General features: G+C 64.5%; 48 protein-coding genes and 1 pseudogene (2 of these 49 only partly in view). 32 read left to right on the forward strand and 17 right to left on the reverse strand.

Annotated features, from left to right (window positions below):
* The 17 genes from ACOYYX_RS06875 to ACOYYX_RS06955 all read left to right on the forward strand — a co-directional run.
* Positions 1-1,194, forward strand: partial view of a phage portal protein gene (locus tag ACOYYX_RS06875; protein WP_422929190.1) — the 3' portion only. 378 nt of this gene lie to the left of the window's left edge; only the last 1,194 of its 1,572 coding nucleotides appear in the window; its start codon lies off the left edge, out of view; it ends in the stop codon at positions 1,192-1,194.
* Positions 1,195-1,499: 305 nt separating this feature from the next.
* The gene (locus tag ACOYYX_RS06880) at positions 1,500-2,243 is read left to right on the forward strand and encodes a DddA-like double-stranded DNA deaminase toxin (RefSeq protein ID WP_422929191.1); all 744 of its coding nucleotides are present in this window, start codon (positions 1,500-1,502) and stop codon (positions 2,241-2,243) included.
* Positions 2,240-2,620 carry an Imm1 family immunity protein gene (locus ACOYYX_RS06885; protein ID WP_422929192.1) on the forward strand — a complete coding sequence of 127 codons (381 nt, stop codon included), beginning with the start codon at positions 2,240-2,242 and terminating at the stop codon, positions 2,618-2,620. The genes ACOYYX_RS06880 and ACOYYX_RS06885 overlap by 4 nt, the downstream gene beginning before the upstream one ends.
* Positions 2,621-2,684: 64 nt before the next feature.
* Positions 2,685-3,086 (forward strand): HK97-gp10 family putative phage morphogenesis protein, encoded by a 402-nt coding sequence (locus tag ACOYYX_RS06890; RefSeq protein WP_422929193.1) that lies wholly within the window; start codon positions 2,685-2,687, stop codon positions 3,084-3,086.
* Positions 3,087-3,906: 820 nt separating this feature from the next.
* The gene (locus tag ACOYYX_RS06895) at positions 3,907-5,574 is read left to right on the forward strand and encodes a hypothetical protein (protein WP_422929194.1); all 1,668 of its coding nucleotides are present in this window, start codon (positions 3,907-3,909) and stop codon (positions 5,572-5,574) included.
* 237 nt (positions 5,575-5,811) lie between these two features.
* On the forward strand, positions 5,812-7,167 hold the full coding sequence (locus ACOYYX_RS06900) for a phage major capsid protein (RefSeq protein WP_422929195.1): 1,356 nt from the start codon (positions 5,812-5,814) through the stop codon (positions 7,165-7,167).
* A 99-nt stretch (positions 7,168-7,266) separates the two neighbouring features.
* On the forward strand, positions 7,267-7,719 hold the full coding sequence (locus tag ACOYYX_RS06905; RefSeq protein ID WP_422929196.1) for a hypothetical protein: 453 nt from the start codon (positions 7,267-7,269) through the stop codon (positions 7,717-7,719).
* 96 nt (positions 7,720-7,815) lie between these two features.
* The gene (locus ACOYYX_RS06910; protein ID WP_422929197.1) at positions 7,816-9,261 is read left to right on the forward strand and encodes an SGNH/GDSL hydrolase family protein; all 1,446 of its coding nucleotides are present in this window, start codon (positions 7,816-7,818) and stop codon (positions 9,259-9,261) included.
* A 35-nt stretch (positions 9,262-9,296) separates the two neighbouring features.
* Complete coding sequence (locus ACOYYX_RS06915) at positions 9,297-9,989, forward strand: hypothetical protein (protein WP_422929198.1); 693 nt, start codon at positions 9,297-9,299, stop codon at positions 9,987-9,989.
* 6 nt (positions 9,990-9,995) lie between these two features.
* Entirely contained in the window at positions 9,996-11,096 is a 1,101-nt protein-coding gene (locus ACOYYX_RS06920) for a hypothetical protein (RefSeq protein ID WP_422929199.1), read from the forward strand.
* Positions 11,096-11,635 (forward strand): hypothetical protein, encoded by a 540-nt coding sequence (locus tag ACOYYX_RS06925; RefSeq protein WP_422929200.1) that lies wholly within the window; start codon positions 11,096-11,098, stop codon positions 11,633-11,635. Before ACOYYX_RS06920 ends, ACOYYX_RS06925 begins: the two co-directional genes overlap by 1 nt.
* Positions 11,636-11,657: 22 nt before the next feature.
* A complete protein-coding gene (locus ACOYYX_RS06930) occupies positions 11,658-12,554 on the forward strand; it encodes a phage tail tube protein (protein ID WP_422929201.1) in 897 nt (298 codons plus the stop codon).
* A gap of 34 nt (positions 12,555-12,588) precedes the next feature.
* Positions 12,589-12,972, forward strand: a complete 384-nt coding sequence (locus ACOYYX_RS06935; protein WP_422929202.1) for a hypothetical protein — start codon at positions 12,589-12,591, stop codon at positions 12,970-12,972.
* An 11-nt stretch (positions 12,973-12,983) separates the two neighbouring features.
* On the forward strand, positions 12,984-15,323 hold the full coding sequence (locus tag ACOYYX_RS06940) for a hypothetical protein (RefSeq protein ID WP_422929203.1): 2,340 nt from the start codon (positions 12,984-12,986) through the stop codon (positions 15,321-15,323).
* A gap of 84 nt (positions 15,324-15,407) precedes the next feature.
* On the forward strand, positions 15,408-18,758 hold the full coding sequence (locus ACOYYX_RS06945; RefSeq protein ID WP_422929204.1) for a hypothetical protein: 3,351 nt from the start codon (positions 15,408-15,410) through the stop codon (positions 18,756-18,758).
* Positions 18,755-19,834, forward strand: a complete 1,080-nt coding sequence (locus ACOYYX_RS06950) for a glycosyltransferase (RefSeq protein WP_422929205.1) — start codon at positions 18,755-18,757, stop codon at positions 19,832-19,834. Before ACOYYX_RS06945 ends, ACOYYX_RS06950 begins: the two co-directional genes overlap by 4 nt.
* 2 nt (positions 19,835-19,836) lie before the next feature.
* Positions 19,837-20,241: a hypothetical protein gene (locus ACOYYX_RS06955; protein WP_422929206.1), complete on the forward strand. Its 405-nt coding sequence runs from the start codon at positions 19,837-19,839 to the stop codon at positions 20,239-20,241.
* 97 nt (positions 20,242-20,338) lie between these two features.
* On the opposite strand, the pseudogene ACOYYX_RS06960 reads toward ACOYYX_RS06955, so the two are convergent.
* Positions 20,339-21,668, reverse strand: a pseudogene (locus tag ACOYYX_RS06960) (IS701 family transposase).
* A 122-nt stretch (positions 21,669-21,790) separates the two neighbouring features.
* Between ACOYYX_RS06960 and ACOYYX_RS06965 the strand changes: the two are divergent.
* Entirely contained in the window at positions 21,791-22,858 is a 1,068-nt protein-coding gene (locus ACOYYX_RS06965; protein ID WP_422929207.1) for a hypothetical protein, read from the forward strand.
* 302 nt (positions 22,859-23,160) lie between these two features.
* On the opposite strand, the gene ACOYYX_RS06970 is transcribed toward ACOYYX_RS06965, so the two are convergent.
* The 5 genes from ACOYYX_RS06970 to ACOYYX_RS06990 form a co-directional block, all read right to left on the reverse strand.
* A complete protein-coding gene (locus tag ACOYYX_RS06970; protein ID WP_422931599.1) occupies positions 23,161-24,684 on the reverse strand; it encodes a pilus assembly FimT family protein in 1,524 nt (507 codons plus the stop codon).
* A 153-nt stretch (positions 24,685-24,837) separates the two neighbouring features.
* Complete coding sequence (locus tag ACOYYX_RS06975) at positions 24,838-26,511, reverse strand: type II secretion system protein (protein ID WP_422929208.1); 1,674 nt, start codon at positions 26,509-26,511, stop codon at positions 24,838-24,840.
* Positions 26,508-26,756 carry a hypothetical protein gene (locus ACOYYX_RS06980; protein WP_422929209.1) on the reverse strand — a complete coding sequence of 83 codons (249 nt, stop codon included), beginning with the start codon at positions 26,754-26,756 and terminating at the stop codon, positions 26,508-26,510. The genes ACOYYX_RS06975 and ACOYYX_RS06980 overlap by 4 nt, the downstream gene beginning before the upstream one ends.
* A gap of 324 nt (positions 26,757-27,080) precedes the next feature.
* Complete coding sequence (locus ACOYYX_RS06985) at positions 27,081-28,295, reverse strand: prepilin-type N-terminal cleavage/methylation domain-containing protein (RefSeq protein ID WP_422929210.1); 1,215 nt, start codon at positions 28,293-28,295, stop codon at positions 27,081-27,083.
* 735 nt (positions 28,296-29,030) lie between these two features.
* A complete protein-coding gene (locus ACOYYX_RS06990; RefSeq protein WP_422929211.1) occupies positions 29,031-29,486 on the reverse strand; it encodes a hypothetical protein in 456 nt (151 codons plus the stop codon).
* A gap of 242 nt (positions 29,487-29,728) precedes the next feature.
* On the opposite strand from ACOYYX_RS06990, the gene ACOYYX_RS06995 reads away from it, so the two are divergent.
* Positions 29,729-29,938: a hypothetical protein gene (locus ACOYYX_RS06995; protein WP_422929212.1), complete on the forward strand. Its 210-nt coding sequence runs from the start codon at positions 29,729-29,731 to the stop codon at positions 29,936-29,938.
* A 73-nt stretch (positions 29,939-30,011) separates the two neighbouring features.
* Here the strand turns inward: ACOYYX_RS06995 and ACOYYX_RS07000 are convergent, their stop codons facing one another.
* Positions 30,012-30,779 (reverse strand): hypothetical protein, encoded by a 768-nt coding sequence (locus tag ACOYYX_RS07000; RefSeq protein ID WP_422929213.1) that lies wholly within the window; start codon positions 30,777-30,779, stop codon positions 30,012-30,014.
* A gap of 207 nt (positions 30,780-30,986) precedes the next feature.
* Positions 30,987-31,370, reverse strand: a complete 384-nt coding sequence (locus tag ACOYYX_RS07005; RefSeq protein ID WP_422929214.1) for a hypothetical protein — start codon at positions 31,368-31,370, stop codon at positions 30,987-30,989.
* A 1,124-nt stretch (positions 31,371-32,494) separates the two neighbouring features.
* Between ACOYYX_RS07005 and ACOYYX_RS07010 the strand changes: the two genes are divergently transcribed.
* The 7 genes from ACOYYX_RS07010 to ACOYYX_RS07040 all read left to right on the forward strand — a co-directional run bounded on the left by ACOYYX_RS07010 (position 32,495) and on the right by ACOYYX_RS07040 (position 40,005).
* Entirely contained in the window at positions 32,495-33,295 is an 801-nt protein-coding gene (locus ACOYYX_RS07010; protein WP_422929215.1) for a hypothetical protein, read from the forward strand.
* A gap of 131 nt (positions 33,296-33,426) precedes the next feature.
* Positions 33,427-34,638 carry a TlpA family protein disulfide reductase gene (locus tag ACOYYX_RS07015; protein ID WP_422929216.1) on the forward strand — a complete coding sequence of 404 codons (1,212 nt, stop codon included), beginning with the start codon at positions 33,427-33,429 and terminating at the stop codon, positions 34,636-34,638.
* A 260-nt stretch (positions 34,639-34,898) separates the two neighbouring features.
* Positions 34,899-35,309 carry a hypothetical protein gene (locus tag ACOYYX_RS07020; protein WP_422929217.1) on the forward strand — a complete coding sequence of 137 codons (411 nt, stop codon included), beginning with the start codon at positions 34,899-34,901 and terminating at the stop codon, positions 35,307-35,309.
* A gap of 193 nt (positions 35,310-35,502) precedes the next feature.
* A complete protein-coding gene (locus ACOYYX_RS07025) occupies positions 35,503-35,886 on the forward strand; it encodes a BlaI/MecI/CopY family transcriptional regulator (protein ID WP_422929218.1) in 384 nt (127 codons plus the stop codon).
* Entirely contained in the window at positions 35,883-38,036 is a 2,154-nt protein-coding gene (locus ACOYYX_RS07030; protein ID WP_422929219.1) for a M56 family metallopeptidase, read from the forward strand. Before ACOYYX_RS07025 ends, ACOYYX_RS07030 begins: the two co-directional genes overlap by 4 nt.
* A 359-nt stretch (positions 38,037-38,395) precedes the next feature.
* The gene (locus ACOYYX_RS07035) at positions 38,396-39,388 is read left to right on the forward strand and encodes a hypothetical protein (protein WP_422929220.1); all 993 of its coding nucleotides are present in this window, start codon (positions 38,396-38,398) and stop codon (positions 39,386-39,388) included.
* A 275-nt stretch (positions 39,389-39,663) separates the two neighbouring features.
* Entirely contained in the window at positions 39,664-40,005 is a 342-nt protein-coding gene (locus ACOYYX_RS07040; RefSeq protein WP_422929221.1) for a hypothetical protein, read from the forward strand.
* Between the two features lie 361 nt (positions 40,006-40,366).
* Here the strand turns inward: ACOYYX_RS07040 and ACOYYX_RS07045 are convergent, their stop codons facing one another.
* The 4 genes from ACOYYX_RS07045 to ACOYYX_RS07060 all read right to left on the reverse strand — a co-directional run bounded on the left by ACOYYX_RS07045 (position 40,367) and on the right by ACOYYX_RS07060 (position 43,189).
* On the reverse strand, positions 40,367-40,753 hold the full coding sequence (locus ACOYYX_RS07045) for a hypothetical protein (RefSeq protein ID WP_422929222.1): 387 nt from the start codon (positions 40,751-40,753) through the stop codon (positions 40,367-40,369).
* Between the two features lie 193 nt (positions 40,754-40,946).
* Positions 40,947-41,957, reverse strand: a complete 1,011-nt coding sequence (locus tag ACOYYX_RS07050) for a hypothetical protein (RefSeq protein ID WP_422929223.1) — start codon at positions 41,955-41,957, stop codon at positions 40,947-40,949.
* 16 nt (positions 41,958-41,973) lie between these two features.
* Positions 41,974-42,774, reverse strand: a complete 801-nt coding sequence (arsM, locus tag ACOYYX_RS07055) for an arsenite methyltransferase (protein WP_422929224.1) — start codon at positions 42,772-42,774, stop codon at positions 41,974-41,976.
* 61 nt (positions 42,775-42,835) lie between these two features.
* The gene (locus tag ACOYYX_RS07060; protein ID WP_422929225.1) at positions 42,836-43,189 is read right to left on the reverse strand and encodes an ArsR/SmtB family transcription factor; all 354 of its coding nucleotides are present in this window, start codon (positions 43,187-43,189) and stop codon (positions 42,836-42,838) included.
* Between the two features lie 387 nt (positions 43,190-43,576).
* On the opposite strand from ACOYYX_RS07060, the gene ACOYYX_RS07065 reads away from it, so the two are divergent.
* Positions 43,577-46,768 (forward strand): beta strand repeat-containing protein, encoded by a 3,192-nt coding sequence (locus ACOYYX_RS07065; RefSeq protein WP_422929226.1) that lies wholly within the window; start codon positions 43,577-43,579, stop codon positions 46,766-46,768.
* 183 nt (positions 46,769-46,951) lie between these two features.
* On the opposite strand, the gene ACOYYX_RS07070 is transcribed toward ACOYYX_RS07065, so the two are convergent.
* Positions 46,952-47,254, reverse strand: coding sequence for a hypothetical protein (locus ACOYYX_RS07070; protein ID WP_422929227.1), 303 nt, complete (start codon positions 47,252-47,254; stop codon positions 46,952-46,954).
* Positions 47,255-47,467: 213 nt separating this feature from the next.
* On the opposite strand from ACOYYX_RS07070, the gene ACOYYX_RS07075 reads away from it, so the two are divergent.
* Positions 47,468-47,959: a hypothetical protein gene (locus ACOYYX_RS07075; protein ID WP_422929228.1), complete on the forward strand. Its 492-nt coding sequence runs from the start codon at positions 47,468-47,470 to the stop codon at positions 47,957-47,959.
* A 388-nt stretch (positions 47,960-48,347) separates the two neighbouring features.
* Here ACOYYX_RS07075 and ACOYYX_RS07080 read toward each other — a convergent pair whose 3' ends face one another.
* Positions 48,348-49,640 (reverse strand): M12 family metallopeptidase, encoded by a 1,293-nt coding sequence (locus ACOYYX_RS07080; RefSeq protein ID WP_422929229.1) that lies wholly within the window; start codon positions 49,638-49,640, stop codon positions 48,348-48,350.
* Between the two features lie 638 nt (positions 49,641-50,278).
* On the opposite strand from ACOYYX_RS07080, the gene ACOYYX_RS07085 reads away from it, so the two are divergent.
* A complete protein-coding gene (locus ACOYYX_RS07085; protein ID WP_422929230.1) occupies positions 50,279-52,858 on the forward strand; it encodes a protein kinase domain-containing protein in 2,580 nt (859 codons plus the stop codon).
* An 83-nt stretch (positions 52,859-52,941) separates the two neighbouring features.
* On the opposite strand, the gene ACOYYX_RS07090 is transcribed toward ACOYYX_RS07085, so the two are convergent.
* Both ACOYYX_RS07090 and ACOYYX_RS07095 read right to left on the reverse strand, forming a co-directional pair.
* Complete coding sequence (locus tag ACOYYX_RS07090; protein WP_422929231.1) at positions 52,942-53,190, reverse strand: hypothetical protein; 249 nt, start codon at positions 53,188-53,190, stop codon at positions 52,942-52,944.
* Positions 53,191-53,685: 495 nt separating this feature from the next.
* Complete coding sequence (locus ACOYYX_RS07095) at positions 53,686-54,240, reverse strand: TetR/AcrR family transcriptional regulator (protein WP_422929232.1); 555 nt, start codon at positions 54,238-54,240, stop codon at positions 53,686-53,688.
* A 106-nt stretch (positions 54,241-54,346) separates the two neighbouring features.
* Here ACOYYX_RS07095 and ACOYYX_RS07100 point away from each other — a divergent pair, with 106 nt between their 5' ends.
* On the forward strand, positions 54,347-55,747 hold the full coding sequence (locus ACOYYX_RS07100) for an amidase (protein WP_422929233.1): 1,401 nt from the start codon (positions 54,347-54,349) through the stop codon (positions 55,745-55,747).
* 201 nt (positions 55,748-55,948) lie between these two features.
* Here the strand turns inward: ACOYYX_RS07100 and ACOYYX_RS07105 are convergent, their stop codons facing one another.
* On the reverse strand, positions 55,949-56,137 hold the full coding sequence (locus ACOYYX_RS07105; protein ID WP_422929234.1) for a hypothetical protein: 189 nt from the start codon (positions 56,135-56,137) through the stop codon (positions 55,949-55,951).
* Between the two features lie 240 nt (positions 56,138-56,377).
* On the opposite strand from ACOYYX_RS07105, the gene ACOYYX_RS07110 reads away from it, so the two are divergent.
* Positions 56,378-56,725, forward strand: coding sequence for a hypothetical protein (locus ACOYYX_RS07110; protein ID WP_422929235.1), 348 nt, complete (start codon positions 56,378-56,380; stop codon positions 56,723-56,725).
* A gap of 137 nt (positions 56,726-56,862) precedes the next feature.
* Positions 56,863-57,671: the 5' portion of a DUF1559 domain-containing protein gene (locus ACOYYX_RS07115; protein ID WP_422929236.1), read on the forward strand. The gene runs 139 nt beyond the window's last position; 809 of the gene's 948 nt are visible here — the first part of the coding sequence; its start codon is at positions 56,863-56,865; its stop codon lies beyond the right edge, outside the window.

A 57,671-nucleotide genomic window follows, 5' to 3' on the forward strand; every position in this document is an offset into this window, starting at 1 on the left:
CTCGACGCCGTGATGAAGGTCAATGACGACCTCGACCACACGCAGCTCATCACCTACACCGTGATGTCGCTGGACATCGCGGGCTCGGGCTACTGGTGGCCGAACTTCGGCGTGATCGCCGGGCGCAAGGGGCTGCCCGAGGAGATCTGGGCCCTGCCGCCGCACCTGGTGTATCCCGTCTTCACGTCGGGGACGATGGTGCCGGATGAGTATACGTTCGGCGGGATCAACTACCCCAAGTCCGACCTCGTCCGGTTCCGCCACCTCTCGGCGAAGAACCCTTACGGCCAGGGCTACGGCCCGACGCAGGCGGCCATCGAATACGCCCGGCTCGAGGACACGTTCGTCTCGATCCAGGACAACATGCTCTCGAATGGCCCTCGGCCGTCGCTCCTCGTGAGCCTGAAGGACGACAAGGCCGGCGGCTCGTTCGGCGAGGCCGAGCGGCGTCGCCTCGAGCACCGGATGGACCAGCAGGGCCGCGGCGGCCGATCGGGGGGCGTCTTCACGGTGGACGCGGCGGTGTCGGTGACGCCGCTCTCGTACACGCCGACGGACCTCGGGAGCCTGGAGATCAGCTCGTACGACATGGATCGGATCGCCAATTGCTTCGATGTTCCGATCTCGATGCTGAAGACCGACGACGTCAACCGCGCCAACGCCGACGCCGGCCTTGAGCAGCACGCCCGCAACGCCGTCGAGCCCCGCTGCAAGGCCATCGCCTCGACCCTGACGCGCTGGACGCACTCGCTCGACCCCTACGGCAAGCTCGGCTACGACCGCCTCTTCTGGGCCTTCGACCCCGCCGTCCTGGCCGACAAGCAGGCCGAAGCCGCCCTGAACCAGACCTACATCGACCTGGGCGTCATCACCCGCAACGAGGTCCGTTTGGAGCTCGGCTACGACGCCGTCGAGGGAGGCGACGAGGTCCTCGTCAATGGGTCGCTCGCGACGCTCCAGGGGGTCGTGGAGAAGGCCCAGGAGTCTTCATCCCCAGATCCCACCGCTCCGGCCGCCGTTGCTAGCAGCACGACTCCGAGGGGGATCGGGTTCAATCGATTCGGCCGCACGGAGCCTCACCAATTCGCCAGGGACGACGGATTTGAGGAGAGGCGGAAGGCCATCACATCTTTGGTTCGGGACACTCTCCAGGCTTTAAAAGATCGCATAGGTTCTCCAAGAAATCTCACATGATCATTGAAGAACTCAATTTGCTGAAGGCGATCTTCGAGGCCCGAGGCGCGTTGGATTCCCGCCGGAATGACCTTGATGAGTTCGCTCAAGTCGTTCTGAGTCTGGGACAAGCATGGCTCGCGTATGAGTCAAAGAACTGTGGGACCGGTGCTGGAGGCTTTCAGCCTGGCAACACATGCGGTCGAAGACGTAGGCGTCGGAAGTCGGGTAACGATGCTCGTCGGCGGAGGCGACGAAAGGTAAAGGGTCCGAGGTCGGTAAGGCATGCGGAACTACTGCAGCGTCATGAGCGCGAGCGTCGAGAGTTGGCGGTCTCGATCAAAAACAGGCGTAAGAGCCTACGTGATCACCATGCAAAGATCCATTCAGAAGCAAAAGGGCGAATCAGCCGTGAAGAGCTAAGAGAACTTGAGAAAGGGCAAAGCAAGGAGCGCAAAGCTGAGAACGAGCAGCATAGCTCGGACGCGGACGCTCTGCGTGATATACATCGTGGACAAGATATCGAACTCGCTTCACAGGAGCGAAAGGAACGGTCTTCCAGTCGTAGCACGCGTCGCCATCCTAACGGATCGAGTCCTGCAGGGCATGATCCTAGTTTACGCCCGGATGATCTAAGTTCCGTAACGCATCCTGTGACTGGATCGCAATTGTATCTAGATTATATCGATAGATACGGGTTCCAGAATGTTGAATGGTCGCGAATTCCGGACTATACTGGTGGAAAGACGTCTGGGGTTCTCACTCTACCTTTTGGGGATTTCTTCATAAAGAGTGGTTATAGCGGCCCAACGGACGGAGTGCCTAAGAAAGTCATCCCGGGTATGAACAACATTCTAAAAGCTCATGTCGAGGCTCACTCCGCTGTTCTAATGCGGAAACTGGATTTAAACTACGCTGTCTTGATTCTCAATCGGGTTCCTTGTATTCAAGGGCAGGCCAAGAAATCTGGCTGCCATTTCATGCTGCCACGAATGCTGGGTGCTGGACGCGTGCTCCGAGTCATCGTGCCGCAGGTGTTGGATAGAAATTACGATGGGATCAATCTATGAATTGGATTCTACAGACTGCCACTTCTGAGATTTATATTGTGGAAGCAGCACAGTTGGAGCGTGAACTGTGGCAACTTCAATCAATTTGTTATGCTTCTCCCGAGATCGTTACGCTCAATGCCCCGGATGGGGCCTTCCTCTGCATCGGATTGGGGTACGATCTTGTGCCTTTAACCTGGATCGCAAGCGAGGGGTGGCCATCCAAACATTTGTTTGGTGATGTCGATATTAATAAATTGCAGTCTTTTATGATGGGCGGCCACTATACGGAGACGCCGGAGGCCCAAACAGTCCCCTTCGAGCGGGCGATTGCCGTTGCGATCGAGTTTTTCGAAACACAGACGCTGAGCGAGAGCGTCGAATGGGAGGATGACTGAGGGGTCGGGAGCGAATCGTCGGAGGACAATCCTGGTCTATCCATCTGGCGAGGACGTTCCATCCATGTCGGCCGGCGGCGGTAGTGTCAATTGGTTCGGGGATCGGGTGCAGAAGCACCTGATCGAGGCGATCGGCGAGAAGATGCGGCGGGCGGGGGAGGCGGCGGCGCAGGAGGCCCGGTCGCTGGCCCCGGCCAGGACCGGGACGCTGCAATCGAGCATCGGATATAGCTATGATGAGTCGAGCCGGACGCTCAGGGTCAGCGTCGAGGCTCCTTATGCGGCCTATGTCGAGCTCGGGACGCGAAACATGCCCGCGAGGCCCTTCTTGAGGCCCGCGCTCGAGGCGATCGCCCGCGAGTTCGGCGGGAGTGTCGCGGTGGATCTCGGTTCGTCGCCTCAGGTGGGAGGGGGCTTGAAGGGGGCTCGGAAGAGAGGCCGAGGCAGGGGGCGCCGGGGGAGGTGATGCCGTGGGCGGTTGGCGTCGGCCTGTCGAGAATTGTCTGAAGCGATGGCCCGCGGTGGCGATGAGGCCCGGCCATTAGGCGGTCACCGTTCTTATTCTGGGTGGTCGCGGGTGCCACTTCCGCGGCATCCGGAACCATCGAGATCCGACCACATTTTGGGGCTCGGCGTTCGTTGATTCCAGGGTCTGTGGATCGGCCATGAGACGGAGAAAGGCCACTGGCTTCGGTCGGGGCAGCTTGCAGTTGGCCTCTTGTCGCTGCGCGACCCCGATTGTTCCAATCGCGGCCACCCTTCATGAGTGACGCACCTGTAGGTTTTGCCGATTGGTGAAGGCCGGCTCTTAGGCGAGCTTCTCGGCGGTGGGAAGGCCCGAGTGGTGACGCTGGAAGGCGAGCGCTTGCGACGGGAGATCTAGCAGGTGGAAGGTGTCCGGCATCGAGCCGCCTGGCGAGATTCGGGGCGGTGGGGTCGGCCTAGTCGCGACGATGGTGTGCGACTCGATACGTCCGAGCGTTCCGACTCCGTAAATTTCTTCGGATTGGAAGCACAGACTCGGCCAGGGGGTTGAGGCTTTCGCGCTCGCGTTGCGAGGGGGGAGGGCCGGCCCGGGCGAAATGAAAATGTCTGCAGACTCTTTCGATCGAGGCCGAGTTGCTCGATGAGGCGGCGGCACGCCGAGGTCGGGGATGGGTCGGGATGATCCCCGAGGCTCGCGGGGCCGATCCGCCAAGTAGCCAACCCTTCGTTCCACGAGACGTTCCGTTGATTCCCAGAACCGAACGCGGCTCGCTCCGCGCCAACACGCGGAGAGTGCGAATATGACGATGACCGCAAGTTTCCAGAACAACCTGGCGTCGCCGCTGCTCGCGGATCCGGAGTGCGACACGTTCAAGTTCCACTCGGCGACGATCGGGAAGAATGTCGACCCGGCGTCGAAGAATGTGGATTGCGTCGCTTATATGACGACGGATTCGGTGGATGAGGACGACGAGATCGTCCTGCCGTCGGGGTGCGACATGTCGCGGTTCCAGAAGAATCGCGTGCTGATGCTCTGCCACTCGCTGGGGCAGCCGGGGACGTATTACCCCTTGCCGGTGGGGACGGTCGTCGACACGAAGATCCGCGAGCGGGGGATCCTCGCGTATATCAAGTTCGCCCGGTCGTCGGCCATGGGGCAGGAGATCAAGGGGCTCTTTGATGAGGACATGCTGCGATCGTTCTCGATCGGGTTCCGCTCGGTCGAGTCGTCGCCGCTGACGAGGCAGGAGGCGGAGACCCGGCCGGATTGGGCGGCGGCGTTCGAGAGGACGAGGGGGAAGATCCTGGTGCATCGGAGGTGGAGGCTCATCGAGCTCTCGGTGGCCCCGATCCCATGCAATGAGGACGCGCTGCGGGTCGCTTACAAGTCGAAGGGGGTTGCGATCCCCCGGTGGATCGTCACCCAGGGCGGGCTTAATATGGATAAATGTGCAAAGCCTCACGATGATGACGAGGGCGCTTCGGCCGTGAAGCCGGGCATGCATGTCAAGTGCGCCGGCGGTGAGAAGGGGGGCTGCGGGATCGTCGAGGAGATCCAGACCAAGTGCGGGAGGTCGGGGAAAGGGGAACTCGGCGATGAATCGTCCGAGGGCCGTGATGTCGTCAAGGTGAGGATGCACGACTCGCGGTGTCGCTGGAATGGCGAGCATAAGTCGTTCGCCCTGGATGATCTCAGCCCCCACGAGATCGAGGCCAAGGATCTGGGCGAGGGGTCGGGGGCAACCGGCGGGCATGTCGTCGAGCCGGAGGTCAAGATCGGGAAGCCGTTCGTTGTGGGTAAGGCGAAGCCTTCGCAGGTGGACGACGCCGAGGACGAAGACGACGAGGACAAGGATCTCGATGAGGACGACGAGGACAAGGATCTCGATGAGGACGATGAAGACCTCGACGACGAGGATGAAGGCGATGACGAGGAGGATGACGAGGACCTGGACGACGACGACGAAGAAGACCTCGACGATGAAGACGAGGATGACGACGACGACGATTCCGACATCAAGGCGAATGATCATGTCGCGATCAAGGCGCCGCACTACAAAGGCTTCGGCGTGGTGAAGTCGGTCCACCGCCGGGGGCATGTGCCGGATGTCGAAGAGAATATCAAGGCCTCGCCCGGGGCGCCGGCGGCGCGGGTGGCTTGTTACAAGGCGTCCGGGGACGGGCACGTTGCGACGGGGGATCATGTCGGGGCGAAGGTCGCTCATTTGAGCAAGTGCTCGCCGCTGAGGGCTCCCTCGAAGTGGTCGACATCTTCGGGGTCGAAGCCCAGGGCTAGCGGGAAGGGGTGGAGCCCTCGGGCGGGTATTGACGACCTGCCCAGGCTCGAGCCCATCGACCACGACGCGGAGGCCCGCCAGGCCCTCGACCGACTGCACGCGTTCCTCGACCCCGAGAACCTCGAGGCGATGCTGGCCGACTATGTCGATCGGAAGTTCGGCGTGATCTGAGATCGCGCGGGATCGGGTTCAGGTCGGATCTGCAGGCGGCAGGAGGAGAGGGGCGCGCGACGCCGCGGGCCCGAAGATGCGAGTGAGAAGACCGATTTGGGTGGCCGGGCCGAGCCGGAACGCATCGTCGCAGATGGTGCGGAGCCGGACCGCCGGGCGTCCGTTCGTAGCTATCCACCTTCGCGGATGTTTTCGAGCACCATCAAGAAGCACAACATCCCATCGAAGGGAAATTCTATGCGTATCAAGTTCCTGTTCGACGTGCCCGCCAAGCAAGGCGGGTACAAGAAGGATTCGGTCATCGCCGTCGAGGACTCCAAGGGTCAGGCCTGGATCGACGCGGGCTATGCCAGGAAGGCGTCCGAAGGGGGCGTCGAGGAGAACCTCAAGACGATCGTCGAGGCCGCAGTCGGCGCGGCGATCGAGTCGAAGGGGTATGGCGGGCATCGCTCTCATGCGGCCCCGATCCACCCGGCCCGCGTGCGGATCACGCCCGGCGAGCAGCAGGAGGACCGCACGAAGGGGTTCGCCGATCAGGTCAAGCTGATCACCGTGGCCATGTGCCCGAACACGTTCCCGGGCAAGCAGGGGGAGGCCCGCGAGCTGCTCGAGAACAAGTATGGATCGCAGTATCGCGAATTCGAGAAGAAGGACCTGGCCGAGGGTTCGGGCGTGACCGGCGGTTACACCGTCAAGCCGGATTACGGCACCGAGCTGCTCCGCCTGGCCGACGAGGAATCCATCGTCCGCCCGTACAGCAACAACAAGCAGTTGCCGGCGCGGGAGGCGTACTACCCCATGCTCAACCAGACGTTCGTGCCGGGCGGCGGGGCCTCCGCCTACTACGGCGGCGTGAACATGACCTGGCTGGGCGAGGCGCAGCCGGGGACGCTCACCGAGCCGAACTTCAAGCAGGTTCATATCAAGACGAACGAGCTTCAAGGCTTGACGAAGCTCTCACGCTTCCTCGTCAACGACTCGTTCCTCGCGATCGAGGCGGAGCTGAAGGCGATCTTCTCGGGGGCGATCGCTTATGCCGAGGATATGGCCTTCCTCAACGGCGACGGCAACGCCAAGCCGAAGGGGATCCTCCAGAGCCCCGCGCTGCTGACGGTGGCCCGCGCCACGTCGAGCCAGTTCAAGCTGGCCGACGCCGCCAAGATGATGGGCTCGATGCTGCCGCAGAGCCGGCCGAAGGCCGTCTGGGTGCTCACGAACACGCTCTTCGAGTACCTCGTGCAGCTCGCGGACTCGAGCGGGCGGGTGACGTACCTGCCGAACGTCGGGACCGGGTACAACGACGCCAAGCTGGCGATGGGCTCGCTGCTCCTGTTCGGCCGGCCGGTGGTCTTCACCGAGCGGCTGCCGGCCCTCGGGTCGACGGGGGACGTGCTGCTCGCCGACTTCTCGAAGTACATCACGGCCGACACCGGGACCCTCGAGATTGCGGCGTCGGATCAGTACGCGTTCAACACCAACCAGATCACGTACCGGGTCATCGCCCGGGTCGACGGGGCCCCGCAGATCGACGCCCCCGTCACCCAGCAGGACGGCACGACCAAGATCTCGCCGTTCGTGGCGCTCCACTCGTGATCGGCCCCGGGCGGCGTGGGGCCTTGAGCGGTTCTTCGCCGCCCGGGCCTCGGCGCCGGCAATCCTCCTCGACGCACTCACATTCGCAAGGGATATTTCATGTCCACCACTCAGTTGCTCACTGAAGCGCTGGCCGTCGCCGCGGACGGCCTGCATGCCTCGGCCGTCTCCGTCGGGACGGGGACGACCGGGGCGATCGACCTCGGCACGTTCGGCCAGGTCCTCTTCGTCATCGATACGGGGACGCTCGGCGCGAGCGCCACGGTCGACTTCGCGGTCGTCGGCTCGAGCACGTCGGGCGGCTCGTACTCGGCGATCAGCGGGACGTCCATCACGCAGATCAATGCGTCGGGCAAATATGCCCTCGTGCTCGTGACCGCGGAGAAAATCCAGTCGCTCGGCACGGGGATTCGTTATATCAAGGGGCAGGTCACCGTCGGCACGGCGACGTCGACCGTCTCGATCCTGGCGCTCGGCGTCCTCACCGACTACGAGCCGGCGAGCGCCAACAATCCGGCCGCCGTCGTGCAGACGGTCAACCTCTGGCGTTGAGCCCGACCTCGGGGGCGCGGGCCGAGGCTCGCGCCCGCGTCGGAGCACGTCCTTCCCGCCGGGCCGAACCCTTCGAGGACACAGGTACATAGCACCATGCCAACGTTCGTACCACCGCCCACCCAGCGGCTGACGACCAGCCAGCGCACGTCCCAGGTGTGGCCATCCAACTCGCTGATCGTCGACAGGACCAACGGGGTCCTGTACTCGGGCGACGGGACGACTCAGGGAGCCGTCGGGGTGGGTTGGACGCCCCTGCGGATGCTGCTGGAGCGCCTGCGCAGGGCGGCCTCGGCGGCGAGGAACAACAACGTCATCGACAATGCGGCGATGGCGTCGCCCCCCACGGTCACGTCGGCCGCGAACGACACGCAGACCAACTCGTACTACCTGTCGAACGGCGGGGTGCTGAGCAACCAGGACAAATACATCGCGGTCGGCGGGGTGCTGTTCTCCAACACCGTCAGCCCCTACAACGGCAATTACATCAACGTCAAGTCGGTCTCCTCCACGTCGGGCTCCAACATCGGCCCGCCGGGGGTCTATCAGAACGGCTGGTATGTCGAGACCATGACGGACAGCCCGAACGTCTCGTTCGGCTATTATCGCACCGCCCAGGGCGGGGTGATGGTCGCCGTGTCAGAGAACGGCGGGCCGATGCAGTACACCTCGTTCACGCCCACGACGATGTACAACAACGGCTCGGCGTGCGGGTCGAATACGGGGTCCGTGACGGTGGCGTTCGGCTCGTCGAAGGTCCGCCGGGTCCGGCTCGAGCTGGGCAATCAGCGGACGGACGAGGCCTGCGGCGGCGCCGGGGGGGTCGCGTTCCTCCGCAGGATCGCCGTCGACCCGAGCTACTCCATCTGGAAGCCGAAGGATGTGGATGTCATCAATGCCGCATTCGTCGGGGACAGCTATACGGTCGGGGCCCCGCGCGACGCGGGCATGCAGACGGTGAACTGGGCCAGGACCTGTGCGGCGAAGCTCGGATGGCGGGCCGTCTGCATGGCGCAGGGGGGGACGGGCTTCTCGAGGGCCAACGGGGCCCTGCCGGCGGCGAGCGACCCCCTGAGGCTTGCGGACCTCTCGGCGCAGCCTTACGACGTGTTCGTGTTCGCCCTGGGTACGAACGACGTCTCGGGGAACGACAACACGGCCGCGGCCCTGCCGGACCTCCAGGCGAAGGCCCTGGCCTGCTTCCAGGCGGCCCGCGCGGCGAACTCGATCTCGCCGATCATAGTGGTCAGCCCCTGGCCGAGGACGTCCTTCCCGGCCCAGACGCAGGCGGACCTGGCCTCGGCGGTCCTTGCGGCGTTCAACCAATTCGGCGATGCCAACAGCCTATACATCCCCATCTATGACGATACCTCCGGCAACTGGATGGCGGGGACGTCGTACCAGGGGAACATCGTCAATGCCTCGGATATCTCGGGGCGTTATATCTGGACGGATAAGATCCATCCCGTCCTGGCCGGCCACTACTACTACGGCGAGCGGGTCGCCCACGCGATCCGCGACTGGCTGCAAGCCGTCCAGTAACCACTCGGTTGAGCACTCGAGGGCATATTCAAGATATGGCAACCGCCAACGTACCCCGCACGGTCACGTTCGGGCCGCTCTACTCGGGGCAGGCCTCGAACCTCGTCTATACGGTCCTGGACAGCGCCGGGACCGCCAGGATCGGCCCGACGACGGGCACGGGCGTCGCGGAGATGACCGACGCCCTCGGCAATGCGACGACCGGGTCTTACGCCGTCACCCTCGCCATCGACCCGGCCTGGCTCCCCTGCACGGAGAAGTACGCGATCGTGGGGAAGGCGGGGGTCGGCGTCCAGGGGACGTTCGGCCTCGAGGCGATGCCCACGTCGATCGACAGCAGCGGCAAGGTCGCCCTTCAGGATGCGTCGATCGCCACGGCGACGTTCGCGACGAATGCCACGATCCCGGCCGTCGCCTCCGTCGTGGATAGGGCGAATTTTACGCTTTCTACGTCCGAGCATGAGGCTATCCGCTCGGACATGGACGCGGCGACCACGGCCTTCTGGTCGGCTCCGGCGACGTTCGAGAACCAGGACGACGTGACCGCGCCGACGCGCGAGGATTGCCTCGCCGGTGCCTGGACGGTTGCCTATGCCGCGTGGGTCGACAACAGCACGTCGACCCCGCCTCAGCTCGTGCAATACAAGCCGGGGGGCGTCGGTTCCGGCACGGTGCGCGTCTACAACCTGACGAACAACACGAACGGCCAGCCGGTCGCCAGGAGCTGAGCGTCTATGCCGGGCTTGGTGACAATCGGTTATGGCACGGGCGGGGTCGTCGGCTCGCCCGGCATCGTCACGATGGGGCTCGGCTCCAACGCGCCGATCGCCGCCGACGCGTTCAACCTCATCACGGTCGAATACACCGCGAACATCCTGGAAGCCGCGGGGGTCGTCATGACCCAGGCGCAGCGGGACGTCCTGCCTGCGCTGATCACCGCGGCGAGCAAGGAGATCGAGCGGTTCTGCAACCGGCCGTTCGTGCTCCTGAATTACGACGAGATCGCGACGCCCGAAGGGGGGCGGCAGGATCGGGGGGAGCCGGCGAGCTTCATGCTCTCGAGGCATCCGGTCAAGTCGATCGCCAGGGTCCACACCGGCCGCGCGACCGCCCTGCGGATCCGCAACACGGATCAAGGTTTGAACCAGTATGCGACCGTCCAGTTCGCGGCGGTTGGGGACGTGGATTACCTGGACCTGCAATACACCGGGATCTTGCTGAACCGGGTGTCGTCGGGGACGCAGACGAGCCGGATCCTGACGTTCGCCGAGTACGGCACGGTGCAACTCCTGGCCGACGCGATCAACGGCCTCGGATACGGCTGGGAGGCGACCGTCACGGCGGCGGGCCTGGCGTCGAACGTCGGGCGATTCCCGTCGGCGGACCTCGTCGGTCTCCGCGAGCCCAAGAACGCCCTGGGCGATGGGGCGGGGGTCGACCTGTTCATGAAGGCGGCCTCGCAGTTCGACATCGATCGGGCCACGGGGATCGTTCGGGTCTACGGCTGGGACGGCTTCTCCATCGGCTTCGGCGGCGGCTGGGGCGATCCCTTCGGCGCCTCGTGGGACGGCCTGGCCGACTACGGCGGCGGCCAACTCGGCTGGGGCCAGTTCCGCGTCAGCTACCAGGCGGGTTATTCGGTCATCCCCGAGCCGATCCAGTTCATCTGTGCAGAGCTCGTCAAGGTTGCATTCGATCGCATGAAGATCAACCCCTACGTCGCCTCCGAGACCCTGGCCGGCGCCGAGCATTCGATCTCATTCCGCGAGATCGCCACGGGGATGACCGAGGAAATGCGTCAGCAGCTCACCAAATACAAGGACTATCACGTCTGATGGCCAAGCAGCTCATCATGCTCCCCGACACGGGGAGGTCGATCGTCTACGCGGCGATCGTCGCGCACCTGAAGTCCGACCCCTTGCTCAAGTCGGTCCGGCCGGCGATCCAGTGGCAGACATTCATCGACGACGGCCCGTCGAACCAGACGGCGGTCGAGAACACCGGACTCCCCTCGATCAACATCACGCCCGTCGCGATGCCGGCGAACCAGGAGGCGCAGACCCTGCAGAACAGCCCGCTGGGGATGAGACTCATCATCACCACGCCGGGCCTTGATGCGAGGGACGCGCTCAACCTCTGGGGGGCGATCGAGCGGGCACTCTTCCCGGGCGACGGCAGCAAGACCTTGAATAACAGCATCCGCGAGGCCCTCCACGCGGGCTCCGTGCAGCAGGGCAAGCCCCTCGGCTCGCTCCAGACGATCAATCTCTCGCAGCCCGGCGTCTTCAGCGGCGCCAACAATCCCCAGTCGGGCCTCCCGTCCTGCATCACCGCCGACGGATATATCGTCGCGTTGATGACCGTCCCCAAGTAACTTTCTCCGAGGCAATCACACAATGGCCAGACAGTTCCTGCGTATCACCCCGGAGACGAGCTACGGGGTCTTCAATTCGAGCGGCGTGAAGACGATCATCCAGATCGACCAGGCCAACCCCTTCTCGATGCGGCCGACGCCGATCAAGTGGGCGATCCGGTCGGCCGGCGGCTACAACAAGCGGATCCAGACCGGGTCGTCGAAGGTTTCGTACAACGGCACGCTCAACACGCTGATGTACGGCAGCCAGATGGCCCAGATCTTCCCGCTGATCGCCGAGACGAACCCGACGACCCTCTCGTCGTTCACGGTCGATCATTGCCTCCTAATGGACGATAACTCCAACACCAAGGTCTACCGCCGATACCTCGGCGTGATGACCCAGCAGGCGCAGATATCGGCGAGCGAGTCGAATCAACTCATGCGGCTGCAACTCCAGCTCATCGCCCAGAAGGACGCTGCGATCACCGCGAGCGACTTCCCCGAGCCCGCGGTGGGGGCCTATCCGTACGACGCCCCTTACGTCTTCGAGATGTCGTCGGGCACGTTCACTCTGGGGTCGTCGCGGGTCGAGTTCGAGGAGTTCAACCTGACGATCCAGAATATTCTGGACCCGAGGTTCTTCGCCTCGCAGTACCTGACGCGCTGCAAGTACTGCGGCCGAGACGTGAACTTCTCGACGAGGTTCCCTTATGTGACGACGGTGGACCGGGCCAACTTCGAGTCGGTCTCGTCCGTCGCCGCGTCGATCACGTTCGCCAACGGCGCACACTCGATCGGCATCAATTTGCAGTCGAACAACTTCTACGCGAACGTGCAGGACGACCTGGCGCTCGACAAGGTGCACCTCCAGTCGATCGACATGGAAGCCTACCTCGACGTCACCGCCGGCACCGACGCCACGTTCACCGTGAGCTGACGCCGGCCCTACTCTTATCAGGAGTTGAGTAACGATGTCCGAATCTGAAACCCACGTCGCGCCCGGCGATCCCAACGCCGGCGCGGCGATCGTCCTCCGCATGCTCCAAGGCGCCCACCCGGAGGATGCCCGCGCCGTGAGGGACTGGTTCACCTCGATCCCCGGTCGACTCGAGGAGTTGACGCACGAGCGGGACGAGTGGAAGGAGCAGGCCCTGGGCCTACTCTTCGGCCATGAAGAATTGCTCGCGGATCTGCGCGAGAAGACCAATTACGTGAACAAGCTGATCGCGGACCAGGAGCGAAAGGGGGAGCTGATGGGCGAGCGGCTCCGGTCATTCGCGAAGGCCCTCGAGTCGGTCGTCCAGCACCACGTCCCCCGCATCCTTGCCGAAACCGTCGACCTGCAAACTGCTTGATCGGGTAACCCATGGCGAATCCGCTAGTCATTGCGAGCGCGATCCTCGAGGTCGGGACGAATGGCATCCCCAATGCGCAACAGCAGTTGGGGGACCTCAAGCAGAACCTCGACGATCTCAGGAAAGCCCAGGACGCCGGCACGATTTCGATGGGGGATTACCTCCGCGGGGCTGCCGCGCTCTCGGGCCAGATCGGCGAGATGGAGAGGGGCGTCCAGCTCGCGGAGAAGGCTGTGAGGAAATATGGATCGGCCACCGAGGCCGCGACGGTTATGGGGAAGAAGGCGAAGGAATCCACCGATGGCTTGAAGTCGGGATTCGGTTCCTTCGCCATGACAGCGATGTCGGTCTCCCAGGCCGTTGATGACATCCAGTACGGATTCAAGGGGGTCATCAACAATATCCCGCAGATCGCGTCGGGATTCGCCAGCATCGCCGGACTGAGCCCCGGGGTGGGCATGCTCGTCGGCGCCGTGGCGCAGGTCGGCGGCGTGATCCTCGAGAAGGCCTTGCCCGCGCTCGAGGACATGGCCGTCAAATACGGCCTGATCGAGGACGCCTCCCAGAAGGCGATCGACGAGGCCGTCGGCGATCTCGATACGCTCGAGGCCCGGATCAAGGCCGTCAACGACAAGCCCATCAAACTCGCCGTCGACAAGCTCGAGCTCGAAGCGGCTCAGAAGCAGCTCAAGGGGTTCAAGGATGGTCTGAACTCCTTCGAGAGCACGTCTAACCTACGGTCGTCGCACCAGCAGGAGGCCGGCCGCGAGGCGAAGAAGGCCCTCTCCGAGACGGGGAGGGCCGATGAGATTATGCGGAAACTTCGTGCGGAGGAGTTCAAGAAGCTCGAAGCCCAGGTCAAAGAATCAAAGCAAAATGAGATTGATGAGGTTAGTCGCGAATACGACAAACACTATGAACAATTCATAAAAGATCCCGATGGCAACGTTCTGCTTAACGAGAAACTGAACCAGCTCGCAGAGCGAAAGAAGGAATTGGAGGACGCGCGACCAGAAGCCTTGCGTCAGGCCAGTCTCGCGAACGAGAAGCAGGCCGAATCCTTTATCGGCGACCTGGCCAAGAGGACCTTCGAGGGCAATGACGCGACCGCCAGGGAACAACTCGCGGCGAAGCTCGATGCGATTGGGGAGAAGGCTCCTGCCAAGACAATCCGCGAGACGACCCCGGAGACGGTGAAGACCAACGCGGAGCAGAAGGAAGCGGATCGCACCGGGGCGGCAGCCTTCCGCGACAGGATCCAGGACCAGTTGGCAGACCATGATGCTATGGCCCCTTGGGCCGAGAAGCTCGTGGCTGCGCGCAAGGCCGGGGGCATGCAGGTCGACGGAAAATTCCAGGATATGAACCTAGCCCAGATCCAGGAGCGTTTCAAGACCCTCATCTCGAACGTCTGGGAAGAGGGACTCAGCGAGCAAGATAAGAAGAACAAAAAGCTACATGAAGAGATGAGGGGACTTGCCAACAACTATGTGAAGGCGTTGGATTCCATGGCGAAGGGGCTCGAGCAGACGGCCAACAGAAAGGCCAAGGAGGATGTCCAGAGCCCGCTCGAAGGTTTCATCAGGGGCAATCGACTCGAGGAGAAGGCGACCGCCGACATGAAGGCGAAGATCGCCAAGGGCATGGCCCCCGAGCAGGCCTACAACGAGACAGCGGCCGGCCTCGAGGACACTCTCAATGAGTTCACCAAGAAGAGGGGCAAGGATTCGGCGGCCGTCCGGGATCAGAACCGTGAACGTGCTAGAGCGATCGCGAATCGCGCGGACGGCAATCTCACCGAGGAGTCGGCCGGGGCCAAGCGGAAGGACACGAAGTATGGTGAGGAGCTTTTCGGCATCTCAGCCGACACCCTGGGGACCGATCAGCAAATCGGCATGATGATCGCCCAGCTCAACACCAGGGCCGAGCAGATGCAGGCCCATGGTATGAAAGCGCCTGATGAGGAGCAGATCAAGCAGCACATCCTGGCCACCATCAAGCAGTGGCTCCACCGACGGACCGGGGAGAACGGCCGGGTCATCAAGGACAGGTCCGGCAAGGTCTTCGACCCGAATCCGAGGATGGATGAACAGGCCACGAACGAGACGGCCGAAGCCCTCTACGAACGCGCCAACAAGAATCTGGACAAGCAATACTACGGCATCACAAACCATATGCTGAATAACAGCCAGCGGCTCATCCAAATCAACAACTCGATGGCATCTCAATGGAACACGATGCTGCAGGAGGCCTTCAACCAGAGTTCGCAGATCGGCAACTTAGACGCCCGGGTGCGGAGACAAAGCTTGTCCACTAAATCCAGGGGTACTCGGACTGGCCGATCTGGATAATATCAGTATTTAAGCGTACCAATAACAGTTGAACGCGAAATGTTTTACAACCACGTCATCGACGAGAGTCAATGATCCCCTCCCATGAGCGACACCTTCACGATCGCCGGCGTCCCGGTCGACCTCAATGCCGAGTTTGCCGACCCGATCCGGTTCTCGGAGAAGTTCGGGGCGATCCCCTCGCTGACGATCCAGAAGCGGGGGGTGGCGCTGCCGGGCGTCGACCCCTGGGTCGGCAAGGAGATCACATGGACGAACAATGGGACGCTCCGATTCGTCGGCGACGTCGTCAGCGTCACACCGAGCTTCTCGGGCGTCGGTTGGGTGCTGACGTATCAATGTCTCGGACTGAGGAATCGGCTCGACTGGTTCCCCCACACGGATAGCAACACGGGGGTCGACTCCAGCCAGTTCAACCTCATGGCGGAGAACTCGCTCTACGACCCAGTGAGGGCGGGGCGGACCGTGGGCCAGATCCTCGGCGCCGTGCTCACGATGCCGACGAACGCGGCCTGGTGCAACCTCTGCGGCATCGGCAATTACACGGGGCTGCCGACCGCGCCGGTGCTCCCGAGCGTCACCACGGCCGATCTCGCCGCGATGAACGTCATCCCGCCCCACGAGATCAACGTCAACGGCGAGAAGTTCGGGGCGGCCCTCGACGGCTTCGTCCAGCAGTGGGCCCCGAACTACCGGATGTGGATCGACCCCGGCGGCAACTTCCGTTTCAAGGACCTCCGCACGTTCCCCGCCACGACCTTCACGATGGGCTCCGACCCCGTCGAGCCCACCGACCTCTCGCGCGACGTCGGCGAGTGCTTCCAGCGCGTCGTCGTGCGGGGGCAGCCGATCGCCGTGCTCGCCGTCCTCAAGCTCTCCGACGGCGACATCACCGAGAATTTCGCACATGATGGCCTGACCAACGCCCAGGCCAAGGCCGCCTGGACCCCCGCCGATTTCCAGCAGCCGGGCAAGGCGCAGGACACCGGCTCATGCACCTGCACGACGACCACGACGATCGTCGTCACGAGCTCGGTCGGCTCGACCTTCTGGGGGGCGAACTACTGGGACCAGTCGCATCAGCAGGGGTGGATCAACGTCTCGTCGTCGACGCTGCCGGGGTACACGCAATACTGGTCGGCCCGGATCGTCGCCTGCTCGGCGCTCTCGCCCGGCGGTTCGTCCACGATCACGATCGATACCCCCTTGCCGGATACGTCGTATAACAAGTACACGATCACCGGACTGGCGACCGGCGGGTCTGTGGTCTGGACGCAGTATCAGATCACGAACACGAATCTATGGCCTCGGGTGACGAGGCAGACGACGTATCCGCAGCCTCTCGTGAGCCCGGGGGGCGGCAGCGTCTCTCTCACGTCGTCGGCCGTGGGGATCATCCTCTGGTCTCTGAACGGCAGCCCTCCTTATATGTCGTTCCCGAGCTGGTTCACGTTCAACAGCACGACGGGGAACGTCCGCTTCTCGTCGCCGACGTGGATGATCGCGAACAACGCGCCTCCGGCCGACGTCTGGGTGGCCTTGCCGATCCAGACGAATCCGAACACGGCGATCGAGCCCCCCGACGTCGGCTCCGTCCCGCAGTTCGAGGGTACCTCACACACCGTCGACGGCCTCTCCAAGACCCTGACGGTGACCCAGGACGACTGGCGCGACCCGGCCTCGCTGCCCCAGGTCCAGGCGTATGCATCCGACTTGCTCGACACAATCAAGGATGCGGTGATCGAGGGCTCGGTCGTGTATTACGGCCTCTACGCCCCGGCCCTGACGTTCGGCATGGGCGTGAACGTCGCGGGGGCCGACGGCGGAGTCCTGACCTACACCACCGGCTGGGAGGCCGCGAATCTGCCCGTGACGGGCGTCGACCTGGACTGGACGCAGGGGGAGGGCATGCTTTATCGCACAACCCTTCATTGCTCCAACCGTAAAGATCACTGTACTGCCGAGATGTTCATGCACCCCCAGCGCACGGGCCTGCGGATCGGCACCGAGAGCGAGGTCTGGAACCCCTACAACATCCCCCAGCCCGGCTCCGACAAGGGCAAGCACAAGGACGACGAGCCCCGCGGCCAGCGTGAAGACGGCGATCACGACGCGGAGAAGGAGGGCGACGATCTCGCCAACGCCGGCATGGGAGGCGATGGCCTCTTCCAAACGGATCTCGGCGCGTACATGCAGAGCATCGGAGCGGATCCGGCCTCGTATGGCCTCGACTTCGGCCCGAGCAGTTACGCGGGTATTCCCGGCCGCGGCAGGAAGAAGGACGTGACGCAGCAAGGCAAAGCCAAGGACGCGGCGGCGCCGAAGGCTCCCGATCAGCCCAAGCCCGACGCCAACGCCAAGGCTCCTGACAACGCGGCGGCCAATCCCGATGGGAAGGCCAAGGCCGCCGATCAGGCCAAACCCGCCGATGGAGCCAAGAAGGACGAGAAGGCCAAGAAGGACGAGAAGGACGAGAAGGCCAAGAAGGACGAGAAATCGCAGGACGACGCGAAGAAGAAGCAGAACGGACTTCGCCCCAGCCCCGAATTTCAGAAGCGGAAGGACCGCGAAGATGCGGCCAGGAAGAAGGAGAACACCGATCACTACGCGGCGGCCAGGAAGAAGCTCGATGATGAGAAGCGGGGCAACAACCTATCCGATCCAAACCTTCGCGATAAGGCCTCCGATGTCGCGGCCGGTCATATCACCGAGGACGAGGCCAGGAACGAACTCAAACCTGAAGAGCAGAAAGCCTTTGACAAATACCTGGCTCATGCGAAGAAGTACAAGCCCACCGACGATCTCCAGGCCGACAGAGTCAAGGCCCGCGAAAACATGACGGACGCCGCCGCGCCCGAGTTGGAGAGGAAGGCCGGCGTTCGGGACGAACTCCAGCGCTCTTTCGGCAATATGAGCGTGGACGAGTCCAATCGACGTGCGCGGGAACGCGAAGACTTCATGGACCACGGCCCGCAGGCCAAGCAGCGAGCCGCCAGAGAGGAGGCGATCAAGGCGGGTCAGAAGGATGCCGCCGAGCGCAGGGCCATCTCCTCGCCGTACGACAAAATCCTCGCCAACACCCCCAGCGGCCCGGCTCGAGACGAGGCCATCCGCGAGCGAGATGATCGGCTCCAGCACTTCGACGCGAAGCACAATGCGGACCCGTCAGCCCTGGGCGATTACTGGGATCGGAAGATCGAGAACGCCCCCGACAGCGAGAAGCGCATGAGTTACGAGAGGTCTCGCGATGACGACCTGAAGAAGCGAGCCGCGCAGCCCCCAGAGCATCCAACCCGCACGGCCGCGAGGAACCAGCAGATCGAGCGTGACCAGCGCGAGGCCGCCAACAAGCAGCGTGCGAACGAGCAAGCGACTCGCCAGAACGACATGATCCAGGCCGCCGACAAGAAGAAGTCTACCGGAGCCGCAGAATGACCAAGAGCCAGCAACCTCACGACGTCTGCATCCGCGCGCACCTCACGTCCTGGACGGGCTACGGCCGGATCGCGGCCTGGCTCGGGAGGGGGCTGGAGGCGCTCGGGGTCCGCGTCGCTTATGAGGATATGGGGGCGGATACGACCTATTTCGACAGGAGCGATTACGTCAACGAGCGGGTGATCAAGAAGTCGGGGCTCCCCTGGGTGCTGCACCTGGCGACGCCGATGACGCCGCCGTTCGACGATCGCAAGCGTGTTCTTTTTACCATGTGGGAATCTTCGAGGCTCTCCCCGAGGTCGGTGGCGGCATGCAACCGCTCCGAGGCCGTGGTGGTCCCCTGCGGGGCGAACGCCGACTGGTTCAGGGCGTCGGGGGTCTCGAGGCCGATCCGCGTCGTGCCGCTGGGGATCTCGGCCGAGGAGGGGTATGGAGACGACGGGACGCCGCCGCCCGCCGATGTCTTCCGGTTCGGCATGGCCGCGAGGATGAGCCACGGGGGGATCCGCAAGGGGCTCAACGAAGGGGCCTCGGCATTCGTGGATGCCTTCCCCCGCGAGGTCGAGGACGTGCGGCTCGAGGTCAAGGTCTGGGAGGACTGCCTCCCCGCCTTGCACCTGCCCGACGACCCCCGCATCCGCGTCGTCACCAGGCCGATGGAGCCGGCTGAGATGGCCGCCTGGTACCGTTCGCTGAACTGCCTGCTCGTCCCAAGCAAGGGGGAGGGCTGGGGCATGCACACCCACGAGGCCATGGCCTGCGGACGGCCGGTCATCGCCGCACGCTGGGGGGGCACCGCGCATTTCTGGGACGGGCGGTTCGGCTGGGAGCTCCCGCACATGCTCCGCGACGCCGGCGAATTCTACTCCGGCCAGGGCCGGTGGTGCGTCCCCTCGCACTACGGCATGGTCGACGCTTTGAGGTCGGCTCATGCGAGCCGCGCCGAATGCGTCGCGAGGGGCCGCGCCGCCGCGTCGAGGGCGGCCGAGTTCACCTGGGACCGGACGGCCCGCGAACTCCTCGCCGTCCTCGAAACCATGGACCTCCTCCGCCCCGCCACCCCCGAGGCCGCCTGACCATGGGCTCCGACTTCAACTCGACCACCGAACTCCGCATCTGCCGCCTCGAGGACGCCGTCAACGCCCTCTCCCTGAAGCTCTCCCAGGTCGCCCGCGACATCTCCGCCCTCCAGCAATCCTTCATGCAGATGGCGGGCTCGTTCGGCTCGCAGAACGGCGGGGCCGCGACGGGCGCCAGGCCCGCTCGAACCGGCTCGGGCGGCATCTCCGCCGCCAGCGGCGTGACCCCCGGCTCCGGGACCGTCACCCTCTACCGCATCGACAGGAGCACCGGCAACCTCACGAGCCTCGGCACGGCCACCTGCTACTCGTGGTTCACCACCGTCACCGGCTCCGGCGCCAAGAATATCATGGTGACCCGCGACCCCGAGGGTAACTACTGGGTCTTTTCGGAGGACTGCTGAGCATGGCCATCAAGCGAAGTCCGGGCTGCAACTGCTGCGAGTGCTCTGAAGGGGGCTCGCTCTGTGTGACACTGTACTTTCCGTGAGAATGTATATGTCATGCTGCCAGGCTGAGCAGCCTGGCAGCGACGGCCTGAATCTCCTCCTCGGTGGCCCCCGGGCGTAGAACCGCGCGGATTTCCTCGCCCAGCAGCGCATGACGCCACGCCCGGCGGCTTATCCGCGTGGCTCGGGCGACGCGACGGGCTGTCCCACGGCGAGGCCGAGCGGTCTACCAACTCCCCATCCTCCCTCGACCACGCCCACGCCTCGGTCAGGGTGAACGTCCACAGGCAGATGTGGAACGACCCGACGTTCGCACGGATCAACCGCACCTGCTGTTGCCCGGCCCCGACGACCTGCTTGCAGTCGCGGAAGGCGATCTCCAGGCTGAAGCGATCGGCCACCATCCCCAGGATCTCCGCCACGCTCGCCCGCGTGTCGGTGCAGAAGTACGCCCTCCATCCCTTCGGCTCGTCCACCAGGACCACCCGGATCGCGCCCCCGGCCGGCCTCCAGGTCGCCGTGAACGTCTTGTAGCGCTTGACCACATCTTCCCCGTAGAGCTCGAACGTGCCGGTGGACCAGCCACGACGCTGGCCGGCCCGCTTGGCCAGGTCGATCGCATCCGGGCCGTAGGTCGGGGCCGGGCCGCGTCGGCCCGGCGGCTTCGGCCCGGGCAGGGTCCGCAGGGCCGCATCCCTGCGGAGCCGGCTCACGACCGTCATACCCAGGGACTTCGCCGGCTTGAGGAACCCCTCTTGGCATAGGCTCCGTCGGCAACCACCCAGATCGGCAGGCCCAGCAGGTCGAGCCAGGACTGGGCCCATCGGAGCAGCTCGACGGCCATCTGCAGCTTGGTGCGGAACTCGGGCCGGTGCCGGGGGTCGATGGCCGGCAGGTCCGCCTTGCGGACGTAGAGTCGGGACAGCAGGGGCAGGGCCACGACGCCCCTGGCCGGGTGCGTCGCCAGGAGCCCGAGTACGACGAAGACGTGGCCGTAGACGTAGGGGGAGCCGGCCGGGCCGGGGTGGGGTTGTGATGGACGCCGGCCCCCTGGACGTGCGGGCCGTGCCGCTTCGTCGGGGTGTCATCCAGGGCGAGGACCAGCCGGGTGGACCCCGGAGCAGCGGCCTGACCGCCGCGATGAGCAGGCGTGCGGCGATGCGATCGGCCTCCTTGCCGGCGGCGGCCGCGGCGGTGTAGCAGGAGCGGAACTCGTCGCCGAGGCCGGCGGCGCGGATCCAGGCGGTGACGGTGCGTCGGCCGCGGGCGAGGACGGCGCCGAGGAGCAGGAGCGCGAGCCTCGGTGCGGTCCGGCGATCGAGGACGTCGGCGAGCCATGCGAACCACTGGCAAGGGGCGGGCGTCGGATGCGAGGATGTCATGGGGGCCGGCTCCGCTCGGGGTGTCAGGCAGTGTGGTAACCGCCATCGTCCCGCCCGGGCCGGCCCCCGTCTACTCGCCACATCTCAACCCTACGCATACTTCAAGTCGCGGAAAGTACAGTGTGACAGCCACGACGGGTTGTTCGGCCCCGAACGACAAGGTCAATGCCTCGGTCATTCTTCAGACCAAGGACGCAACACCCGTAACCGTGGCGAACTGCACCACGACCGGGCAACTGATATCGGTCACACGCACTGCGACAGGTTCAGGTTATACCGACGGGACAGGCTATGCTCTCGGCATCTCCGGCGGGGGCGGCTCAGGCGCGACAGGCACGTTCGATGTCGTCGCGGGCCGAGTGACCAATATTCAGGTGACTAATGGGGGATCAGGATACACGTCGAATCCGACAATCAGTTTCCCAGGAGCCGGAGGAGCCAATGCCGCCGCGTCGGCGTCGACCTCCAGCCGATGCTGCTTGAATAGTATCCCGGTGGGAACCTACACGCTCTCCGTCGGGATCCCTGGCTCGACGAAGACCCAGGACGTCACGATCCTGTGCAAGCAGACGACGAACGCGACGACGAGTTTCGCCTCGCCGTCTCCGGGCGTGGGCACGCTCTGCGCCACTTATTTCAAGTGCGCCTCTGCAGTGGGTGGGCAGCAGATCGTACCAGGTACCGGCTCGGTGACGTTCTCGGGTCCCGGCGGCATCGTCGCATCCGGGTCGTTCGACGGGGCGGGGAAATTCTGTGCGGTCGTGGCGGCCGGAACCTACACAATCATGATTACGGGGTCGACGGGGGCCACGTTCAGCAAGACGACCAGCGTTTCCGCATGCTCGTCGGGTGGATGGAACTTGGTCACGATCGACCAATTTTGCGCCGCGGTCCTAATCCAGACTGATCCGCATACCCTGGGTTGCACAGGTCATGTCACAGTCTCCTATGACGATGGGACCTTCCTCGGAGAATGCGACATCACACTTACCGAAGAAGTTTTTGCGCAAGGGGTTTGCTGCATCGACATCCCCGAGACACCGATGCCGAACTTCGCGAAGAATTTCGTCGTTCAGGTCGACTTCCCCGAGTATTCGACCGGGCCCAACACTTTCAACATGCTCCAATGCTACCCCGAGACCGACGCCGCGCTCTTCATTCTCGGCGACTGGGCAATACCTCTTTGCTGAGGCATCAATGACAGAGACCTTGCCGAACCGACCTACTGTTGTGTTCCCGCCCGAAACCTGGGAGCGACGCTACGGCGAGGAGAGGGAAACGATCTTTGTCCCGATCGCGGCCACCGCGCAGGCTCGCAACCTCTTGGCCGAGCGATTGGCATTAGTCAACGCGTGCGACTATCGCACTGATTCTCTCAAGGAATGCTCATGCAAGGGGCGGAAACACTGCGGACTCGGCCGGGGACAATTTCCGGCCGAGCCCTGGGCAGTGACGTTGGCGGATTGCTTGCGATGCGTCGAGGCGGAATAGGCTATTTAGCTGACTGCATGCCGAGTTGGGCATCAAGGAACGGCGCCATCGCGTTGAACGGCAACGTCCCAGACGCATCGAAATTCTCGATGGTATCGCTGGTGATAAGTCCACTCTTCAGGAAGACCGAGATGAGTCGCCTGTCGCCGGTGAGCTTTAACCCAGAGGTGTCGCCTGCGGCCGGGTAGCTCGGCGACCCAGCGGGCATCGGGAGTGTGTACGGGACATTTGAGTTCACCGTTGGCGAAAAGACGTCAGTGCTCGAAGTCAACCAGAGATGATAGAAAGGTTCGCTGAACGCGGTGGGCGTCGAGTAGATCGTCTGCGGGAGGACCTGGCCATCGGCGTTGACCATGAAGTCCACGTAAAGCGAATAGGGATCGACGTGGAACCGCGATCGCTCCTGCGTGGTGTTCCACGTGGTCGCGTCGATGACGATGCCGCCTGGGATTTTGGTCTCGCGAGCACCGCGGGTCGGCACGGGCCTCCGCTTGATGGTGTAGGCGAGGTCTTGCGTCGCTTTCTGGCTATTAAGTCCAACCCACGTGAAGGACGGAGTATCGGTGGACATGCCGTCGGGATCGGCGAGGATCACGTTCTCCAGGGTCCCCTTCCACTTTTCGGACTCCCACTCGCTGATATTCGGCGAGGTTCCGGAGACGACCTGATCGGCGACGGTATCCGGGACGATGTTGTAATCCTGGTTGAATCCATCGAAGCCTTCGTCGATGTATCCGTCGCCATCGTCGTCGGTGCCATTCACCAGGAATAGGAATTCCGGGTTATGGGTGCCCATCTTGTTGCCACCTGCTAATGTGTCGTAATATGTGCGAGCGACGGGGGGGGCCGTCCCGGGAGGGCCGATATTGACGAAGAGCTCGGGGTTCTGGCCGTTAACCGTGATCGGATTGACGGTGCATGGCCCGACTACCGTGTAAGAAATGCCGGAGTTATTGATCTTCAGCTTGTCGCCGATCCGGATGTTCCAATACCACGAGGTCGGCGAATTGGGGATCGCGGTCGTGCCCACCAAGTAGCCGCCTACGTAGGGCGCTTCCTCGATCATCAGAACTTGCTGGAGGCCTGAGTTCTGATCCGGATAAGGATAGTAGCCATTGTTCACGTTGGGGTAGATGGTCGGGAAAGTACCAGGGGGCGTAACGCCGCCACCAAGCATCGGGGCAATCGAAACCTTGCCTTCCGCGTAATCCGCCGCCGGCTCAATCTCGATCATGCGGTCGTAGGCGAGCTGCTGCGTCCCGGGGGCGCTGCCGCTGCCCATCGCTGGTAAGGTCAGTGTCACTGAGGGGAGTAGTCGAACCCCGCTAGGCTGGTTGGTCCGGATCGCCCTGTCGCCCGCGCCAACGAAAGCCGCTTGCACGATGCGGGCCGCTTCCGTGATCTTGTTCTGGTTTACCGAGTTCACGACGGTCGGGATGGTGGCCACCGTCAAGAGGAGGATGATCGCTATCACGACCAGAAGTTCAACGAGTGTGAATCCCCTTCGCTTCCTTAACTTGCCGATCGGAGAACGCCTCGTTTCAGTCGCATTGGATCTCGCGGATCGATTTGTCATTCTCGGTCTCCGGGCCAAGCCGCTCCCACAGGAAGTCTATGCATATTTCCAGTGTCGGCCACGATAATCGATCTCGAAGTATTAGCATTTGGCCTTTATGGCCTATCTGGACACTGCTGAGATCGGGGCGTTCTCGTTTAGGTTGGCGATGTCGTCGCTTGCGGCCTGCTCAATGAACGTCGTGGTGTCGTTCCGGTAGCCAGCTCCAGTCGGAGCAAAATAGGGACTAGGACGATTGGGGTCGAGTCTCCCTGCCGCGCCCTCGATGTTGAGGAGATTGCCCGAGGTTACCGGCAGTGCGGTTTTCCCAGTTAAGTCGCGAAACTTGAACTTGACGGTGGTACCGTCAGGCAGGGGGATATCCGTACGATCCTCCATGGTATAGTAGTTCGTGTTTAGCATCCCCACGCCCGGGATCCCGTCGGGTCCGCCCGAGAGGATCAGCGGCCTGGAGTAGTAGGCCCTTCTCGGATGTAGGTTGGATGCCGAACGATCCCAGAAGAACGTCGGATTTCCCCCAGTCTCGGAGGCGGCCAGCGGCTCCAGCAATAACGGGCCGAAGTAATTCATGAACAGGGCCGCGTTCTCGCTATAAGGTGTCGACGCGTTGGCTCCCGACGGGCCGTAGTTGATCCCCATGCCGCCGGCGGCTTTGCCGAGCCACCAGGCTGGCGCCATCAGGGTATTGTTCGGGTCGAGCGGATTGATTTCTCGTGTATCGTAGACCGAGTCGTAGGGCCCGGGGGAGTTCTTGGCGGCCACGAACTCCTGGATCTTGGTCGAGTCAGGATAGCCCTTGATCGTGTCGCACTTGTAGAGGATCGGCCAGCGGAAGAACTGGAGCGGGTGCCCCCATGCGTCGACGAACTCGGGCAGGCCGTCGTTGTCCGTGTCCTGGACTTCCTTGTTCGTGAAGTCGTCCTTGTTGAGCGAGCTGCCCAGCGCCCCACCTGCCTCGACCAAGATTGCGTAGAGCATCTCGGCACGAGCGGTCTCCGGATGGAGCCTGTGGTTGGCTATGCGGGTGACGATCAGGGCCTGGTCGGCGGCCGAAAGGCCGGTGACCCCTTCGTGCCAATCGTCGGTGACGCCATCGTGGTTATTGTCGATCCCGTCGTAGCCCTGCGGCGCATATCCGAGGTTCTTGTAGATCGCCCCGGCAACCTCGAAGGCCGCCCCGTAGGCACCTGTTTGCGGTACCGCTGGGTGATTCACGAGGCCGGACACGCTGGGCAGGTCGCAGCCCAGGGGCAATTCGAAGTTGGTGCTGTTAGGCCGCCTAAGGGCATTTGCGCAGAAGGTGAAAGGGTAGCTTGCCGTTCCCCCTGGTGTCGTACCCGAGGTGATGGAAAACGAGTCGGGCAATTGCGCTTTGATGTAATCGAACATCGCGATGCTTTGCGCCCGGGCCTCGCTAAGCATGTAGTAACTTTTTGACTGGGACGGATCCCAGAATGGCCAAATCGGATAGGCCGCCGGGACGAAGATCTTCGTCGGGTCGATGTATGGCGCTTCGTTATACTGCCAGACCCCATCCGAGCCGAGGTAGATCGCGGCGAGTTGGCGGTGGTAATACGTCGGCGTAACGCGCTGGGTCATGAGGGCGTCGAGGCGGTCGGACATCGCGGCGTCGAGCTTGGTGATCAGGGACTGAGTCGCGGCCCGTTCGGCGGATCGGGAGGCACCCAGGAAGGCCTGGAGGATGAAGGCGAGCAGGATGCCAATGATGGACATCACGACAAGCAATTCAATGAGCGTGAACCCTTTGCGTCTCATTGGCTGTTCCTTTGAAGGCCCGACGTGATCCGCAGGTAGGTCTTTGAACCGTAGGTATGACGATCGAGCCAAAGCAGGGCGGCGGCAACTCGCCCGTTGCGCGGCGGCCCGTGCTCGGCGACGTATTTGGCGACGGACAAATGGAAGAAGACTAGGCCGACTGCGATGAAGCTCGACAGCACGAGGTAGTCGATGAAGCTGCCTCGCTTGCCGTCGACGAACGGGATCCGCGATTCCTTGGCCACGGATGCCTCCGCCGGAAACTTAGACGCCTCGCACCGGGTCGTGACTCCCTTCGCGAGGCGAATTTCCCCGAAGGAATCGAGGTGTTCCGAATTTGTGCGGTCACGAGCGCACCGTGGCTCAAAGAGTTACGTTAGGGTAGCTCATTTGTGACGCTTCGGCAAGTTAAGCGGACGGGCGAGAGGCGGGTTTTGAGCCCGAGGCTTTCACGCTCATGTCAGGGGGAGAAACGCCGGGCCCGGTCGGGGATGTTTCCCGACCGGGCCTTGGTTCGTTACGTCCACGAGGTGCCCACTCGGCATCTCGATCGACCCCGAGGCGAGCGGTCAGTCGAGCTTGCCGGTCGAGAAGTTGGTGAGGTTGTCGGCCTCACGCTGTCGCACTTGCATGTCGAGGGTGACGCCGGTCACATCGGAATTCGCCTCGACGGTCTGGAACGTGTTGGGGCCCACGCCGCTCATCCAGGGGACCCGGCTCCCGTTGGACTTCCCGGAGATGTACTGGCCGCCGATCCCGTACAGGCGGTCGAAGCCGGGGGAGATGATCTGGAACGAGTTCGGGTTCTGCCAGACTCGCGTCTTGCCGATCGACGTGTCGAGGTGGCCGGTCCCGAGGGTCGGGACGGGGACGTCGTTGACGTACGGATTCGGCGGCGCGGAGGCGATGACGTTGTTGGTCCCCGTGATCGCCGTGTTCGTGGCGAAGTTGTTCGTCATGAACGCGCCGATCAGGTTCGTATTATTGGCATCCGTCTCGGCCACGAACGAGCCCGCGGTCACGATATTGTAGTCATCCGGGTCGTAGCCGCTGCCCGCGTAGGCAGAGAAGTAGGCATAGAAGGGGGGCGGCAGCGTGATATCGCCCGCCGGCAGTGAGTCGACGTAACCGGGGATGCCGTGGTCATTCGCGGGATCCGCCACCAGCCTGGAGTTGTTGAATTCGAAGAGCGGCTGGGAGCGGTTCGAGGACGCATCCGAATTCTTGAATGGGTTCTGGGGCGACTTGGCGAACCCCGTCATGCCGTATCCGGCCACTCCGCCGCTGTTGGTGTGCTGGGGGATGCCGCCGAGGAAGAAGACGAGACATTGGTGCCCCGAGAGGATGTAGGACGACCCGTCGGGAGTGCCACCAGTGCCGTTGAAGTCGTAGAAGCTTCCATTCGGCGCATTCGCAGCGAAGACCGGACCCGAGGTCGAGAAGACGGCCCGGGGGAACACCTTGCGGAAGAACGCCAGCGTCCGGGTCTCGAGCCCCGTATTCGTGGAGTAGTCTCCCCGCTCATTCAGGATGATCCGGCTGGGCGGGAAGTCCCCATACTGGGACTTGAAGTCGTTCAGGGCTTGGGAGAGGGAGTTGATCTCGGCGATGGAGGCGGCTTCCTGGGCGGTGCGGCGGGCGGCGTTGATCGCCGGGAGCAAGAGGGCCGCCAGCAAGGCCAGCACGATGATGACGACCAGCAGTTCGACCAGCGTGAAACCGCGGGGGGCGGTTGGGTTCCGCCGTCTCGAACCCTTGGCGGAACTCCCGGATCTTCCGATCATTCTCGGTCTCCAGTCCGAAGATGGTGCGTGCGGAGTCGACGGTTTCTGATCACGATGCTCGCCGAGGGCCGGGCCTGAGTCTTCCCACGGCTGGCTATCAGTTCGAGCAGGCGGAAGGGAACAGTGGAAGCATGCGACGTTGACCGGATCGAGCTGCCGAGTGGGCAAGGCTGCATTCGCCCCAGGCAGCGGCCACGGCCGAGGCACCCCGATCGTTAGACGCCTCGACGACGGGCCTTGACTCCCGACGCGAGGTGGATTGTCCCGAATTTTGTCATTGGCTTTGGGGGCGTTCGCGATCGTTCCGGTGCCGTCGCGAAGACCGTGGCTCTTTGAATTACGACAGCATAACCCATTCGTGACGCCGCGTCCATTCTTGCCCAGATTGACACAGGGCCTGTTCAGCAGGACACTTCGGGCAACGAATCCGTTCCCCATAGGCTTGCCGTTGAGTGAATTCGGCCTCGGGCCGGATCTCGGGCCGCCCGGCCTCGAGGCTCCGAACATCACGCAGATCCGGGGGCAGGGTTGCCGGGGCCGGCGTCGAGCCGGTCATCTCGGGGGAGTTGGGGAGGCGGGGGCGTGATGGGCTGTCCGACCGCGTGCGTCGTCGAGCCTCGCCCGAGGGAGGTCTCGCTCGACGATCCTGTGTGCGAGAGGGAGTCGAGAGTCTCTGAATGCGCCGAGCCTTCATCCGAGGGGCTCGGCGTCCTTTTTTGCGCCGGCCCTTCGGACCTAAACCCTGGCCGGACAGACAGTTTCGATCGCTTCCTTCCTTCTCGGCAGGGGCCTCCGTTCGGAGGCGAGGCCTCGGTCGACGCGCCAGGCCTGGGGGCGTCGCGAAGGCTCGTGGTTCGCGTCGGGTTGGCCGAAGGCGGCGAAGCGTTGGAGGTGGGACCAGAAGGGGTCGGCGACGGCCCTGGCGATCGCTTCGACCCCCTTGGCCTCGAAGTAGCAGCCGATCCCCTCGCAGATCAGGTCTGCCGCTTCGTCGAGGTCGCGGCAGGCCACGATCGTGCCGTCCAGGTCGCAGAGCTCCACCAGCAAGGCCGGGCCTTCCAGCTGCATCGCCCACGCCACGAGCCATTTGGACTCGGGAGACTCGCTCACGAAAAGTTTGCCTCCGCGAATCACGACGCCCACGTTCGGTTGTCGGTCGACAATTCTGGCCCTGAGCCACTCGAGGATCATGCGCGAAGCTCCTCACCCAACTCGAATTCGACCTGGATATTCGTCCACCTGTTCAGGCGATCGGAGTATAGCTTACGTATCGGGTGTACAGGTAGAGAAATCCTCCGGAAATCCGAAACGGATCGAGCCGGAGCACATCCGGATGCCGCATCGAATTACGGAGGAATGACTTGGGGCGGACTGTCCCCGAAGGGCGACGCGCGAAGTGTCCCAGGTTCTCCGAGATCGGAGCCTGGCAGGAGGTGGCCGGAGGCATCTCGCTTGGCGCTCATACCGGCCTTTTCTCGGTGCGCAGGATTTTGCGCGAGCAACTCGTGATCCCTGGGGCGAAATTGCAGGAGTGTGCGGATCACATCGGCGAGCATGGATTCGTGAAGCATGCACGCCTGGAGATCGCTTTATTGATCGTCGGCAAGCGGATTCGAGCTTATGAAGCTGCTCGCATGGCCTGATCCGGCGGGTTGGTCGGTCGGGAGTTCGGCCGGGGGTTGGCGTGGGGGTGGGGCGATGGGCGGGTCGGTCGGGTCAGTCGTTCGAGTTGCTCGTGCGGATGGCGGAGCAAGTGGGGCAGATCCGGTAGACGATCTGGAGGTTGGCGCAGTGGGGCCCCCATAGGTTGCGGGCCTCGGCGCGGGCTTCGCGGAAGATGGCGAATGTCCGCAGCGACGAGGCCTCGTGGTGGCTCGGGCATTCGGGGTCGGGGCAGTCCTCGGCCGGAGGGGCCTGGTCGAAGGGGTGGGCGAAGTCGTCGCCCGCGTAAGCCTCGGCGATGTCTTGCCCGAAGATGTCCTGCGCTTCCTGGCGCTCGATGGGTCGGGTCGGTGCGGCGTGCTCGCCGGCCGAGAGGGCATCGAGGCCGAAGACGCCGGCGTAGAAGAAGGCGTGCTCGGGGTCGCTCGGGTCGAACTCCCATTCCGCCAGCGTCAGGGGGGCGGCGAGGATGTGCCCGGGGTAGCCCTCATAGGGGAAGTCCTCCCAGGCTTTCGACTCGGCCTGGTGGAGGATCTTGACCTCGCGGTCGGAGACGACCCGATAGCCGAGGTCGCAGGCCCCGTAGCGGATCGCGCAGAGGAGAGGGAGCCAGCGGACGCCCGGGATCGAGACGCCGACCGCCGGGTCGTCGGTGTTCAGGCGGAGGAGCAGGTGGACCGGCGGCTGATCCGGGGCCGCCGACAGGCCCTCGTAGTCGGCCGATCCGCCGAACGTGTGGCCGAAGAGGGAGTCGTGCCCACGCTTGTCGCGCCTGCCTCGAAATACCCGCATGCTGGCCTGGTGGAAGAATTCCAGGTACATCGCGATCTCCCGTAGGGCAGGAAATGCCGCGGCTTCGACCAAGCGATCTAGCCTAACTCAAAAGTGGGGCGTCGTCAGCCTCGCATCGAGCGGTGTGCCCGAGATCGCTATACAGCCGGGCTCGCTCCCATCCAGGGACCGGGCGAGTGCGAGGCGACCGCCCGGCGCCGCGGTCGAGAGGGCCCGCCCGGGGCGACGAGATGAGGGTCAGTCCGCGCGGTTCGAGTCGGCCGGGATGCCCTCGCTTCGCCATTCGACGATGAACGAGCCGGGCTCCCCCGCCTCGATCCGACGGAGCCGGATGGGGAGCGAGAAGGCGTCGTCGATGGTCAGGCGATAGGGCTCATCCAGGCGCAGCAGTTGGAAGCCCTCGACGTCGTCCGTGGCCTCGACGCGGAGCGTGCCGGCGTAGGAGCGGGAGTCGGGCGAGGTTGAGGCCGTCGTGGTCACGGTCGCTATCGGCGTCGGAGGCAGGCTGACGGGTTGGTCGTACTCCGTCCAGGCCTCCATGTCGACGTAGATGCCGGACCCTCTCGCGAGGACCTCACCCGCGAACGTCGAGATCCGTCCCGAATACGGCTTGAGGGGCACTGCGCAGGCCTCCACCTCGGGGGATGCCCGCGGCGTCTCGAAGTCGCGGCGACGTTCATCCGGCCGAGGTCACGGCAGGGTTGGGGGGGGGAATCGGCGCGCCGCGAAGGTGTCTCGGGGATTCGCTCGATCCGTCGTTACCGACGCGGTTCGAGGTCCCGGTCCCGTGGCGGCGTCGCGCACGCCCGCATTTTGCCAGGAGGCCGTCTTCGCGTAAACTCCAAGCGGAAGGAGATGCTGCCGGGCCGGCCCTCGAAACCATCCGCTCGATGCGCCGCCACGATCGCCATCGGGACGTCCGAGGGGGCCAGGCCCATAAGATTTGGTGGCGGGCCGCGAAGGACTACCCGAGACACCCCGATCGGCGCAAAGGGCGATTGGGCGTCGGCGGAATGGAGGTTTCACCGATGGGGAATACGGGGTCTGACCATGGATGACCAGACGAGCAGGCGGATCGGAATGATCATCCTGTATGGATACATGACGATCTGGTTTGGGCTCGGCATGCAGGGCTCATCATCGGTCCGAGGGGCGACCTGGCGGCGACGAGACGTAACCAGGCCCCCGGGGTCATCCTGACCAACGCCTCGTTCGTCATCGTCATGGTGACGACGAGTTGGCTGGTGTCCGGCTCCTGGAAGGCTATGCAGGTCCTGTGTCTTATGGTTCTTCCGGTCTCTCTCATTTCTTACGTGAATATCAAGTACGTCAAGCTGTGTATTGTGTGCGGGCACTTCTCGTACGATAACGCCTGGACCGGTTGCATGACGAGCTGTCGTAAATGCGGCGCCAAGTTGGACGTCGACAAGCCCGATCGAGGCGATTCATCGCTCGAGTGACTCGAGGCCGAGGTCTTCGTGGACTTACGACTGATTCAGGCGGATTCGGGATATCAGGGCCGTTTGGATCGGTCGAGAAAGGCTTCCGGGTCAGGTGTGATTGAGCGTCATATAAATAAAATTTTTAGATTTCTTATTTATAGACGCGGTTGACGTAAATCTCGGCGCCGGGGAGGGAGCAATGCAGACGCAGGATCGCCTCGTCGCCGAGCCTCGCGGCATTGCCTTCGGGCATGGGAAGTTCGGCTTGGTCCTGGCATGGGGTGCATGATGCGGAATGCTGCAATGCGACCATCGCGCCGATGGTCGCCTCGTCGGCTCAGGCTCAGCGTCCGAGGCCTCATGCTCTTCGCCTGCATGGTCGGCGGGGGCGTCGGCTGGATCGGGCATCGGGGCTACGTGCGGCGACACGCCGCCGAAGCGGTCGTCCGACGCGGGGGTCAGGTCTTATATGATCATCCTGACGCATGGTCACGGAATCCTCGCCGCCGATTCCCGGGTTCCGCGTTGTTCCGGAGCTTCTACGACGGCCGCTCCGAGAGCGTCTCCGGCATCTGGTTTCCCAGGGACATGAGAGTGGATCGGCGTGCGCGCCTCGAGGCCCTCACGAACCTCACTCGGCTGCGGGTGCTGCATGCGCCGGGGGTCGAGTTGACGGACGGCGAGCTGATCGCCATCTCCGACCTGGGACGTCTCAGCGACCTCGACCTCGAAGGGACCGGGATCGACGATTCAGGCCTCGCTCGCCTGGCCGGCCTCGTCCAGCTTCGCAGCTTGAACCTGGCGGGGGCGGACGTCACCGACGCCGGGCTCGTCCATCTCGGCCGGCTCAAACGGCTCGCCGTGCTGGATCTCTCGGGGACGCATGTGACCGACGCTGGGCTGATCATCCTTGCCAGGCTGCCCTGCCTGAGGTCGTTGACCCTGCATTCGACCGACGTTTCCTTCGAGGGCTTGCGATCGCTCGGCCGATTCCCGAGCCTGCGCTCCTTGGAAATCCATTCCGGGAATCTCGGGGAGGAGGAGGTCGCCAGGCTCAGGATGGCCTTCCCGTCGCTCGAGATCAACGCGAGTCCTCTGTTCTAAAAAGCTCTGACAAAACCTCTGATTGGCATCGGATTAACGCCGTGGCTCTGGACAACGCCAGCCGGCTCGCCTAATCTTGGCTCATCCTCGGACTGTCGTCAGACCTCAGAGAGACTACCATGATCCGGCTCATGCGACGCGCGGTATGGATGCTGGCGATTCTGGTTTCGCCCTCACTCTGCGCGGCGGTGGATGATCGGCCGGAAGAGACGTTGGCTTCGCTCAAGAAGGATCTGGTTGCGGCGTCGGAAGAGCTGGAGAGTCGGCGAAAGCCGGGGACGAACGAGGCCGAGCAGAAAAAGGCCCTCGATCGCTTCTACGAGACGGCCGCCGACCTCGGTCGCCGCGCCATGGTCATCGTCAAGAGACGTCCTGATGCGCCCGACGCCGTCGAGGCCTTGATATGGGCCCGTAAGGTGGGGGCGGAGGGCAATGCAGAGTTCGCTGGCGTTGTTTATGACTTTGTGGCCGAGAATTATCTCGACTCCGAGGCGATCCCGCCATTCTTCCGCCTCGCCTGGGTCGATGCCGTCAAGAGCCCCCAGGTCGAGACTTGTCTCCGCGCCGCGGTCGAGCGAAGCAAGAACGCCAAGGTGCGTGCTCTTTGCTGCTTCAGTCTGGGTCGGTGCTATCAGGAGCTTGCCTCGACCGCGCGAGATCTCAACGATCCCGTCCGTCGCGTGATCCGCGAAGGGATTCTCGACCGCTTCGGGATGGTCGTGATCCGGCGACTCCGCTCCCTCAATCCCGAGAAGCTCACTCGCGAGGCCGAGGCGTGTTTCGATCGCACGATCAAGGAGTTCGGCGATCAGCGACCCTTGGGCTCGTTCTTCCCGCCGCTGGGAGAGCAGGCCGAGGGGATGCTTTTCCTGCTGCATCACCTCGGCATCGGCTGCACCGCGCCCGAGATCGAGGGGGAGGACATCGACGGCAAGCCGATGAAACTCTCCGACTACCGGGGCAAAGTCGTCATGGTCTCGTTCTGGGCGACCTGGTGCATTCCGTGCATGGAACAAGTGCCTCACGAGAAAGCCCTGGTCGAGAGGATGAAGGGCCGGCCGTTTGTCCTGATCGGCGTCAACGGCGACAACGACCGCGAGCAAGCGAAAACGTTCTCCGTCAGGGAGGGTGTCAACTGGCGATCCTTCTGGCCCGGCGGCTCGAAGCAAGGAATACCCCTGGAGTGGGGCATCAGCCTCTGGCCAACCTTCTACGTGATCGACGCCAACGGGGTGATTCGCGACGACGGCCTTGTTTACTTCGATGAAATCTATGGGCGTAAGACACCCGACAAGATGATCGAGGGCCTGGTTGCGGAAGTGGAAAAGGCAGCGAAGCGGTAAAAGCTTGGCTTCCGGGTGAACCGAATTCACGCCGTTCGGGCTCGAGAGGGGAACCGTGGACGCAGCGAGTTTTCATTCTTGGAAACTGGAGCGCCTAGCGTTCTGATTGCTTACAGGCAATGATAGAATCATAATTTTTATATGAAATCTTGGTAGAGCATACGGAAGCAAATCACACCGGCTGCCAGCGTCGTCCAGGCATCGATGATGACGCCGAGCCGATCGAATGAATCGAAATCAGACGCGAGGTAGGCGTTGCGATGAAACAGCAAGCTCTCGATCGACTCGACACGTTCGTGACGACGGCGTTCGTCCTGACGTGGATCGCCCTGATGATTGGTACGGTCGTCGCCAATAGGACGATGGGCGTGGAGGCGAAGCGAAGGTGGTTCCCCCGGTATGTCATCCTGGGGAGTGTGCTGTTCGTCTTTTTCGCCACGACCTTGTCCGTGATCAATCGGCCATCCTGGTCGACCCTGAGCATCTTGCTCTTCCTGGTCCCGGCCTGCAGCCTGATCGCCTACCTGAACCTCAAATTGACGAGATTCTGCGAGGGATGTGGGGCAACGGTTTTCAATCAGAACGGATTCGTGCCGCTGAATTTCTGCCCGAAGTGCGGGGCCAAGCTCGTCGGCCCCAAGGTCCTTGAGGGAGACAACTCGCTCGAATGAGGACCCGGGCGCGCCCCACACGGGTGCGCATCGACCCCGCCGAGGCTCCTCGAGAATCGCGACGATCCGCATTGACGGATCCGGCCGGATCGCTAGATTTGCCCTACCAAATTTGGGGGACCAAATCTGGCGAGGCCGAACACGACGGATGCCGCAAGGACGCGACGCACGACGAGCCGACAGGAGGTCGACGATGGAGAAGCCGCCGGCGAGGGACCTCACCGAGCGAGAGCTCGAGGTCATGCACCAGTTCTGGACGCACGGGCCGGCGACCGCCGCCGAGGCCCGCGACAGGCTCGCGGCGGCGGGGGTCGACCTCGCCTACGTGACGATCGCCAACGTCGCCAGGGGACTGCTGGAGAAGGGGTTCCTGCGGCAGACGAACGCCGAACGCCCCTTCGTCTACGAGGCCGTCCGCACCTTCGAGGACGTCTCCGGCCGGCTCCTGGGCGACCTCATCAGGCGCGTCTTCCGGGGCTCGCGGTCGGAGCTGCTCTGCCGGCTCGCCGATCAGCGCAGGCTCTCGGACGAGGAGCGGGCGGTGCTCGAGCACATCCTCCAGGAGGCCGGGGCATGAACGACCTCGGACTCGCCCTGGCCTGGCTCGCCTTCCGGGTCGCCTGCCTGCTTGCGCCCGCCCTCTTGCTGCAAGGCCTGGCCTCGCGTCGAGGGCCCGCCTGCGGCGCCAGGGTCGCGACCTGGAGCCTGACATTGGCGGCGGGCCTCGGCGTCGTCGCCTGCTTCGGGGGGCTCGACCCGGGCCGATGGACGACGCGTCGGGAGCCCCGACGGGCCCCGGTCGTCGCGACGAATCAGCGAGCCGTCAAGACTGTCGATTCGGGACGTGCTCACGAAACAAAGGGTTGGTCGATGGCCCTCGGGTTGCCGAAGGCCTGGGAGCGGATCGGCCGCGCGAGGGCGCCGGTGGTGATTGCCGGGCGCTGGGGCAGGGGGCTCGCCCTCGCGGCGCTCGCCTGCATCGGGCTCGGGCTCTCGCGGCTCGCGCTCGGTCTCTGGGCGATCCGGGTCTGCCGGATCCGCGGGGGAGGCGTCGACGACCCGGCCCTGCTGCGACTCGTCGAGGAGCTTCGCGGTGCGATGGGATGCCGACGCCCCGTGCGGGTGCTCGAGGTCCCGGACCTCGCGACGCCGGCGACCGCGGGATGGCTCCGGCCGTTGCTGCTGCTGCCGCCGGGCTGGAGGGGCTGGGCACCCTCGGAGCGGCGGGCGGTGGTCGCGCATGAATTAGCTCATGTGATCAGGAATGACTATGCGGCGGGCCTGATGGCGAAATTCGCCGTGGCCCTGAACTGCCAGCACCCGCTGGTCCGCCGGATGGCGGCCCGGCTGCACATGGAGCAGGAGTTGGCGGCCGACGCCCTCGGGGCGCGGTTCGCCGGCGGGCGTGCGAGCTACCTGCTCGCCCTCTCGAGGCTCGCCCTCGAGCAGGACGCACGCCCGACGATCTGGCCGGCGAGGGCATTCCTCCCGGCGCGAGGCACACTGATCAGGAGGATCGCGATGCTGAAGGACACGACCGTGACGGACGGGATCGCGCGGGACTGGTCGAGGGCGAGGCGTTACGCGGCGGCCCTGGGCCTGCTCGCCCTCGCGGCCTGCCTGGCCTGCTGGAAGGCCCCCGCGAGGGCCGCGGACACCGCGACCGGCTCCGCCCCCGCGAAGTCGCTGCTCCAGCCGCTTGAATTGCGGTTCCTCCCCCCCAAATCCACGGGCGTCGTCGCCGTCCGCCCCGCCGCCCTCGCGGGTCGCAAGGGGATGGAGACGCTGACCTCCATGCTCATCGCTCTCAACGCTAACGATTTGGATCATCTCATCAAGGAATTGAAGATCGACACGGCGAATCCCGGCTATGTCGAGATCCGCTGCGAGGATATCGAGTCGGTCGTCGCGGCCTTCGATATCGGTGTCGCGGCCGGAGGCCAGAAGCGGCCCGACGGCCAGAAGCTGCACACGATGATCTTCGGCGGCGTGACCGTGCGGGCGGTCAAGCCGTTCGACTGGCCCGACTTCTTCGCCCAGCGCAACCTCGACCTCGACGAGATCAAGGTCCCCGGCGGCTCATATTACAAGATCCGGGATCCGAAGAAGTCCGAGTTGTTCATGGGTTGTTGCCTCTACCTGCCCGACGATCGCACTCTCGTCTTCGAGGACGAGGAGACCATCCGCGGCTGGGTCGGTCGCGACGACTTGCCCGTTCCCGACTATGTGCGCGGCGACGATTGGAAGCGGGCCTCTCGCGGCGTGTTCGCCGTCGCGCTGGACAACCGCGAAGATTCGCTGGCGAAGGACTTCGACCTCGGCCGACCCGACGATGCGATGGTCCTCCCGATGTTCCGCGGGGTCGACCGCTGGGTCCTGAGCGTCCCCGCGACCGACGACATCTCGCCGCACGCCGAGGCCGTCGTCCGCGACGCCCGCTCGGCGGTCCTCCTCGTCCGCGAGGTCGAGCACCTCGTCAAGATCGGTCGCACGGCGCTGGCCCTGACCACCCCCCTCATCGGCGAGCGGGCCCGGGCCAGCCGCTTCGCCGATCGCATCCTGGAGAACCTGAAGATCGTCCGGGCCAACCGCACGATCCTCCTCGACTCCCCCCAGTCGGGCACCTTCGCCGAGGTCGGCGCCATGCTCTCCCACGTCGTCGCCGACGCCACCGCCAGGGCCAAGGCCCAGACCGCCTCCGCCTCCCCCAAGGCCGAGCGGCGATAACTCGCTTGAGGGCCTGGATTCGGCCCGCCGCGTCAACCTCCCCCCCATCATTCGCGGGTGAGTCGGCTCCTCGGGGAGCAGGAGCCGACGCCCAATCGTCCTGCCGGCTCGATTCGCCGTGGACCTGGGATAGGAGGAGTAGCAAGGCTATGAATACGCGTGGTTGGGAAAGGGTGACGCAGTGCTGGTCGGGTCGGATACGAATCGCGGCGTCGGGATTCATGGCACTCGCCATGATCTCGATCGGCGGTTCAGCCCCGGTGAGGGCGGCCGATCCGACGGCCCAAAGCATAACGCCGAAGGCAGATGCAGAGATAAAGCCCTTCGAATTGCGCTATCTTCCTCGCGTGTCCGCGGGAATGATTGCCGCTCGCCCGGCGGCGATCGTCAAGCGCATGGGGAAGGACGCGATCACGCCGGTGCTTCGCGCCTACGCTTTCATGGACGTACGATTCATAAACATCACGGATTGGCTCCGAGGCGAGCCGCCCCGGTCGGGCTTCGTGACGCTCCGCTGCGAGGACATCGAGTCGGTCGTCGCGGGGTTCTGGTTGGGTGAAACCAAGTCGAAGAGCCCCGAAGGCGGAACATTCTACAAGTATAAAATCTGTGGCATGACCGTACGAGCTGTCGGGCCGTTCAACTGGCGGAACCTCTTCTCGCAATGGAACCTCGACCTCGTCGAGATCAAAGGGCTTCGAGGCTCTTATTACAAGTTGAAGGATCCGAAAAAGGCGGAATTCTTCAAGCTCTGGGCCATTTTTCTGCCGGACGACCGGACCCTGGTCTTCGACCTCGAGGAAACCATCAAAGGGTGGGTCGCCGGCGACCCCCAGACGGCTCCCGACTATCTCATGGTTGCCGACTGGCAGCGAGCCAGCCGGAGCGTGCTGGCCCTCGCGATCGATAATCGCGACGCCGGCATCTCAAGGTGGATCGCCCTGGCCCTATTCGATGATGCCTCCATGATACCTCTCCTTCGCGGGGTCGATCGCTGGATCATCTCGCTCGACGACACCGACGACCTGACGCTCCGGGCCGACGCTTCCGCTCACGACCCTCAGTCCTCGGCAGCCTTGATGAATCAAGCCAGGGGCCTCGCCAAACGCGGGCGGGCCGCCCTGGCCAACTCCGCGCAGCAGCCAGGGGGCGTGGGCAGGATGAGCCGCCTCGCCAGTGACTGTCTCGAGAATTTCTCGATCAGCCAGTCTGACCATTCTTTGACTTTCAAATCGAAGGGCTTCGGCACCTTCGCCGATCTCGCCTCGATCCTCCTCGCGTTGTTCGCCAAGGACGACGGCATCCCCAGGCAGGCTTCCTCGAGCAAGCCCGAGCGTCGACCTGGGGATTGATCCGTGGTCCATTATGTGCAACGCCAATGACGCGAGTCATGGGCGAATCGCTCGATGATGATTCTGACAGGCCTTCTTATGATGACGTCTCGAAAGCGAGAGTATCGAGAGAGGGTGCGAGTTGCACGAGCCACTGGCACGGCGTCGGGAACGGATGCGAGGATGTCATGGGGATTGGCCCCGCTCGGGGTGTCTGGCCGGCTTGGTAGACGCCAACGTCCAGGCCGGGCCGGTCCTCGTCGCCCCCTCGATCGTTAGGCGTAGGGACTCTCCGCGTGGGCATTGCCGAACATGATCCACGTCGCTGGGATCGGCCGGGTTCGTGGGCCGTCGAGTCGCGGGATGCCGCTCTCGCGAGGCTCCCCGAGTTCGGGCGTCGTTTCTTCCAGGCGGTCATCGCCGAATTCGAAGAGGCGGTCGGAGCCCACTTTCTGCGGTGGTCAGAGCAGCCGGGCGATGTTTACGCCCTATTCGAACTGCCGGGAGGAGGCGCCGGGGTCCAGATCGATCCCGATCTGGGATACATCATCGTGTATGGGCCGACGGGCAAGCGGAGTACGGGGACTGGGGCGCCGATCAGGTGCCGCCTGCGGTCGCTCATCTCCGCCGTCTTATAAGCCGTGGTCGCGCCGGCCCAGGAGGTGGCTAGAAGGCCGAATGAGCCGATCACCATGCAGCGCGAATGAAGCAAAGCCCCGGAAAGTGCGGTAAAAGTTTTCAGTAAGTGGTGATATAATGATGATATAAGAATGGATGCCTTGCAGGACTGCCTCGATGTCGAGAATATCTCGGATGCAGACGACCGCGGATTGGCCGGGCTTTCTTGCGGTTGGCCTCTTGTCGCTGCGCGACCCCGATTGTTCCAATCGCGGCTACCCAAATTCGATCACCAGGTGGGGTCTGAGGAGTGCTTTTCGCGATTTCCGGGGCCCGCGCAGGGGCTCAGGAGAGCTGAAATCGACCTCGGCCGGTCGATGGCTAGATTTCGTCGAAGCGCTCCTTTTTCGCTTCGACCTCATCCATGTCGATGTCGATCGATCCATCGTGATTCACCAGGAACCACGCACGTTGAGCCCCGCCTTTGCCCGGCTCGATCACCGACCTGAAAGTCACATAGTATACGTAGTGTAGGCTATTCGGCATGGACCACTTAGACAATTTGGAAAAGGACCATTGATGCAGCGGAAATGTCCGCAATTTATGCTTGATCGAAATGTCTTCGAAATCTTGATCCTTCAGTAGTTGCTTGATCAGGTTCGCATCCCGTTTATAACGCATAAAAGTTGTCATGAATATTATGGTTACTGATGATGCGGCGACGAAGAAAAGGCACACATATTTTATGAACCATTCTGTAGTCGGCATCGCGCGCCCCTCGTATGCATTGTCCGGGGCGAGATCGGCGGGAGGAAATCTGGCGTGAGCTGCCTGGAATGTTCGACCGCCGATCCCGACCAGATTCTTTATATTCCACCCAGGATTACATCCGCAAGCCGATCCGCTTTGACGGGCCTCAGAGCGTCAAGCCTATGAGTCGAGGGCCTTCCGGGCGGGACGATTATTGATTGCCTCGGTGAGGCTGGGGGGCGTCGCGCTCGATGAGCAGGCGGGCCTGCATCATCGCGGAGAGGAGGAGGCGGGCGATGTCGTCGCGGCGCTCGGCGTACTTGGCGGCTTCGAAGGGGCTGCCGTCGTAGAGCTTGGGGTCGAGGTAGGGCATCGAGATCCGTTTCGAGGCCCCCTTGACGATCGGGCAGCCGGCGTCGGCCTCGCTGCAGACCATCAGGGCGGCGAAGCCTTTCTGCGGGTTGGCGGGGTCGGCGTAGTGCTTCGAAAACTCGATGGCCTCCATCGGCGACTCGGCCGAGGGGGTTCCCCAGCGGACGCGGTGGCGAGGATTCGCGGTGTGGGGCTCGCCGCGAGGGGCCTCGTCGCCGGTCGGCTCGATCTCGACGCCGATCGAACGAAGGGCCTCGATGGTCCGGGGGTTGAAGGCCGTCGGCGCGGTGCCGCCGCTGTGGAAGCGGACCTCGGGAAGGCCGTAGTAGGCGGCGGCGACGTTGCCCATCGTCGAGCCGAGGATGCTACGCCGGGAGTTGCCCGTGCAGACGACCGTGATGTCCAGGGCCTGGCCGGGGCGGTAGGAGCGGGCGATCCAGGCGGCGAGGTCGCCCCCCGCCTCGCGGTGGGCCTCGCCGATCATGTCGTACGACGTCGTCAGCGCGTCGAGGTGGCGTCGGATCGACGGATGAAGATGGCGGCGACTCTCGGGCTCGGCGGACTTCAACGCGCCGGCGATCTCGCCGGGGGAGAGCCGGCGGTCGCCTCCCGCCAGGGATTGGAACACGTCATCGCTCATGAGGCCTCCCAGTTCGTCGAGGGTGATGACTCCGTCCTTGCCCAGGGCTTTGAAGAGCGTGGCCTTGAGCCGGAGGTCATTCGCCGGCGTGGCGGCCGAGGCCTTGCCGTGGGCTTGCAGGCACCAGAGCGCCCGAACGAAGGGCCCGGCGTCGTCGGTCGGGGCGGGCGCCGCGGCCAGGATGCAGGCGGCGATCCAGGGGATTGGCATCTGTCGAGATCCTCATTCATTTGATGGCGGTGATGTTGACGCTGAGGAGATGCTCGACGCCGGCGGGGGGCGTCGCGCCCGAGATCTCGAGCATCTTGCGGGCGGCCTCGGGGTGCGTCTCCACGGCGATGGAGGTGAAGCCGGCCCGTTCCAGCCTCGCGACGTAATCGTCCAGCACGAGGGCACCTCCGATGCAGCCGACGAGGGCCTCCATGTCCTGGCGGACCGTCGCCTCGGGCTCGCGTCCCCAGGCCATGTCGGAGACCGCCAGCCGGCCGCCGGGCTTCAAGACGCGATGGATTTCGCGGAAGGCCCGGTCCTTGTCCGGCACCAGATTCAACACGCAGTTGCTGATCGTCACGTCGATGGAGGCGTCGTCGACCGGGAGCGACTCGATCTCCCCCTTGCGGAACTCGACGTTCGTCAGCCCCCCCCTCTCGGCGTTGCCCCGGGCCTTCTCGAGCATCGCGTCGGTCATGTCGACGCCGATCACTCGGCCGGTCGGGCCGACCTTCCTGGCCGCGAGGAAGCAGTCGAAGCCGGCGCCGCTGCCGAGGTCGAGCACGCTCTGCCCGGCCTTCAGGGCCGCGATCTCCTGCGGGTTCCCGCACGAGAGGCCGAGGTTCGCCCCCTCGGGCAGGGCGGCCAGTTCCTCCGGCGAGTAGCCGAAGCCGATGGCCAGGCCCTCGGCGTTGTCCGTGCAGCCGCAGAGCGAGCCGCAGGCACCCTCCCCCTTGGCGACCTTGCCGTATTGATCGCGGACCGTGGCCTTGATGGCCTCGGCGTCGTCCAGCATCTCCAGCGGGTTCGTTCCCATGGTCGTCTGTCCTTTGTATCCGCCTGGGCGGATATATTGGGTCAAAAAAATGCCGCGGCGTTCATTCGCCGCAGTAGGTCAACCCCGCGAGGCGCCGGCGGTCGCGGTCGACCCGGTCGGAGTCCTTGCAGGCGTCGATGCAGGTGAGGAGGCATTTGTGCAGGTCGCCGGCGGGCCGGGCGAGTCGGTAGTGGACCCAGAGGCCCTCCTTGCGGCCGACGACCAGGCCCCTGACGCGCAGGTAGGCGAGGTGCCGCGAGACCGTCGACTGCGGGAGCTCCAGGGCCTCGTGCAGGTGGCAGACGCACACCTCGCCCCCGGCCAGCAGGCTCAGGAGCCGCAGGCGTACCGGGTCGGCGAACGCCTTGAAAAGCTCGGTGCTGGCATCCAGGCTGTCGGCCGTCGGGTCGTTCATCCGCATAGCCGAATATAGTCGGGAGGCGGAGGGCTCGTCAACCCCCATCGATCCGGGGCCGAGGTCGATTCAGGGCCGTGTCCGGGCATCGTCCTGGTAAGGGGCGCAAGGATGTCCGGAAAACATTTACTTGGGAAGTTGACGTGGTGTGTGTTATAGATAATTTGGGTAAGTCGTGTTTATTAGGCAGATAGCCGATGCATGACTGTCCAGTCAGGGTCGTCCGAGGCTCGACGCGGCGAAGACTCGACGGGAGCCGACAACCTTCGGCCATCAGGCGGGGTTGGCGGATCGCGGTGCGCCCGCAGGTCCTTGCGGGGGTGCACGAGCGAGGTTCGGCGGCGTTGTGAAGGCCGACACCGAATTCTGAGGGGCGAGGCTACGACCATGGCGTTCCGACCGAAGGCTCTTTCCTTGTTCCACCTTGCGAAATCCGGGGCCAGAGCCGGGAGGCGGCAGGCGTCGCGACCCCGGCTGAATGCCGTCGAGACGCTGGAAGATCGGGAGCTGTTGTCGACGTTCGCGGTGACGAGCCTCGGGGATAACGGGGCGGGGACCCTGCGCCGGGCGATCCTCCAGGCGAACGCCACGCCGGGGCCGGATACGATCAGCTTCGACGTTGCCGGCACGATCCGGATAAGTCGGACCTCGCTCCCCGCGATCACCGACAGGGTGGCGATCGACGGGACGACGGCCCCAGGGTTCTCGGGGACGCCCGTCGTCGGCGTGAACTTCAGCGGGACGCTGGGGCTGAGGTTCAACCAGGGGTCGGACGGCTCGAGCCTCACGTCGCTCTCGCTGGTGCGTGCGAAGCAGGCCGGGGTGACGCTGAACGCCTCGCACATCGTCGTGCAGGGGAATTACATCGGGCTCATGACCAACGGCGTGACCGTGGCCGGGAACCGGGGCGACGGCATCCGCATCAACGCCGGGTCGCACGACAACCTGATCGGCCGCAAGGATCCGGTCAGCAGCGTCCAGTATTTCAACGCCTCGTCCGTCTCCATGCAGCCGGTCTCGGCCTGGCAGGGGATCCGCGAGAACCCCAACGCGAGCGGCCAGTACCTCATCGTCGGCACGTCGGGCAACAACGGCCTGCTCTACGAAGGGCCGATCAGCGGCGTCGGCGGGACGAGCTTCTCGGTGAACGTCCCGAACGCCAACTCGACCAGCGTCTACGGGCCGAACGTCGTCAAGGACGGCCTGATCCAGCTCGTCGGCAGTTACAAGGATGGTAACGACAAGGTCAACGGCTTCCTCTTCCAGGGGACGACGAGCGACCTCTCCAATCCCGGCGCGTATCGGACGATCGACTACCCGGGCGCGAAATACACGTACGTCCACAGCACGATGGGAGGCCTCGCCGTCGGCAACGCCGACGGGCCCGAGGGCAACGCCCCGCTCGGCACCGGCCACGCCTTCCTCTACGACGTCAACCAGGACAAGATCCTGACGGACATCGTCTATCCCGGCTCGACGACGACCACGGCCTACGGCATCTGGCAGAACGACACGCCGGGCGGCACGAGCTACACCATCTGCGGCGGCTACTCGGCCCCCGGCGACAAGGCCGACGGCCTCGCGCATGGATACCTCGTCGACTACGACTCGGCCACCGGCAAGTTCAGCAACTGGGCCTCGTTCCAGTACCCCAACGGCGCGGCGGGCAAGGACTTCATCAGCCACTTCGAGGGGATCAGCGGCGACCAGAAGGGGGTGTACACCCTCAACGCCGACTCGCTGCTCCTCGGCTCGAACGGCGGCGTCCAGGGCTCGTTCGTCACCGTCAGGCGCAACACCGACGGCTCATTCGGGCCGAGCACCTGGGTCGACCTGAACTACCCGGGAATCGACGGCGCCTTCAGCTCCAACTCGGTGGCGGGGAATCAGGTGGTGGGGGTCGTCGCGGGCAACGGCGGCGTCTTCTCGGCCCAGGCGAGCATCAACACCGGCTTCCAGCTCTCGAACGTCATCAGCGGCAACCAGGGCAACGGGATCGGGATCTACGGGGCCTCGGATAATCAGGTCGCGATGAATTACATCGGCACGGATCCGACCGGCAACGCCCGCCTCGGGAACGGGCAGAACGGGATCCTCGTGACGGCCGGGGCGACGAGGAACCTCATCGGCGGCGAGGCGACCGGCGGCAACGACCCGACGAAAGGGGTCTTCGTCAGGCCGCCGCAGGGGAACCTGATCTCGGGCAACCGCGGCAACGGCGTGCTGATCATCCACGGGGCGAATCACAACGTCCTGGCCGGCAACTTCGTCGGCACGACGGCCTCGGGCAACGCCGCGCTCGGGAACCGCCAGGACGGCGTGGCGATCGACAGGGCCGACAACAACCAGCTCCTCGGCTGCACCTTCCAGCAGGATCCGTTCGTCTTCTACAACGTGATCAGCGGCAACGGCGGCAACGGGGTCCGCGTCACCGACTCCAACGACACGACCATCCAGGCCAACTTCATGGGGGTCGGGGCCAACAACGCCACGCTCGTCCCCAACGGCGGCGACGGCCTCCTGGTCTCGGGCAGTTCGAGCGGGATCCAGGTCGGCGGCGTCATCCCGCTGGGCAACGTCATCTCGGGCAACCGCCGCAACGGCATCGAGGTGAAGGACCGGGCCACCGGGTTCGTCTCCTTCAACACCTTCGCGGGCCTCTATGCCTTCGGGGGCGCAGCTCCGAACGGCCAGAACGGGATCCTGATCACCTCGAGCGGCGGCAACAACCTGATCCGCACGAGCATCGTCTCGGGCAACGTCGGCAACGGCATCGTGCTGAGCGGGAACGCGACGGGGGTCCAGGTCACCGAGTCGGGCATCGGCACCAACACCGTGCTGACCCAGGAACTCCCCAACGGCGGCGACGGCATCCTGATCTCGGGCAAGGCGCATGACAACGCCATCGGCGGGTTCCAGGCCTCGATCGTGCCCCAGGTGACGATCTCGGCGAATGGCGGCTACGGCATCCGGGTCGTCGGCTCGGCCCGCAATAATCAGGTCGTGAACACGTTCATCGGCACGAGCGCGAAGGCGACCAAGAACCTGGCCAACCACCTGGGCGGGATCTACCTGGGACGGGGCACGTCGGGCACGACGATCGGCGGCACCGACCCGAACGACCGCAACGACATCCTCTTCAACGACGGCAACGGCGTGACGATCGCGTCGTCGACGGGCAACGTGCTGCTCGGCAACAACATCGGCTCGAATACGGGGTCGGGGGTCTTCGTGCAGGCCGGGCGCGGAACCGTGATCGGCTCGGCGACGGCGGGCAACTCGATCACCGGCAACGGCGTCGACGGCGTCTACCTCGCGTCGGACCTGACCGGCTCGAGGGTCGAGGGCAACGGCATCAGCGGCAACGTCGGCAACGGCGTGACCCTGGCCGGCACCCGTCGCGTCGTCATCGGCGGCAGCTCCCCCGGCGCCGGCAATCGGATCGACAAGAACCAGGGGTTCGGCCTCGCCGCCTTCGGCATCTGCACCGACACCGTCGTCCAGCAGAATGTGATCGTCGACAACACGCAAGGTAACGTCGATCTCTCCAAGTCGACCGGCGTGACCTACCTCAGCTAAGTCGACCGGGTCGACCAATCTCATTCGAGAAAAAGGCGGCTTCCTCGCGGCAACCTTCGCATAGGTATGCACGCGAGGAAGCCGCCGCCGTTTGATCGTCGGGGTCTTCCTGAGCGTTATCCCCGCCTGGCTGGATTTTGGCCGATTTCCTGGCTGTTTGAGCCAGGGGCTGGCTGCGCGTTCTCAGTCGTCGCCTGGTCCGTACTCCTCGATGATGGCGTCCGTCGAGAGGGTCAACCATCGCTCTTTTTCATCCAGGAGGTCCTTCGATTTGTGGCCGGTGGGATCGCGTTGGGGATACTCCCGGATGAGGGCTTGCTTCGCCTTGATGACCGCCAGAGCCGCGAGGCGCAGATTCTCCGCGGCCTTGGAAATGTGGTGCGAGTTTTCCTTGCGTTTGACCACGCCGCGAAGCCGGCCGAGTTTCCGATCGTAGTAATCCAACTTCCTGTCCGGTTGCGAGTGCTCATTGACTGACCAGCCCATTCTTCGCAATCGCCTCCGCTCAAGGTTGGGTTGAGGAACGGCATCCTCGGATAGACACGACGCGGCCGATCGGGTTCGCGTCAGGACGCCTGGCGAGGCTGGCGATGGGTCGTCTCGGGCGGACGCACGGGGCTCGCTTGAGGAGATTTCGCCGATATCATAAGATTTCAGCGCAGGGCATTACGTAGATGTTTAAGGATTGAGGCAATTCGCATGCGGAAATGGAACCGCCGTCGGATCGTGCGATGGCTGGCGATCGCGGCGGGATTCTGGGTTCTGCTCTTCGTCGTCTGGCCGCTGGGCGTCGGCTGGAACCGGAAAACGACGCTGCTCTCCGCGATGCGATCGGCCAGCAGCGTCATCGTCGAGGAGTTCAGCGACGTCGACGGCCGGGTGCTCGGCGGGCTCGAACTGGATGCGGCGCGGCGAGCGGAACTCCTGCGAATCCTGCCCAGGGCCATGCCGCGAGGCTTCGGATATACGTTCAAGCTTTGCTTCGTGCCGCATCACCGGATCGTCGCCCGAACCCCCGGCAAACCTGACTTCGTGATGACGATCTGCTTCTTCTGCGACCAGGCGACGAACGATGGTTTTTGGATCTATGACATGCGGCCCTCGGGAAGTAAGGCCTTGAGCGATTTCCTCCGGGCGAACGGCATCCGCGTCCAGACCCTCGAGGAATACGGGAATGACTATTCGCAGTGAGGCCATGCTTCGGGGAGTCATTGTTTCCATCAGGGAATTCGCGCGGCACCCGAACCATCCGTAAGCCGCCGAGGGATGAGGGAGGAGCTTCGCGAGCGGAATGAGCCTCGACGCAACTCGTGACAGTGACGCGATGAAGTGCGGGGACAACGTCGCGACGGCCTCCCCTCCGGGCGGATATGCTCCAAGAGAGGTCGGCCGCCTCCCCGAGAAATACCGGACGTCGTCGGTCGGGTTGAGCCGGGGGCCGGGTTGATCTGAGCCGCGCCGGGATTCGTCGAGGCATGCGTTGCGGAATGACGACGGCCGAGGTCTCCGCCTCGGCCGTCGTGGCAGGCTCCGTCATTGCCTCGGCCGGGGCGCGGGGGATGGGTCGGAGCCCGCTTTGTCACCACATCATCACGGCGAATTCGCCCGAATCGAAGCTGGAATAGAGGCGGATCCGCAGGACGTAGCGCCGGCCCGAGACGAGACGCGTGCGGATCTCGGCGTTGCGATCGGTGCCGCTGTCGTCGTCGCCGTCGACGTAGCGGAGGTCGCCGTTGACGTCTTCGAAGAGGACCATCACCGTGTCGGCCCCGCCGAAGGTCCGCAACGTGTAGGTGCGCGAGGCGGGGGGACTGATGTTGAAATTCGCCTGCTGGGCGGGGTTCAACCTCAGGCTTTGCGAGCCGAACGGCTTCAGCTCGGGGTTGCCCGAATCCTCGAGGGCCGGATAGAAGACCTTGGCCTGGGAGAGGTCGTGCGGCGACAAGCCGCCGTGGGGCCGGAGGCCCTGGCGATACTGGTCGGGTTCCTGGATCAGGCCGGGCTCGAAGGCATAATGCATGATCGAGTCGGGATCCCACTGCGTACCCTGGACCTCGGACGTCGAGAGCTTGCGCAAGATGTTGTATTCGGTGACCTGATGCGTCCAGTTATTCGGCGGCCCGCCGAAGTAGCGGTAGACGGCCTCCTCGTCCCAGACGATCCCCGAGAACGGGTTCTGGTGCTCGTGGGGGAACCCGAGCGTGTGGCCGATCTCGTGGACCGGCACGTCGACCCCGCGCGGGTCGGTCCGCAGGTCCCAGCCGAAGTTCATCGTGCGTTCATTCTGGCCGGCCACGTCGATCACGTCGCGGCCGATGTACGACCAGGCGCCATCCCCCTGGACGAAGCCGATCCGGACCTCGGCCGAGCCGGGATCCTTCACCTCCTCGAATCGGATCCCGATCCCGATATTCTTCCAGACATCGAAGCCTCGCCTGACGAAGTCCTTCTGCTCGTCGCCCCCGGCCGACGTGCCGCCGAGGAAGCAGTACCGCAGCTTGGTGCCATTCACCCACTTCTTGCTGATGACCTGGATGAGGCCTTGCCGGTCGAGCGAGACCTCGGGCCCGAACGTCCGCGGCTGCGTGGGGGGCACCGCGCAGTAGCCGAGCCGGGCCGTCTCCTGCTCCGGCTCCTGCTCGGGCTCATAGGCCCCGTCGCCATTGCCGATCTTCAGGAGCCGCCGCTCCAGCTCGTTGATCCGCTTCTCGAGGTCGGTCGCCGTCGCCTGGCGAACCGGATTGGCCGCGGCCCGCGGGGCCGCCGCCGCCGTCGCCGCGGGCCCGGCCCCCTGCAGCAACGACTCGAGGCGTTCGATCCGGCCCGCCAGGTCGTCGCGCTTGCCCGCCCTAACCCTGGTTGCATCGACCATTTCGTGATCCTTTCATTTCAACGATCGGTCCACCCGTCCCGAATCTATCCGGAATACCTGTGGTGTCAAAACATATTTCGGAAGAATTGATGCGATTTGGGCGCCGCCCGCACCAGTTCGGCGACGAGTAAGCCGGGGTAGGCCCGCATCGAATGACGATGGCGACCGTGCTACTGCAAATTCATGCTTGGTATCAATGCTCCTCGCCTTCGGCGTCGTCGCCTCGGCCTGCGCCATCAGGAACCTCCGCCGACGCAAGGCTGCTGGGCGATGAGACAAGGGCGGGCCGTCGCCCGATCCATTCCGGCGGGCTCCGCCTTCGGGTAGGATCCGGGAAAGGAGCTCGCCCATGCGTCTTCTGGCTGAGAGAGAGGATGTGTCGCGGACGAGCACGAGCGGTCACATGGGCGGGCGTCTCGAAAGTAGGTAGGAAGACTCATCCGGCCTTCTGGCGCGTGGCCCAGTAGGCGGCCCATTGGTGGTTCCCGCGGAGATTATTCCATGCCTCGGAACTCTCTGCCGCCGGCATGACTTTCCCGACGATCCCTTATCTTGCGTCCCAGCCGCCGAATCCTAGAGTTGAACCTCGTCGGTCCAGCCCGTTCGATGCCCGCTCGCCGCCGGAGATACGGACAATCATGAGCCTGAAGCAGAAGGTGACGCAGCTCGTCGCCTGCTACGGTGCCCCCACCAAGTTCGCCGTGGAAACGATCCTGTCGGCGGTCCTGCCGGGGAGTCCGGCCGTCGTGAACCTGGTGCTCAAGTTCATCGATTGCGCCCGAGAGACCTCCAAGGACATCATCGACTACGATCCGGGCCAGGAGCCGGCCACCACGCCGGCCGACCTGGAACGGGTCGAGCAGATGCTTGAGTTGCTCACCGACGACCTCCATCGGCTCGTGGCGCAGGTCGCCGCCCTCGCGGACCTGCCCGAAGCGGCCCGCCGCCTGCTCGACGTGGCCCTGCGGACGGACGAGCACAGCCGGAAGGCCCTCGATCGCCTGGCCGCTCTCGCCAGGCGCTTCGACCGCCTCGAAGAGCAGAACCGGCGCCTCCTCGAAGGCCAGGGCTACATGGCCGGGATGCTCGAAGATCTCCTGCCCACGATGAACCGGCTGGCCGGGATGATGGATTTCGTCGAGGACCTGATCGCCCTCGGTGTCTCCCCCCAATCCTTCCAATCGGGCCTCCATCGCTACCGCCTCGCCGCGCAGGCCGTGAGCCGGGGTCAAGCCGCCGAGGCGGTCGGCACCCTCCGCACCCTCTGCGACGAACAGCCCAGATCCTCGGCCGCCTTCGTCGGCGTCGCCGCCTCGTACGCCGCCGGTATGGACCCGGTCTCGGCCCAAGGTTCCCTCAAGGTCGCCATGGATCTTCGGCCCGATGATCCGGAACTCCTCGAGCTGGACCGTCGGATCACCCGAGCCGTCACCCGCCTCACCAGAGTCCAGGCTTCCGATCCGCCGGCACCGGGCACGTCCACGGGCCTTCCCAAGGTCGGCGATTCGCTCGACGGCTGGCAGCTCGACGCCCTCCTCGGGCAAGGGGGCATGGGCCTGGTCTTCCGCGCGACCCGCAACGGCCAGGTCGCGGCGCTGAAGATCCTGAACGCCCAGCTCTCGGGCCACCCCGACTTCATCGATCGTTTCAAGCGCGAGATCAAGGCCCTCATCCGCCTCGGCGGCCACCCGAACATCGTCGACATCGGGACCTTCGGCTACGCCCCCGATCGCGGCTGCTGGTACATCGTCATGAAGTGGGTGGACGGCCTCTCCCTCGAGCATCACCTCGCGCGTCACGGCGGCCTCACCCCCGACCGGGCCCGCGACCTGTTCCTCGCCCTGGCCGACGGCCTGGTCGCCGCCCATCGCCAGGGGATCGTTCATCGCGACGTCAAGCCGGACAACATCCTCCTCCCCGACGAAGGTCCCCCCGTCCTCGTCGATTTCGGCCTGGCGACGATCCAGGGCGACCTCGCCGTCACGAGACCCAACTTCACCCCCGGCCACACCGCCGCCTTCGCCGCCCCCGAGCAAATCCGCAAAGGACAGGCCGACACGCGCAGCGACGTCTATTCCCTGGCCGCCTCGCTGTATTACGCCCTCGCCTACGCCGATCGCCGGCGCCGAGAGCCCGACCTGTACGACGCCGACCTCGTCCCGCCCGAGTTGCAACCCTTGCTGACGAAAGCGATGCACCGCGACCCCGAGCATCGCTACCGCAACGCCGCCGAGTTTCGAGAAGCCCTCGATGCCGCCTGCAGACCACGTCTCCTCGAGATCAAGATCCCCGGAACCTGGTCCTCTCGTCCCGCCGACGAAGCCTCGTCAGAATGGGTCAAAATCACGCAAACCCCAGCAACTGTCGAGATCTTATCCAATTACAAATATTCATTCAGGCTTGAGAATTCTGCCGACGCGGAAAGTCGTCAACTGTCGGGCCTGGCGATTTTCTCGGCCGTCCCTGAATTTCAGGAACTGACCCTGAGCGATAATCAAGCGGTGACCGATGCCGGGTTGGCATACTTGCGGAGCCTTACCCGGCTTCACACGCTGACCTTGCACAACTGTGGGCAAGTGACCGATGCCGGGCTCGCATACCTACAAAGTCTTGCCCGGCTTCACACGCTGAACCTGACCTGGAGCGGAAAGGTGACCGATGCCGGGCTCACACACTTGCGGGGCCTCACCCGGCTTCACACGCTGAACCTGTCCGGCTGCAAGCAAGTCACCGACGACGGGCTCGCACACCTGCGGAGCCTCACCCAGCTTCACACGCTATACCTCACTTTATGTAAGCAATTGACCGATGCCGGCCTGGAACACTTGCAAAGCCTCACCCAGCTTCGCACGCTGATCCTGTCAGACTGCAGGCAAGTCACCGACACCGGGCTCGCACATTTGCGTGGCCTTACCCAGCTTGACACATTGTATCTGTCCTTCTGTAAGCCAGTGACCGACGCCGGGCTGGCACACCTGCGAAGTCTCACCCGGCTTCAAACGCTGGACCTGTCCGGCTGTGAGCAAGTGACCGACGCCGGGCTGGCACACCTGCGGGGCCTCACCCAGCTTCACACGCTGAGCCTCTACAACTGCGAGCAAGTGACCGATGCCGGGCTGGCACACCTGCGGGGCCTCACTCGGCTTCGCAAGCTGGACCTGTCCGGCTGCAAGCAAGTCACCGACGCAGAAAGGGCCTATTGGGAGCGGTCGCGTTGATGACTCGGAAAAGCCAGGAACAGGTTTCTAAGGTTTTACGATCGCTTGATTGATGCGAATCTCCGACTGCATGGCGGATCCGCTCAGCGCCCCATCTCGCGGGCGTGCCAGCCGATGGCGTAGAGGTGGTCGAGGTGGAGGGGGTTGAGGCTGTGGGGCACGGCCACCGTGCGGAGGCTCGGGTTGATCGGGTCGAAGGGGCGGGCCCCGACCGTGTAGTTCACCAGCATCCCGGAGGACGGGTCGCCCCCCCTCACGACGATCTTCACGCTGAGGTCCGGACCGGCCTGACCCAGGATCGAGGCCGCAAGGAGTGTGGCAAGAGAGATCATGTCGGCTCGGTGGTGCCTGACCTGGTTGTCGTGATTGACCCTCGGTGGTCGACCCCCATTCCGTCGCGCAATTCTAAAGCGCGGCCGACACGCTCGCGGCGATTAATCGGATCGTCCGGACCCCAAGCGGCGAAAGATTTTGGGATGAGCCGATGGACGTCGACGATCTCTCAACCTGGACGGCGAACGGCTTGTACGACCCCGTTGGACAGGGAGAGAAGTCAAATAGGCATAAATCCGAAACTTGCATGACGCACGCCGGATCGCCAGGGCCCGCGGGATCACGCCCGAGGACGCCATGGCGGTCGATCCTGTTCTCTCGTCATACTCGTCCTCTGGGAAGAATGACCCCACGCCGAGGCGCCTGGCATCGGCGTTGAACCGCTTCGGGCTTCCGAGGCCGAAGTCGGATCGGGCCCTTCTTCTCGGATCGTCGGCGACGAGCCTTGTCGCAGATTCATACCCGCGTCGTCGCATCAATGCGATCGTCCTCAATCATGGGATCAGCCCCGACGAGCGGAAGCCGGCGATGATCGCATCATAGAGCGCGAGATCCGAGCGGCTCCTCGCCATCAGTTGCGCACCGACGACGGCGGCGTAGATCGCGCGGGCGCGGGCCTCGGCCGCCCTCGGGGCCACCACGGATGCGGCGATCAGGTTCTTGCGGAGCCAGGCTATGTTCACGTCGGCGAAGGTCTGCACTTCGACCTTCAACGCTTCCGGCAGGTCGTCGTACTCGGCGGCCATGAAGCTGCAGAGGCACATGCGATTCTCGTTCGCGAGCGCCCGGCGGAAGGTCTCCGGATAGCGCTTCAGGCCGGAGAGCGGATCGGAGGCCGATAACGCCTCGAGCTCCGCCGACGATTCCTCCCAGTAGCGCCGGGCGATCGCCACGCCGAGATCCTCCTTGCTCGGGAAGTGGTGGTAAAGGCTCGCCGCCTTGATGCCCACCTTCTCCGCGATGTCCCGGAAATTCAGCCCGCCGTAGCCGCGCGCCTGGGCGATCTCCCTCCCGGCCGCCATGATCTTCTCGCGAGAGTCCGTGCTCATTTCAATATCCCCCGCCGGATCGACCTCGGATCGGAATCCGGGTATTGACCCCACATCGTTCGACCCCTACAGTTAGTCTACCAACCACTTGGTAGGGAGGAAACCGATGACTGCCGAAATCGTCCGATTCGACGCAACGAAGCTGGCGGAGATGATCCGGGGCCGCGAGGTCTCGCCGGTCGAGGTCGTGCGGGCGCACCTCGATCGCATCGAGGCCGTCGACCCGAAGATCAACGCGATCGTCACGGTCGCCGAGGGGGCGCTCGAGGCCGCGAGGGCGGCCGAGGCGGCGGTCCTGGCGGGGGAGGAACTCGGGCCCTTGCACGGGGTCCCGTTCACCGCGAAGGACTCGATCGACACCGCCGGGGTGCTCACCCAGCGCGGCTCGCCGATCTTCAGGGGGCGGATCCCCGAGGCCGACGCCACGAGCGTCGCGCGCCTGAAGGCGGCGGGGGGGATCCTGCTCGCGAAGACGAACCTGCCGGAGTTCTCTTATTCGACGGAGACCGACAACCTGCTCACCGGCCGGACGAACAACCCCTGGAACCTCGACCGGACGCCCGGCGGTTCGAGCGGCGGGGAGTCGGCGGCGATCGCGGCGGGGATGTCGCCGCTGGGGCTCGGCTCCGACCTCGCCATCTCCGTGCGAGGCCCCGCCGCGCACACGGGGATCGCCGCACTCAAGGCCACGCATGGGCGGATCCCGATGACCGGGCTCTGGCCCAGGGCCCCGCGTCGGTTCTGGCACGTCGGCCCGATGGCAAGGACCGTCCGCGACCTCGCGCTGGCCTACTCGCTCCTCGCCGGCCCCGACGGCTCCGACGGCCTATCGTCGAGCCCCCTCGCGCTGGACACGGGGGCCCCGCCCGATCGACCCCTCCGCGTCGGCTGGCTCGTCGAGCCCGGCTTCGGCCCGATCGACGCCGAGGTCGCCGCGACCGTCCGTGCGGCGGCCGACGCCCTCAAGACCGCGGGCGTCCACGTCGAGCCGGCGCGGATCCCGGGCCTCGAGCGCGACGACGCCCTCGACGTCTTCTATCGCCTGCATGTGATGGAGGTGAAGCCCGCCTTCGCCGAGGCCACCGCCGGCCACGAGCATGAGATGTTCGCCATTTCCAGGGGGATGCTCGCGACCCCCGATACCTCCATCGAGGATTACGTCCAGGCGGAACTGGCGGCCGAGCGCCTGAAGGACGGCTTCGCCGCGTATTTCCGGCGGTTCGACGCCTTGCTATGCCCGGTGCTGCCGATCCCCGCGCACGAGCATGGGCTTTCGGAGTTCGTCATCAACGGCCAGGTCGTGCCCGCGAAGCACATCCAGGGCGCGACCGTGCCGTTCAACGTGACGGGGCTCCCGGCCCTCTCGATGCGGTTCGGGACGAGCCGCGAGGGCCTCCCGATCGGCGTCCAGCTCGTCGCAAACTGGCTGGCCGAGTCGACGGTTTTGCGCCTGGCCTCGACCCTCGAATCGATCAGCCCCGACCGCGACCTCCGCCCGATTGTCTAAGGCGAGGATATGAAAACCTCGACATGGTCGCACGCGGAGGCCGAGCCGCCCCGCGTGCCCGTGTGCGGGATGCGCCGGGCCCCGGGGGGCTCGGCAAGATCCTGGAGTGATCCGAGGCCGGAGGCCATGGCCTGGGAGGGCCCATCCTCGGGGCGGTTGTTTACGGGCGACGGGCGAGCGACATCCATCAACGCGTCGACGTCAATTGCGGGTGAAGTCGGGCCGGGGCCGGTGTCGGGGTTCGAACCCTTTGCGGCTCGGCAGCGGCTCGGGCCCGCCTTGGATCTTCCGACGGCGAGACTGCATCGCGAACCGGATGATCAGGCAAGACGACTCGAATTGCTTCCGTGCGAAGACCATGTCCCTCGTGTCGAATTCATTCGTGTCCACGTTTCGCCCCCGTGGTCGTCAACCGTGGAGATTGTGTCTTGAGATGATCGATCCATGAAACGAACTCGCCGCGACGATGTCAAGAGTTGCCCACTCCGAAAATGTCGGGGAAAATCCCTCGACTGGAGTCGAGCCTCAACCCCTCTCCGATGTCGTGGGCGATTGCAGGATGACGGGCGGCGGCTTACGATAAAGCGATTGTCCAAGGTTGAGGTGAGATTGATGCGACGATGGGGCGTCTTGACCTGTATCGCGATCGCCCTGGCGGGGCCCATGCTCAGCCAGGCGAAGCTCGCGTACGGCCTGACGCTTTCGGTCGCCGAGATCGGCCGGCTCCTGATGGAGTCGGCGGAGGAGCAGGGGGACGAGGCCTACGACGGCTCCGAGGTCGTCGCGCTCGTCGCGAACCCCGAGACCGGCCTGGAGGCGCCGAGGGCCTCGACGGCTCCCTTCGACCTGACGATGAACCCGCCGGCAGCATCGACCCTCCTCCTGGCGAGCGAGGCCGCCCGGCCTCGCCGCGAGCGCCGGCGCTGGCCTCCGTCGGCGCCGACGCGCCAGGCCTGGCTGCAAATCTACCGATTCTGAGCCGGCTCGATCGGGCTCCGACGTCGCGCGGCGGGAATCCGCCGGCGTCGACGTCACGACGAAACCCCGTTGCGTCGCCCGCCGATCGGGCTGCGCATCCATCGAGCCGAATCCATCAGAACCGGAGATTCATCGTAATGCGTCGATTCAAGTCCGCGCGTCGACAGGGCGGCTTCACGCTCATCGAATTGCTCGTGGTCATCGCCATCATCGCCGCCCTGATCGCCTTGCTCCTCCCCGCGGTGCAGGCGGCCCGCGAGGCGGCCAGGCGTGCCCAGTGCACGAACAACCTGAAGCAGATCGGCCTGGCGATGCACAACTATCACTCGGCGGTCGACACCTTCCCCCCCGGCTACGTGAGCCGGCTGCAGGGCACCGCGTCGACGGCCCCCGAGCTCGGCCCCGGCTGGGCCTGGGGGGCGATGATCCTCGACCGCCTCGAACAGGCCCCGCTCTATCAGGGTTTGAACTTCAGCCTCGCGATCACCGACCCCGGCTCGAGGACGGTCCGCACCACCGGGCTCTCGGCGTACCTCTGCCCGAGTTCCGTCGGCAGCGGGCCGGTCTCGGTGCTCGACGACTCTGGGGCCTCGCTCGCGAGCGACCTCTCTCCGAGCCAGTACATCGCCTGCGCGGGGCAGTTCGAGGTCGGCGACTCGCCGGCCGATAACAACGGCCTCTTCTTCCGAAACAGCCGGGTCGGCCTGCGCGATATCCGCGACGGCTCGAGCCAGACCTTGATGGCCGGCGAGCGCTCGCGGAACGTCGCCGACGCCACCTGGCTGGGCGCGCTCCCCTCCGGCCGGTTCTGCACCAGGCCGACCTTCCGGCCGACGACCGAGTGCGAGCCCTCGTGCGCGATGGTCCTCGGCCACACGGGCCCCGACCCGACCGGCACCTGGGTCGACACGCCCAATTACAAGGGTGCCGGCGCCGACGACTTCTG

Origin of the sequence: Singulisphaera chitinilytica (genome assembly GCF_049331405.1) — a bacterium.
Classification (GTDB): Bacteria; Planctomycetota; Planctomycetia; order Isosphaerales; family Isosphaeraceae; genus PoT.

Coding starts and splice junctions, on each gene's coding strand:
- ACOYYX_RS06885 (WP_422929192.1), top strand. CDS start 2,240: ATGAATTGGATTCTACAGACTGCCACTTCTGAGATTTATATTGTGGAA.
- ACOYYX_RS06890 (WP_422929193.1), top strand. CDS start 2,685: ATGTCGGCCGGCGGCGGTAGTGTCAATTGGTTCGGGGATCGGGTGCAG.
- ACOYYX_RS06895 (WP_422929194.1), top strand. CDS start 3,907: ATGACGATGACCGCAAGTTTCCAGAACAACCTGGCGTCGCCGCTGCTC.
- ACOYYX_RS06900 (WP_422929195.1), top strand. CDS start 5,812: ATGCGTATCAAGTTCCTGTTCGACGTGCCCGCCAAGCAAGGCGGGTAC.
- ACOYYX_RS06905 (WP_422929196.1), top strand. CDS start 7,267: ATGTCCACCACTCAGTTGCTCACTGAAGCGCTGGCCGTCGCCGCGGAC.
- ACOYYX_RS06910 (WP_422929197.1), top strand. CDS start 7,816: ATGCCAACGTTCGTACCACCGCCCACCCAGCGGCTGACGACCAGCCAG.
- ACOYYX_RS06915 (WP_422929198.1), top strand. CDS start 9,297: ATGGCAACCGCCAACGTACCCCGCACGGTCACGTTCGGGCCGCTCTAC.
- ACOYYX_RS06920 (WP_422929199.1), top strand. CDS start 9,996: ATGCCGGGCTTGGTGACAATCGGTTATGGCACGGGCGGGGTCGTCGGC.
- ACOYYX_RS06925 (WP_422929200.1), top strand. CDS start 11,096: ATGGCCAAGCAGCTCATCATGCTCCCCGACACGGGGAGGTCGATCGTC.
- ACOYYX_RS06930 (WP_422929201.1), top strand. CDS start 11,658: ATGGCCAGACAGTTCCTGCGTATCACCCCGGAGACGAGCTACGGGGTC.
- ACOYYX_RS06935 (WP_422929202.1), top strand. CDS start 12,589: ATGTCCGAATCTGAAACCCACGTCGCGCCCGGCGATCCCAACGCCGGC.
- ACOYYX_RS06940 (WP_422929203.1), top strand. CDS start 12,984: ATGGCGAATCCGCTAGTCATTGCGAGCGCGATCCTCGAGGTCGGGACG.
- ACOYYX_RS06945 (WP_422929204.1), top strand. CDS start 15,408: ATGAGCGACACCTTCACGATCGCCGGCGTCCCGGTCGACCTCAATGCC.
- ACOYYX_RS06950 (WP_422929205.1), top strand. CDS start 18,755: ATGACCAAGAGCCAGCAACCTCACGACGTCTGCATCCGCGCGCACCTC.
- ACOYYX_RS06955 (WP_422929206.1), top strand. CDS start 19,837: ATGGGCTCCGACTTCAACTCGACCACCGAACTCCGCATCTGCCGCCTC.
- ACOYYX_RS06975 (WP_422929208.1), bottom strand. CDS start 26,511: ATGAGACGCAAAGGGTTCACGCTCATTGAATTGCTTGTCGTGATGTCC.
- ACOYYX_RS06985 (WP_422929210.1), bottom strand. CDS start 28,295: ATGATCGGAAGATCCGGGAGTTCCGCCAAGGGTTCGAGACGGCGGAAC.
- ACOYYX_RS06990 (WP_422929211.1), bottom strand. CDS start 29,486: ATGATCCTCGAGTGGCTCAGGGCCAGAATTGTCGACCGACAACCGAAC.
- ACOYYX_RS07000 (WP_422929213.1), bottom strand. CDS start 30,779: ATGTACCTGGAATTCTTCCACCAGGCCAGCATGCGGGTATTTCGAGGC.
- ACOYYX_RS07010 (WP_422929215.1), top strand. CDS start 32,495: ATGCGACCATCGCGCCGATGGTCGCCTCGTCGGCTCAGGCTCAGCGTC.
- ACOYYX_RS07015 (WP_422929216.1), top strand. CDS start 33,427: ATGCGACGCGCGGTATGGATGCTGGCGATTCTGGTTTCGCCCTCACTC.
- ACOYYX_RS07020 (WP_422929217.1), top strand. CDS start 34,899: ATGAAACAGCAAGCTCTCGATCGACTCGACACGTTCGTGACGACGGCG.
- ACOYYX_RS07025 (WP_422929218.1), top strand. CDS start 35,503: ATGGAGAAGCCGCCGGCGAGGGACCTCACCGAGCGAGAGCTCGAGGTC.
- ACOYYX_RS07030 (WP_422929219.1), top strand. CDS start 35,883: ATGAACGACCTCGGACTCGCCCTGGCCTGGCTCGCCTTCCGGGTCGCC.
- ACOYYX_RS07035 (WP_422929220.1), top strand. CDS start 38,396: ATGATTGCCGCTCGCCCGGCGGCGATCGTCAAGCGCATGGGGAAGGAC.
- ACOYYX_RS07045 (WP_422929222.1), bottom strand. CDS start 40,753: ATGCCGACTACAGAATGGTTCATAAAATATGTGTGCCTTTTCTTCGTC.
- ACOYYX_RS07050 (WP_422929223.1), bottom strand. CDS start 41,957: ATGCCAATCCCCTGGATCGCCGCCTGCATCCTGGCCGCGGCGCCCGCC.
- arsM (WP_422929224.1), bottom strand. CDS start 42,774: ATGGGAACGAACCCGCTGGAGATGCTGGACGACGCCGAGGCCATCAAG.
- ACOYYX_RS07060 (WP_422929225.1), bottom strand. CDS start 43,189: ATGAACGACCCGACGGCCGACAGCCTGGATGCCAGCACCGAGCTTTTC.
- ACOYYX_RS07065 (WP_422929226.1), top strand. CDS start 43,577: ATGGCGTTCCGACCGAAGGCTCTTTCCTTGTTCCACCTTGCGAAATCC.
- ACOYYX_RS07070 (WP_422929227.1), bottom strand. CDS start 47,254: ATGGGCTGGTCAGTCAATGAGCACTCGCAACCGGACAGGAAGTTGGAT.
- ACOYYX_RS07075 (WP_422929228.1), top strand. CDS start 47,468: ATGCGGAAATGGAACCGCCGTCGGATCGTGCGATGGCTGGCGATCGCG.
- ACOYYX_RS07080 (WP_422929229.1), bottom strand. CDS start 49,640: ATGGTCGATGCAACCAGGGTTAGGGCGGGCAAGCGCGACGACCTGGCG.
- ACOYYX_RS07085 (WP_422929230.1), top strand. CDS start 50,279: ATGAGCCTGAAGCAGAAGGTGACGCAGCTCGTCGCCTGCTACGGTGCC.
- ACOYYX_RS07090 (WP_422929231.1), bottom strand. CDS start 53,190: ATGATCTCTCTTGCCACACTCCTTGCGGCCTCGATCCTGGGTCAGGCC.
- ACOYYX_RS07095 (WP_422929232.1), bottom strand. CDS start 54,240: ATGAGCACGGACTCTCGCGAGAAGATCATGGCGGCCGGGAGGGAGATC.
- ACOYYX_RS07100 (WP_422929233.1), top strand. CDS start 54,347: ATGACTGCCGAAATCGTCCGATTCGACGCAACGAAGCTGGCGGAGATG.